This is a genomic window from Furfurilactobacillus sp. W61-4, from assembly GCF_057545565.1.
Genome location: NZ_BAAJNZ010000005.1, coordinates 1 through 57671, shown reverse-complemented (window position 1 = coordinate 57671; position 57671 = coordinate 1). Strand labels below are relative to the sequence as shown.

Here is a 57671-nt window from a genome sequence, read left to right as displayed (position 1 = left end):
CGTGGTGTTACTCTATTCTGCTATTTCTTTGTACCTAGGAAATCGTCAGGAGGTTGCCAGCGAAAGCGGCAAAGGAGAATAAACATGAGATATTTATCAGCTAACGAAATAAAAAAGATTTTCACAATGGGGGATGCAATTGAAGCAGATAAAGAGGCTCTAAGTCTTTATTCTTCAGGAAGAGCAGACATTCCTTTAAGAACTAATATTGATGTTCCAGAGCATAATGGGCAAAGCCTTTATATGCCAGGGTACGTAAGCGGAAGTGCACCAGCACTTGGTGTTAAAATCGTTTCAGTTTATCCAAATAACATCAAGGCTGGACTGCCAAGCGTGCCAGCAACTATGGTGACTCTGGATGCACAAACAGGCATTGTAAGTGCTATTTTAGATGGGACATACTTGACGCAACTTCGCACTGGGGCAGTTCAGGGAGCTGCAACCGACATATTGGCACGCAATGATGCTAAAGTAGCATTATTGATTGGGACTGGCGGTCAGGGAATGTCCCAGTTAGAGGCAATGCTAACAGTCAGAACACTGAAAACCGTCTATGTTGCCGATATAGATCATGACCGTGCCTTAGCATTTTGTCAGGAAGCGGCGAAAAGGTTTGATGGACGTTTTGAGGCATCATTTGAAGTTGTGGATAATCCGAATTCAGTAGTTGGTACAGCAGATATTATTACAACTGTAACGACATCCAAAAAAGCAACTTTCAATGGATCATTAATAAAACCTGGCACACATATCAATGGTGTGGGTGCCTATACTCCTGAAATGTGTGAATTACCAGTTGAAGCACTCCAGAAGGCGGACCACATTATCTTTGATACGATGGATGGTGTTCTGTCAGAGGCTGGAGATATGATTCAACCACTTAAGCAGGGACAATTGAAGCACAACGCCTTTGATGGTGAATTGGGTCAAGTTATTAACAGACGTATCAAGGGTCGCCAAGATGATCAAGAAATCACGATATTTAAAACAGTTGGTACAGCGGCCCTTGATGTTATTGTTGCAGATCGAATTGTAAAATCCGCTGAACAACACGATAGTGGATTAGAATTAGTTTAGTGGGTTGAAAATTTTAAGTGGAAATTTCCAAAAAGCAGATCTAGAAATCACATGTCGCGATTTCTAGATCTGCTTTTTTGTGGATATTGTTACCATGAAAGTATGATCGACGAAAGAAATTGATTGATTTAAAAAGGCCAAAGGATGTTCAGATTGGTATTTAAACGTTTAATTTCAGTGACAGATTTTTATTCCTGTAAATCCGAATAAGTAATCTGACCGGCTTCTCTCACCTTAACGGCTAAAGAAGTGAAACGTAGAATTGCGGGATCATCGTAATTGAGTGATTGCTGAAAATGATTAAGCGTTTTTTGCCATTGATCCGGTAAAGTGGTCGGACTGACAATGAGAAAACGTCCCTTTAACATCAAGGAAGAATGGCTCTCTTCAGCGAAACAATAAATGGCTGCGTTAGTTGAGTTTGCCAGATTTTTAACGGTCGATGAACTGTGTGTCGTATAGAAGAGAATGTTATCTAACGAACGGTCCAATGATAACGGAGTCAAGGCCACGATATTGGGGAAACCAAGTGTATCAATAGTTGCCACCTGAAAGACTGAGGCATGATCTAGCATATGTTCGGCTCGTTTAATGGTTTCTAACATCATGGCACCTCCATTTGATGATTTAATCGTGTTTAACTAATCCTATCGTAATTAACAGCTTAGATGAAAAATAATGCCTTAAGGGTTCGAAAATAGCTTTATAGGCAATTTTTGGTGACAAAATGCGTTACTTTAGAGAATACATGAGCGTGGGGCAAACCCAAAATCTAAATTTAACTGCCAACCTAAATAACTAAGATGTGGGACATAAGCCGAGCGACTTATGTCCCACTATTTTTTAAACATTCAGCTGCTGTCCTTTGACCGACAACACAAGATCTAAGGCTAACTGTTGCACATCCGCGACGGAAATATCTTTGAACTGTTCTGGTTCTGCCTCCCGACCGAGAATAAAATTCACAGTTATCGAAAAAATATTTTCGGCTAGAAACTGAGTACTTAACGGTTTAATGATGCCTTGTTGTTGAAAGTGTTCAAGTTGAGTAAATAACGCCGTGAAAAATGCATCATCTTCAATTTTAGGCAACAAGGATCGCAGTTTGGGCTGCTGACGCATGAGTAAGATGACTTTCAGTGAATCGGAATGTTCCATCCCGAAGACCAAAATATTTTTTACAAGTAACTTAGCTACCGGAATGAGCGCCAAGTCGTTGGTCCAGCCGCTTTGAATGGCTTCAATATAGGCGGCTTGATGGTAGGTGAAGGTCTGAATGAGTAAATCTTCTTTGTTTTTAAAATACGAATATAGATTGGACTGAGTGGCATGAATGCGTTTAGCGACTTGTAACGTAGAAGTTCCGGCAACCCCTTCAGTGATCAATAATTCAGTTGTTGCTTTAAGGATGTTTTGGCGGAGTTGTTCATTTTTCGGTTTCATATTCAATCTCCTTCGTATATTAGTTTAACAGAAATAGTTGACAACAGATAGTGCTATCTGTTAAAGTTCAATTCGACATTAAGAGATAATGTTATCTGTTAAAATAAGGAGATCTATTATGACTAAAGTTATTGTAATAACAGGCGCAACCTCAGGGATTGGTCGCCAAGCCGCGATTGATCTGGCTAAGCAAGGCTACCAAGTTGTAGGTGGCGCTCGTCATATTGTTGAGGATCCAGAGTTGGCGGCGTTACAGATCGATTTACATCAGCTAGATGTGACCGATCATGAATCCGTGAAAGCCTTTATTCACGATATTCAAAAACGCTATCAACGGATTGATGTCTTAATTAATTCAGCCGGTTACGGTTCTTTTGGCGCTTTGGAAGAGGTGCCGCTCACAGAGGCCCAACACCAGATGGAAGTTAACCTGATGGGGGTTGTTGATTTGATTCAGTTGGTCACTCCCATCATGCGAAAGCAAAAGCACGGCCGCATTATCAACGTTTCATCGATGGCTGGGCGTAGCTATGGCGCATTAGGTGGCTGGTACTACATCTCTAAACATGCACTAGAAACGATGAGCGATGTGCTACGAGTTGAGCTGAAAGACTTTGGCATCCAGGTGGTGATTGTCGAACCGGGCAACACGAAGACAAATTGGCAGGCGATTTCCAACCAACACTTACTCGAAACGACACCGTTGAATTCGCCATACCGTACCATGGCTGAAAATCATGCGAAAGTTCTGGCTGACAGTACTGACACGGTGGCGGATGTTTCTAAGACCATGCTCCGAGCAGTTAGTGATCAGCGACCCCGCCGACGTTATCAGGTTAAACTGCGGGAGCGCTTTATCCTCTTCTTATCTGATCATGTTGGTTCAGGACTTCGTGATTGGTTCGCCGGTCAATTGGTTAGATAAGTCGCCTAGTATTACGTAAATAATTAATTTGGCTTCTATCACGCTAAAAAGCCCACGATCTTGACTGAAGATCGTGGGCTTTTTGGACATGGACGAGTCACAGCTGAACTGGCTTAAATCGCCATAATCACGGTGGGACCTAGTGCCATTCTTGTTTAAGTTTAAAGAAACTGCCGCGGATGGACCCGGCTAACTTAGATTTTTGATGGGCAAATTTAAACTTGTCGACTAATTCGGTTGGCACATCCATTGCTTCACAGAGTTTAATTCCGACGGCTCGCTTAGGCTTATCGCCATCTTTTTCATACAGAACATTTGAAATCATCCCATTTTGATAAATGAATTCTGGCCAGTAGAGATGATCGTCTTCATACACGGCGACTTCAATAATCGGTGAACTAAATTCTAAATTGCGCTCGGTCTTGAGCAGTTGTTTCATCCACTCAACTTCAGTCTGTCGTTCCGGCGCTGGATAAACGGTATAAGCAAACTTGTATTTGTTCCAGAAATAACGAGCCTCGTTGGCCCGTAAACCGGCTAATGATTCCGCAACTGGCGACGACTCTAAACCAGTGGTCGCCACATTTTTAAAATCAACTTGATAAGCCATGTCCCAATCCTCAATTCATTCGTTTTTCATAGTGTAGCACGGCGACCCTTTGTTGCAATGGTGATAAAAAAATTAACTATGATTAAATCCAGCAATGACGCCTTGTATAAAACTGATGATAAAATCCCAAACACTTGGAAAACCAAACACAATGAAACAAGCAATGGATAGAATGTATACTTTTGTTGTCATCACTTGCTTGAATTTGCGCCAGTTGATTGAGAAAAGTAACCAAATGAATAGCCCAATGCCCAACGGTTGCAACCAATTACGTAAGTCGTCCACTGACAACTTGAGCCCCCCAGCAACTAGTGAACCCAGACTAATGACCATGAATATCGTTATGACAGCAATATCACCACGTTTTGATGGCTGTTGTTCAAGATTCGCAAGTAGATGCGGGTCATCCTTAATTAAATCATCTAACGTTATGTTGAAAATCTCACTGAGCCGGACAACATTGGCGAAGCTGGGGAGGGAAGCTTCATTCTCCCACTTTGAGACCGACTCCCGCGAAATTGCTAATTTTTTTTGATAGATCTGTTTGGGACCAGTGACGCTGCTCACGCTGTTGCCGGATTTGTTGACCAATGTTCATCAAGACCCCTCCTAACTTGATATCATTAGTGTAGCAGTCATGACTAAATTTGGTCGCTAAAGGGGGCGGACTTTTTGGTTGCGTTAGGTCATCAGTGATAAAAACGGTATTTAGCGCTAGTTACGATTCCGTAAGTTCGCTTAACTCTGGAAACCAAATGTCAATTTCATGAGCAGCGGCCTCGACACGATCAGAGCTGTGAACGACGTTTTTGATGGTGCCATTGTCCCACAAGCGACCGAAATCACCGCGAATGGTGCCCGGCAGTGCCTCACTGGGCTTCGTTGCACCGGCCATTTGATGGCACGCGTGGACCACGTCAGTCCCCGAAATAATCAAGGCAACTAACGGACCAGACTGCATGTAACTGACTAGGCCCGGGAAAAAGGGTTCATTTACCTTATCCGCATAATGCGCGGTTAGCTGGGCGGTAGTGGCTTTGGGGACCACTTTTAAGGCAGTAATTGTAAATTGGCGTCGTTCAAGCCGGCTGATTACCTCACCGATATGTCCCGTGGCAACGCCATCAGGTTTAATCAACATTAAGGTTTGTTCCATTTTGCTCACTCCTTCGTCTTTGTTTTCAGTATAAGCGAGGTAGTAAACAAAAAACGAATAATGTGCGTTGTGATATGGTGATTAAATTATTTGTCGATATTGATTGTCGCCGTCATGATTAAGCCGCCAAGTGTTCAAACCGATTTTGCAGTTTTGCCTGGGCTTTTTGCATTCAAGTCTCACTTTGGTATTTGCGTAATAGATCTTCGGCAAAGGCAATCGGACATCATCGACAATCTGATTTAAAGGTTGGTGATCGCTAGCGGCTTCCTGGAACAATTAGGGTAATTCATCCAGTAATTGCATGAAGGCATTGCCCCCCGAACTGAATTAAATAATCTGTACCGGTGGTGAGTTGATAAGCTTTTCGGACCGGATCTTTATCTGATGGTCATTTGTCGACTAGTAACCATTTTTTGCGTTGCAGTAACTTGGATAGATGGCATCCACGGGAATGTCGGTAAAGCCTGATTCGCTTAAGAAGTGGGGAGATCTCATGGTCATAAGTTTTACGCTAGGCAATTTTCTGAAGAATAATGCCTTCGAGGAGACCCTTTAGCATTTCTGATATGAATTGATGCTCCTCTATCCTTTGGTACTGAGCAATAATTAGCCTCGATAGTGCATTGCCCACTAGGGGACCTTTCAGGAAACCTCAGATCCGATTAATTATCTACCATTAAAAAACTCAGAAAGTTGATTTAATGTTTGAAAAGCCCGGTGAAAAAGCCTTTAGCCACGGAAGATATGCCGGTTAGCTCGGGATAAATTTCAATGAATTGTCCCTGATGTGATTGACCGTCGTCGATGATTTTGCCCATTTGTTTGGCAACATTTGCCGGCGAATGGAAACCTGGTAATTTAGTATTTCCATTTAAGTCAGTCGTGGTTGGTCCAGGATGAATGCTAAAAATTTCGACCGGCGAATGCTGCTTTTGTAGATCTAACGCCAATGTCTGCATCATGACATTTTGAGCCGCCTTAGAAGCTTTGTAGGCTAGCGGATTCCAGTGTGGATTGGGTGCCGTTGGAATTGTGACATTGATGATGCGACCGTTATTTTTAGCTAACTGTGGCAATAGTCCCTGGGTTAATTGAGTCGTGCCAAAAAAGTTAACCTGCATGGTTGTGCGTAAATCATCAATAGATTCGGTTAGACTATCTGCTTGACTGCCGGGAATGCCAGCGTTGTTGATCAGCAATGTCAAATGGGGCGCTTGTTTGCTCAAGGTCTCAATCGCTGCCATGATGCTGGTCGGATCGTTTAGGTCTAAAGTGATTGCGGTTGGGTGCTCAATTCCGGCGCTAGTTAATGCGCGGATGGCGTTTTGACCGTGAGCGGTGGTGCGAGAACTAATGATGACTTGCCAGCCCTGTTGGCCGAGTGCTTGTGCTAGGGCAAAGCCAATCCCTTTATCACCACCAGTAATAAAAACTGTTTTCATAAAAGACATCTCCTATGTTTTAATCATAACGTTTATGCGTTAAGGTTAGCCTACAACCTCAATCATGGTTTAGGTCAATGCTTTTAAGCAAGAAGGTCGATAATATGGAAACTTTTTCAATTCATCAAGTCGCAGAACAATTACAGCTTAGTATTTCAACCATTCGCTATTATGATCAACAAGGGCTATTACCATTTGTAACTAAAAATAAGGCCGGTCATCGGGAATTTACCGTCGCTGATTTAGGCTTCATGCGGACGATTACCTGTTTAAAGCAAACGGGAATGGCGTTACGAGACATTCGCCAATATATCTTGTTGTGTATGGCTGGTGCCAGTAGTATTCCAGCGCGGCGGCAATTATTGACCGCTCATCGACAAGCAGTCATGGATAAGCAGGCACAATTGGCTACTGGTTTAGTGGAGATCGATCGGAAATTAGCTCGCTATGAAGCCCCAGATGCACAAATGGTGATTAATCAACAAGTGAAATTTGCAATTAGTGAGAAACATCAACATGATCTGACCAATCCATTTGCGGCCGATGCGCTAACAAAGTAGGATTAGGCGATTACGACACCACTGAGAAGTTGTACAAGAGGGGGACTGGAAGCGTGCAGAATATTCGTCTGGACACTTTACATCCTGAACAAGCCGCCGTTTTTTGGCGATTAGCCTATGCTGATCCAACAGCGGAGTGGACAAAATGGAATGGTCCGTATTTTCATGACCAATTGCCTAGTCAAACGGAATTTGTTGAACAAATCGCTCCTGAGTCATATATCAAGCAACCTTTTCGTCAAGTGATCTGGGTCGATCAACAAATGGTGGGGCTGGTGTCAGCCCACTATGAAGATGACCCCTTGAAGCGGTGGTTAGAGATTGGCATCGTCATCTATGATCAAAGTAATTGGCATCAAGGGATCGGTGCACAAGCGCTTCATCTGTGGGTTAACCAACTCTGGCAGTTAACAGATTTACCTCACCTTGGCTTAACCACTTGGTCAGGCAATAAGCGGATGATTGCCTTGGCGGAAAAAGTTGGCTTCACGCGAGAGGCAACGATTCGAAAAGTGAGATATTGGCAGGATCAGTATTGGGATTCGGTGAAGTATGGACTTCTACGCGAGGAGTGGTTTGATAAAGAAAACGCTTACTAGAAAATTAGTTTAATTTACTTATTGTAATCAGACGTCCTGCGCTGTACGCTGAACTCGTAAAAAAGTAAACAGGCGATGACGTTCGCCAAAAAAGCTATCAAGCTGATGACGTCTACCACATGTAATCATGTGGTAGACGTCTTTTCTTTTTGGCGAACTACACAAGCCTGATGTCTGTGCCTAGCCCAGCCTGCCTAATTGGCAAAGAGCGTCAACCAGTCAGTCTCCGCTAGCAGCTGACTGCGCTCTGATTTCGTAGATAGGAAGTGGTGAAAATGGTCGAACCGAGACAGATTAATCAGCAAAATAATTTTCAATCACTTGAACAAAGCTATGTTGGTCAAGGACTGAGTGATCAAGAACGTTTAGCTGAGCGGAATTCTAGTGGTGATAACCGGATGGCGACACAGGGCTTTTCTTGGCGCCAAAGTTTATTAACGCGATTGTGGGGACCGATTCCATGGTTGTTGGAATTCGCCATCATGTTTGAAATTGGGTTAGGCAAATGGATTCAGGCACTGGTTGTGATTGGGTTATTATTGTTCTCCGCAATTGATGGAGCAATTCAAGAACGCCGGGCACAACGAGCGTTAAAGATTGTTCAAACGGATCTGGTGACGACGAGTCGAGTATTGATTGACCAATATTGGCAGTCGCGTACATCGGACGAATTAGTTGTTGGGGATCTGATTCATCTGATGGCCGGTGATTTGGTGCCGGTTGATTTGCGGGTTGTGGCCGGTCAAGCGCAAATCGATCAGTCAGCTGTGACCGGTGAAACGGTTGCGGAAAGTCGTCGTGTCGGGGAGACGCTCACGGCGGCTAGCTTAATCGTCGCTGGTGACATCATTGCTCAAGTGTCGGCGGTAGGCGCGGCAAGTAGTTACGGGCGAACGGTAACCTTGACCCAGACGGCTGCCGCCCCGGGACGATTAGAGCGATTGTTGTTTACGGTTGTTCGTTATCTGGCCTATTTAGACGCCGGATTAACAGTTCTGCTCGTCATCGGTGCAGTGATTTATCATATGAGCTGGCAGGAAATTTTGCCATTACTCGTCATCTTGATTATTGCGACCATTCCAGTGTCGATGCCATCTAGTTTTACGGTCGCTAATGCGGTTGAAGCGCAGGTTTTAGCCAAGCAACATATTTTGGTCACAGGCTTAAGCGGTATTCAAGAAGCTGGGACGATGGATGTCTTACTGGTGGATAAGACCGGCACATTGACGAAGAATCAGCAACGATTAGTCAGTGTGATACCCGTGGGAGACGTCAAAGAAACGCAACTCATCCAGTGGGTCAAGGCAGTTACCAACCCACAAGCCAAATATGCAATTAGTCTGGCATTGCAACGGGCAACAAAAGCAGTCAAATTGCCGTTTAAGATTCAAAAACAGTTGCCATTTAACGCGACAACGAAAGTAGCTCAAGCAATGATTACCGACGCAGAGATAAGGACGACTGTCACGCTGGGTGCGCCGCAAGCGATTCTTAAGATGGTAAATCCTAAATCTACCGATGAGACTATGGCTCGCTTGGCTAAGCAAGGCCAGCGGGTGCTCGCGCTAAGCATCGAATATGACGGACGGCCACAGTTAGCCGGATGGCTTGGTTTCTCCGATACAATCCGATCCGATACGGCTGAGCAAATTCGGACCTTACAATCCGCTGGTATTCGGATCGTAATGCTGACGGGCGATGATCGCTTAACTGCGCAAGCAATTGGTCATGAACTGGGGCTAGCTGGCAAATATGTCGCTGGGTTATCTACTAACGATGCGTTAGGCGATTTGGCCGGAATTGCCAATGTCTATCCTGAAGACAAGCAGCGGTTGGTTAAACAATTTCAACAAGCTGGTCACGTTGTCGGCATGATTGGCGATGGCGTAAATGACGCTGCCGCATTACGACAAGCTGATGTTGGGATGGCAGTTGCGAATGCGCGTGATATTGCTAAACTGGCGGCCCGCGTCGTCCTTGCGCGCGATGGATTAGATGACGTCCTAACGGTGGTCAATAGCGGCCGGCGGGTCTATCAACGGATGATGACGTGGACCAGTACAAAATTATCGCGGACAGCTGTTTTAACGGCTTTATTGACCCTCGGATTCTTATTGACGGGTACTTTTCCAATCTCATTAAGTCTGATTGTGGTGCTTGTCGTCTTGAACGACTTAGTGACATTAGTATTGGGAACCGACCGAACCGCATCGTTGTCGACCACGCCGCAATGGACGTTGCCACGGGTGGCAAAATTGGCAATGATATTGGCGAGTGGTTGGTTAGTCGTTGGCTTAGGTATTGTTGGGCTGAATCACTGGTTGTGGCAGGTTTCGACTGGCTGGTTGAGTTCCGTCTTATTCATGTACTTGATGTTTTCATCAATGATGACGATTTTAATGACGCGGACGAATCAGTCTTGGTGGCAGAGTCGGCCAAGTCGATCTGTAACAGGTATGATTGGGTTTGACGTGATTCTGACGAGTGTGATTGCGGCTATCGGCTGGCAAAGTGGCGCGGTGAGCTGGTCGGTGATTAGCTTGATGATTCTGCTAGTTGTATTGGTTGGCACTGGGTTAGATGTGATTAAGCAGCATTTTTATCAGCAAAAGATCATGAATCGTGGCGCTACCTAGGTTGCGATTAAATAATTGTTGTTAGCAAAGGCCAAGTAGAAAGGAAATTTAGTCATGAAACAAGTGATCGAGGTTGTTAAGGCACGAGAAATTTTTGATTCACGGGGGAACCCAACCGTTGAAGCGGATGTTATCTTAACCGACGGAACCCGTGGCCGGGCAGAGGTGCCATCTGGTAAATCCACTGGTGAAAATGAAGCAGTCGAATTACGTGACGGTGGTCAGCGGCTAGGCGGTAAGGGGGTTAGCCAAGCAGTCACCAATGTTAATACTGAAATTAATGAAGCCTTACATGGCCAGTCACCATTTGATCAGAGCCAAATTGATCAGATTATGATTGATTTAGATGGGACGCCAAATAAAGCGCGACTGGGCGCCAACGCCATTTTAGCGGTTTCAATGGCGACCACCCGAGCGGCGGCGTTAGCCAACAATGAACCGTTATATCAGTATTTAGGTGGAGTAGATCTTGAATTGCCACAAACCTTTCACAATGTAATCAATGGTGGTGAACACGCGGATAATGGGATTGATCTTCAGGAATTTATGCTGACACCGATCAAACGGACGAGTTTTCGTGATGGTTTTGAGAAGATTGTGACGACTTACCATCAGTTGGCCAAACTGATTGAAGCGGCTGGCTATTCCACGAGTTTAGGTGACGAGGGTGGCTTTGCGCCAGATTTAGATAATAGTGAAGCAGCGTTGAAATTATTGCATGAAGCCATTGTGGCTGCCGGTTATCAACCTAGTGTCGATATTGGCATTGCTTTTGATGCAGCGGCTAGCAGCTTTGTTCAACCAGATGGACAGTATCAGTTTGAAGGTCAGAGCCGTTCAGCTGATCAAATGGCCGCTTACTATGAAGGCTTGTTAGATGACTTTCCAGAGATTGTCTCCATCGAAGATCCATTTGGTGAAAATGATTGGGAAAATTTCACCAAATTTACCCAAGCTAATGGTCAACGTGTGCAGATTGTCACCGACGATAATATCTGTACTAATCCGGTGTTGATTCGTAAGGCCATCGAAATGGGGATGGCCAATTCGTTGCTCATTAAGCCCAACCAAATTGGTACAGTGACCGAGACATTAGAGGCCATTCGATTAGCCCGTAAGAATAATTACACGACGATGATGTCACATCGATCTGGTGAAACAGGTGATCCATATATTGCTGATTTGGCTGTGGCGACTAATTCAGGTCAGATTAAGAGTGGTGCGCCAGCTCGCAGTGAGCGGGTAGAAAAGTACAATCAATTTTTACGGATTGAAGAAGAATTGGGTGCTACTGCTCGTTTAGCGCATTTTCCAAACCAAATTTCCTTAGACTAGTGTGAACATGATGGCCTAAAAGCAAAATCGACCTTAAAAAGATGCCATGCTTGGCGTCTTTTAAGGTCGATTTTTAATATAGTGACAGCCCGTTATTAATAAATTAGTCAGCTGACACTGGTTCGATTGGCAAATGCATGCCTTTCCAGCCCTCTAAAGCACTGGCCAATTCGAAAGCTTGATAGCCATTAGAGAGCAGAATTAACAAGGCGGTTTTACCTAATGTTGTGCCGGCAGTCCAGTCATAAACCACGTAAGTTTTATCCTTGGGTAAGGTAGCCAGCTGCGCGGTCAAGTCTTTGGCGGCAATGGCCCGGGCGCCTTTGATTTGATCTTTTTTGATGGCAGCTGGTGCGTTACGGATATCAAGAACAACGTAGGGTGAATCAGAATCGTCTAAGTGTTCGACGATTTCTTGATGACCGATATAGAGGCTCAGGTAAGTTTTTAAAAAATCGATTTTTTCATTTTCCATAATTATGACATCTCCTGTGAGTGAGTTAATGATTGAATACCATGATCAAGGGTTCCCAGTAGCTGGGTAAGGGTAGTGCGATCAGCTGGAGTAAGCTCGGCCATCATCGTATTAACGGTACTGAAATTATGTGGTAAAAAAGCTGCCAGTTTGCGTTGCCCCAGCGGCGTGCTTTTTACCACGGTGGCGCGTTTGTCCGCTTGAGATGGCGTCTGAGTCACGAAGCCTTGTTTAACGAGGGCATGGACGAGTTTGCTGGTGGTTGCCTTGGTGACCCCCAATTTCTCAGCAATGGTTGAGACGCCCAGTCCTGTATTACCTGCTCGTTTCAGGAACATTAGTATGATGAATTTAGACTCCGATAAATCAAATTGAGCCAAGACATCATCATAACTGCTTTGCAGTCGTCGAGCGACTTCCTGAAAGCGAAGAAATAAGACGACCGCATCTGCATCCAAGTTGCCGTACTCAGCGTTCATCTCTGTGACTCGATGACTCGTTGGCCGATCCTTGAAATCAATGTGATTCATGCAAACCTCCCCCCCTAATTTAGTTAGCCGGCTGACTAAATGAGTATAAAACTTTTCACTACCCTTGTCAAAAATTGCGCGATGAAGCTAGTGAGAAGCTTAAGTGGAACCTTCTAAGCATAAAAAACGGGTGAAGCAGCTGGTGTATTAATCAAAGAAATGATAATAAATCACCGGGGTGCGCCATCCAATGATTTAATCCTCAGCGACCGCTTGCCGAGATGGCTATTGTTGATAAATCTGTTTTAAGGCGTTAACGTCGCCATCACTTAAGGCAGTTTTGCCTTGATCAATGGGATACATGACTGAGTTTTGGTCAGGGCTATGATCTAAACCTAAAGCGTGGCCGAGTTCATGAATCGACACAGATAGACTAATCGATTGATTATAGGTGATATTGAGTTGAGCTGAGCCATGGTTGATCACCACATCAGAAGCGCCTGGCCCAACCTGCTCAATTAGTTGTGGGCCGCCTTCGCCTAATTCGATGGAGCCGAGTTGCGCAGCGGTCATCTGTTTATGGTAGGTGCCAAAGGCCAATTGGTTCTGCAAGTTAGTTCCTTTACCGGGGCGAAGCTTAACGACACCAGTTGCATTGTAAAGCTTAACCGCTTGCTCAAATACGGTGTGAACATTAGTCGGCGTGCCCGTATCGTAGTGATAATAATACGTTGAACTAATTTTTTTGCCTTGCATAATTGGCAAGATTGGCGTCGCGTTAACAGTACTAGTGGCTGTGGTGACGGAACTTTGATTCGTCGTTGATTGACTGGTGGCCTGAGGGGTTGAGCGAATCGATGGTTCATTAAGTTGCGTGAGTTTTAGGCGTGCATTTTGGTATAACTGATTGAGTCGTTGCTGCCACGCATTACGAGTGGTTTGCGGAATTGGACTATGAGGGTTACCAAATAAAAAGACGCCAGCAGCCAGAATAATTATGAAACTGATAAAGCCGCGATGTCGGTGCATAAATAATCCTCCAGAAAATTTCTACCAAGTTTAACGCTTGATGTAATGAAACGGTCATTATCCGCCGTAATGTAGTGAAAAATTAAGTGTCATTGTTAACTTGAAAGGCCATCGGTTAAACGGACGAGTAAGTGGTTCATCGTTTGTGCAAGTATGGTAAAATGTCTTTAAATTTAATCGAAAATTGTCACTAGGGGCGCTGTTTGCTGAGATGGGTTAAAACCCGGTCCCTTTGAACCTGATCTAGTTAACACTAGCGGAGGAAAGTGGCTGACGCGTCGTGAGTTCTGTAAGTAACGGCAAGCTGGCCCTTTCTGTCTGGAAGGGCTTTTTTGGTGGCAAGGATTAGATTAAGTGTTGTTGTCACTAAAGAAAGCGAGGACTGTTACATGCAGCGAGATGTTCAATTACGCAAAGGGTTATTCACCATCTTTAGTAGTCTGATCGGATTAATTTTATCCACCCTCGTCGTTTTTCCCAATATGGCCCCGTTCCAACACATGGTTGATGTCATCCTAGCCATTTTAGTCGGGCCAGTCTATGCGACGGCCGCCGCCGTTATTGTTGGTTTGATTCGCATGCTACTTGAGGGGCGACCAGCTGTTGCAGTTACAAGTATTTTAGTCGGGCCGGTGTTAGCTTGGCTCGCATATCGGATATTTAATCGGTCGACTCTGGCCGCTGCAATGGGCGAGACACTTGGCGTTGGGTTATTTGGAGCCATGATTTCCTTTGTCGTGATGCAGGTTGGTTATGGATTGAAATTACCTAGTTTCTGGTTTTATGTTCCATATTTTACCCCATCAGCACTTGTTGGCAGTTTGTTAGGCGCGCTAGTTGTTAAAACATTACGGCAGTTGACAATCATTAAAAAAAGCGATTTTTTAGATGAATGACGACAAGGGACCTCCTGACAACGCAACACGAGTGAATGTTTCTCGAGTTGAATCACCAAACTAGAAGGTCGATAATCATAGTTGATTGAAATAAATCTAAGAAGCGAAGGGGATTCAAATGAAATCAACGATGTTTATGGGACCTGGGAAAGTTGCGCTTGAAAATGTTGACCGACCAACGATTCAAGCGCCTGACGATGTCATTTTGCACGTGGTTAGAACTTGTGTCTGTGGTTCAGATCTGTGGGCTTACCGTGGCTTGGAAGAGAAACCACATCATTCGGAAAACGGCGGTCACGAGGCATTAGGAATCGTCGAAGCAGTCGGCGACGAGATTACAACCGTTAAACCAGGCGACTTCGTCATTGCCCCGTTTACGCACGGTTGTGGCCATTGTGCAGCCTGTCGGGCAGGCTTTGATGGTGATTGCCAGAGTCACACGGCTAACTTTAGTCATGGCGTGCAAGCAGAAGAAATTCGGTTTGAACATGGCGAATGGGCATTGGTTAAAGTTCCTGGTCAACCCACAGATTACAGTGAGGCCATGCTCGATTCGTTATTGACGTTGGCTGATGTGATGGCGACTGGTTATCACGCTGCCCGGGTGGCTAATGTCCAAGCCGGCGACACAGTTGTCGTGGTGGGCGATGGCGCGGTTGGTCTATGTGGCGTTATTGCAGCGCAGATGCGTGGTGCCAAGCGAATTATTGCCTTAAGTCGCCATCAAGATCGACAACAATTAGCCACTGAATTTGGGGCAACTGACATTGTTGCTAGTCGGGGTGATGAGGCTGTCAGCGAAGTGCTAGCTTTAACGAACGGGGCCGGCGCTGATGCAGTCTTAGAATGTGTCGGTACTGAATTATCTAATGAAACAGCGATGCAAGTATGTCGCCCCGGTGGGATTGTTGGGCGTGTCGGCTTGCCCCATGAACCCAAGATGGATATGGCCAGTTCATTTTATAACAATCGAATTATCGCTGGTGGACCGGCATCCGTGACCACGTACGATAAATCAGTTCTCTTAAAGGCGGTTTTAGATGGACAGATTCATCCAGGTAAAGTGTTTACCAAGCGGTTTGGCTTAAATGAGATTGATGCGGCTTATCAGGCAATGACCAACCGTGAAGCAATTAAATCATTAATTGTTGTTGATTAATTATCTATTAATTGCGGAGGAACAGACTGTCCTCATAAAATCGGTTAGCTAAGTAAGGATTTTGGGCGTCGCAAGGTGGTAGACAAACAGAAATCAGAGCGAAACAAGCTGGGTGTTACCGAGCACTAGCGGAGCCTGAACAGTTGGCGTTCTTTGCCAATTGATCGGGCTGGGATAGGCACAGGTAATAGGCTTGTGTAGCTGGACAAACAACTCAAAGCGAAGCAAGCTGGGTGATGTTGAGCACTAGCGGAGGTCGGCAAATTGGCGTTTTTTGCCAATTAGGCGGCCTTGGCTAGGCACAGACATCAGGCTTGTGTAGCTGGACAAAAAATGCTTTTTGATTCGACAATATCCACTAATCAAAAGAAACCCATTTCCTCGCTGGAAGATGGGTTTCTTTCTGGTTATGCTTCATTTACGAATTTATCTAGATCGACCGTAACCAGCTGTCGTTTAGTGATCGAGTAAATTAGCTTTGCGTGTCTTATAATCTTCGTCACTGACATTGCCCTTGGCGTACTCCTCGTCCAAGATTTCAAGCGCTGATTTATAGTCGCCATGATGACGGGCGCCGTTGTGATGGTGTCGTGGATTCCAGCCAAAGAACATGCGACCAAGCCACATGAGCGGAAAGATAAACATAAAGAGAAAGAATGGAATCATCATCAAGCTCCACCAGCCAAAACCACCATTCATCATGGGAAACATCCATGCATGCCACATCATCATTAATTACCTCGTTTGTTTTAATTAAACTGATTTTGACAGTTAGTATACGCTCTTTTCCACAGTTCGACGAGGATGACGGCTTTTCAACTTTGGACATTCGGTCGGAGCGTCTGTGTTGAATTCATTTTGCTGGACGTATACGATGACGGTACAATTAATTTCAAAAAGAGGTCAATTATGAAAGCAGCCGTTTTAAATGCTTATGGGCAAGTGCCCCAATATCAAGATTTTCCAGCACCGACGCCACAAAACGATAATGAAATTGTGGTTCACCCCAAGGCAGCCTCGATTAAGCAATTAGATATCATCAAGGCCGCTGGCAAACACTATACGAATTTCGATCCGCTACCAGCGGTAATGGGAATGGATGGTGTCGCTCAGCTGAATGATGATGTATTGGTGTATGCGAATGGCATCACGGGGATGATGGCTGAGCAGGCGGTTATTGATAAACGTACGATGTTGCCACTACCCGCTGGTTTGGACATTGCAGTGGCCGCGTCGATCCCTAACGCCTTATCCGGATCCGATGGTGCTTTGGCCCTCCAAGGCAAAATCAAGTCCGGCGAGGTCGTCTTAGTAAACGGAGCTACAGGTGCGACTGGTACGATGGCCGTACAGATGGCGAAGTATCGCGGCGCTAGTTATGTCATTGCCACTGGTCGTAATGAAGCGGCCTTGGCTGAGCTTCGACAACATGGGGCCGATGCGACGATTAATTTACGCCAGGATGATGACCTTGTGAAAGCTGATTTAAAACGATTATATGCCGGGCACCCGATTGACTTAGTCGTTGATTATCTGTGGGGCCGACCCGCAGAATTAATATTAGCGGCCATTGGTGAAATCCAATTACGTGGGCCCGTACGGTATGTCAGCATCGGCCAAATGGCTGGTGCAACGATCACTTTACCGTCACAATTACTCCGTAGCCGCAACCTAGTCTTAGTCGGTTCTGGCATTGGGAGTATTCCGGCCCCCGTCCTCCGTGAGTATATGCAAAAGACATTACCAGAGGTGTTTGACTACGCGGCGGCTGGTCATCTGTACCTGCAGCCCAGTGTGGCACCCTTGAGTCAAGTGGCAGAAGTGTGGTCACAAGGGCAAAGTGTCTTGGAAATGTAATTAATTCGCAAATTTAAGACGATTTGGTGGGATCTATTCGCAATGATTAGGGATAACATTGCGAGTAGATCTTTTTATAACGAAAAAGGAATACTGTTTGTCAAGTAAGTGTAATCATTAAGTGATGTTATTTGAGAAAGTCACTGATATAATAATTTGTCTACGAGCAAAATTAATATGTTTGTTAAACATAATTTATATGCCTAGTCTGCTAATGATCTAAGGCCGATTTGTGAGGTTGTGATTGTATTGATGAATTTAGTAACAGAATTAACCGAAATTGCGATTGCTTTTCTAGGACTTTCGGTCACCACGGTCGGCATCGTATTTTTGCGAACGCGCCAACGTACCAATTATGATAACCGACCGTTGCAGTATTTTATTCAACAGCAAGTTGATTATCAACATCGTGTGGTCGGTTATGAGTGTTTATTACGTCAACGAAATCAAGCGGGCGAATGGGTATTGCCGAAAGATCTCGCCCATGTCCCCTTACAACGGGTCATTACATTACTAACCGAGACTTTTGACCATTTGCCCGACAGCGATTCGGAACTTTATCTATCAATTAATTTGTCGCGCGAACAGATCATGAGTCCAGAATTCGACTATTTTGTGCGGTGGGCAGTTAGTCGAATTACACCGTTTCACTTGGCCATTGAATTTCATGCAAACCGACGCCCTTTTTGGCTGCAACGGCGTCGATTCCGTCAAAAAGTTGCGATGGCCAGAACGGCAGAGGCGAAGTTCGTGGTGGATAATGTAGGATCTGATAAACAGGAACTCAGGCGGATCAGTTGGTTACTACCAGTGGTTGATACAATCAAATGTCCAATGGCACAGTTTCGAAAACCAGATCCGACAATTTGGCTGGATCTGAATTTGCAATTTTGGCATCGATTGACACAAGAACACCAGATCGAGTTGATTTTAACGGGGATTGAAAGTGAACAAGATGAAGCATTAGCTACCCAGCTTAAAATTAAACTGCGGCAAGGCTACTTGTTCGACCATCCTCGTGATATTCAACAACAACATTTGAAGGGAACGAACCAGTGAAAGAAAATCAGCGACAACAGCTTTACACGGATGCTTATTTCAAACGGGGACATTGGGGATTAAAGATTTGTCAAACCTTGATTGCGGTCTTGGGCTGGCTAATTGTTTTGGCGCCGTTAATGTTAATGGTCGTCAGTGTGATTAGCTTTTATCGACCAACTTGGTGGCCGTGGTGGCATCTAGCATTAGCCCGGCAGGAAATGATTTATTACGCAGTGATCCTGAGTTTTATTTTTGTACTGGTTGGCATTTTTACAATTTCGATGACGATCATTCAAAATCGTAAACGACAACGGTGGGTGGAGCAGTGGCCGACATTTGATCCATTGACTCAACGACGTCGCAAAACTGAATTAAATGCGTTTATGACAAAACGCTTTGGCCCACTGGAAGCGCGACATGCAGTTCGCCAATATACGGTTAAACCAGAACAAAATTTAGCAACGGATCAAATTCAGCAACTCTTTAATCAACAACATTTGGAAAAATAATCACGGAGGAACTGGCTTGCACGAAAATGTTTGGCAAATTTTATTTTTAATTTTGTGTCTTTATCCGATTATCGGGGCCTTTTTTTGGTTCTGGGGCGCCATCGCCTATCGTTTCTTGAAGACGAATAAGCGTGATTTAGATTGGCAGCAATTACCAGTTGATCAACAACCTTACATTACGATCATGATTCCAGCGCACAACGAAGAAGTGATGATTAAGGATACGATCACCTATCTGTTTGACCAATTAAATTATCAACAATTTGAGATTTTGGTCCTAAACGATGGCTCAACTGATCAAACCGCGGCCATTTTGGCCGATTTACAAACCCAATATAACCGATTAAGAGTTATTAATATTGAGAAAAATAAAGGCAAAGCTCATGCATTTAATATCGGTATGTTCTTTGCCAAGGGCGACTATATTTTAAGTAACGATGCTGATACCATCCCAGAACCTGATGCACTGATGAAGTATATGAATTTCTTCATTCACGATCAGGATTTGAATACCGCCGCGGTGACGGCCAATATGGATGTTCAAAACCGCACCACGTTATTAGGAAAGTCACAGACGGTTGAATTTTCGAGCATTGTCGGCGTGATTAAGCGGAGTCAGTCAGCAATTAACGATTCAATGTATGCTTATAGTGGTGCCAACACGATGTATCGTAAAGATACTTTAATTGAGGTTGGCGGTTTTCGACAAAATCGAGCGACAGAAGACATTAGTATTGCCTGGGATCACCAGGAACACGGGACTGTACCACGCTTTGCGCCTGAGATTATTTTCCATATGAATGTGCCGGAAACAGTGGGGGATCTCTTTAAGCAACGTCAACGTTGGGCACAAGGTGGCACCGAGGTCTGGCTAACCAATTTACCAAGCTTCTTACGCCACCCGCTTCAACATCGTTATCAATTATCAATGTTTATTGACTCCACATTATCGATTGTTTGGTCGTTTTTCTTTGTTGGGTCCACACTGGCCTTTATTGGACAATTGGCGATGGCACTAGTCCGTGGTGACCGCGCACAAATTGCTAATTTATTTTTGTTGGCTGGTATCTTTATCGGATTTGAGTTGATCGCCGGGCTGTGTCAATTAATCACGGCATTAATCTTGGATCATCGTGGTGCCAAATTAAAATACCTCTTGTTTGCCCCCTTATACATGCTATTTTACTGGCTGGTAAATCCGTTAACGGTGATCACAACATTTGTTCCTGCGGTAAAAACAATCATGGGGTGGGGCTCTGGCACGTGGGTGAGCCCTAAACGACAACAGCTCGCTAGTAAACCGGAGGATTCTTAGAAACCAGTCATCATCACATCATTGCAAACCAAGGAGTTGCTGATGGACCGATATTTCATTCAACCACAAGTTAACGGCGCCACTAACACGATATTTGGCTATGAACTGCTGATGAAGCACTTTGAAAATCACCAATGGCGGCCACCTCGATTGTTTGCCGACATTCCAGCAGCGGTGATTGCGGACACATTGATTCGCACCACCCAGAAGTTAGCCCTGAAAATTGGGACGGTGGCGATTAATCTTAATCGTACGCAATTGCTGAATCCGGCGATTATTGAGGCAGTTATTACAGCCCAAGATCAATTGCGACCACTACGATTAACCATCGAATTAACAGAAGAACCTGGCGACCTGGATATTTCGCTAGACCAGCTAATGGATCAACTGAATAAATTATTAGCCCGTGGCATCGAATTATCACTCGATGATGTTGGCAGCGGTATTAATCAACTAGCGCAAGTTGAGCCCTTATTCTCATTAGCGTCTGAATTGAAATTTGCTTTGCAAAATTTGGCTGTGCCATTAACGGATATGAAGGTGCAAGATCAGGTCAAAAATTGGTATCAATTGGCTAAGCAACAACGGTGTCGATTTATTTTGGAGGGCATCGAAACTACCCAAGAGGCACAGTTAGCGGATGAATTGGGCATTGATCTACGGCAAGGGTATTACTATGGCCGCCCACATATTCTTAAATTAGCGCCAGGGGATCCACAGTAAAATGGGAGATTGAGAATGAAAATTATTGTGATTGGATGTACACATGCCGGTATTGCTGCCATCACACAGATTTTAACTGAACATCCCGACGCAAGCGTGACAGTCTATGAGCGTCACGACAATGTTTCTTTTTTATCCTGTGGTATTTCGCTATATTTAAGCGGACAGGTTAAACAGCTCGAAGACATGTTTTACAGTAGCCCAGCAGAATTACGAGCCTTGGGCGCAACCGTGAATTTACAACACGATGTTCTGCAGATCGATAAGGAAACTCAGCAAATTCAAGTTGAAAATTTGCAGACGAAAGCCATTTTTACAGATCATTACGACAAACTAATTATGGCCACCGGCTCTTCAGTGGCGGTGCCGCCGTTGTTCGGTATCGATGAGGAACAAGTGTTGTTATGTAAAGATTACGCACAAGCCCAAGCAATTTATCAAACTGCCCAAACGCAACACTACATTACGATTGTTGGTGGTGGGTATGTTGGTGTTGAATTGGCAGAAAGTTATGCGACGACTAACCATGAAGTGACTTTAATTCAGGGCCCAAATCAGTTATTAAATAACTACGTGGATGAGGCACTGTCAGCAGTAGTCGTTGGTCGGTTACAACAAGCTGGGGTAAACGTCTACTTAAACGAACGGGTGACGGCCTTTTATGGCGGGAATGGTCAGTATGTCACGATTGAAACATCGGCGGGACAACACCAAGCAGACCTAGTAATTGTTTGCACGGGGTTCGTGCCCAATTCTGAACTACTGCGAGGACAGGTCGCATTGGCGCGCAATGGTGCGATTCTGATTGATGATTATTTGCAGACCTCTGATCCTAATATTTATGCCGCTGGCGATGTCTGTGTGGTTAAATATAATCCGACCGCTGCAACGGCCTATATTCCCCTGGCAACAAATGCGATTCGCCAAGGAATGCTAGCAGGACGCAACGTTTTTGGCGCAGTACAAAGATATTTGGGCACGCAAGCAACGTCAGCGATGAGTGTTTTTGGTGATACCTTAGCCACAACAGGGTTAACGCTAAACCGTGCACGGGCCGCAGGATTTAACGCCCGCTCCGTTACTTACGATGGCTTGTATCGTCCAGATTATATGCCGGATACCGCACCGCTAACCATTGTGTTGGTGTACGATCTGGATTCGCGACGGGTGTTGGGTGCTCAGCTTTTCAGTCCGCATGAAGTTGCTCAATCGGCTAATACAATTTCTGTTATCATTCAAAATCAAAATACAATTGATGATCTGGCTTATGTGGATATGCTGTTTCAGCCACAGTACGATTATCCATTTAATTATTTAAACTTAGTGGCCCAAGCGGCCATTAAGCAAGCTGCCGATCAGATGGGTGAACAGTCAGGGGGTCATTCATGACTGCAAATCATTGGTTAGTGCCGTCAATGTTTACTGGCGTCTTTTTTGTCTTGGGCTTAGTCTTAACGTTTCAGCTAATTATTAATTTAATCATTACGCTGGAACAACAGCATGATTGGTCATTACGAATTGGTCAGACGTTACAGTTACATTTATTGGGGATCGTATACTTTTCTATTTTTAGCGTTTATTTCGAATACTTATCGCAGCAAATTAATAACCAGTTTGCCTTTATTAATTTCCGAATTTTATTGTTGTTTTATGTCGTGATGTTTTTAGGCCCACGGGCGAGTGCCTTTATTGTCGGGAGTGCCATGGTTGGACATGCGATTTTCAATCCGTTCAACGTGGCCAGCGGCGGTTATCTGCTCGCCGTGCTCGCGTGCTTTATTTTGGCCAGTTGGTTGACCCTATTTATCGAACAGCGACGTTGGGGCATCACGGCCTGGACGCTTAGTCTTAACCTCTTTAGTGTCGTCTTATGGCTTTCTCTCTACAATTTTTGGCCCAAAGTTGCGCTCGTGTTAACTAAACGGGATTTAGTTTTTAACATCATTGCCTTTGTTATTCTGAGTCTAGGGCTCAGCATCGCAATCACTCGAATTTCGAGTGATCGGATGCGGCTAAATTTATTACGCTATCGGGCGACGACTGATCCCATTACTAAGTTGAAGAATGTGCAAACATTTACGCATGATTATCGCCATGTGTTTTTGCGTAACCGGAGAAATGAGACGTCACTTAGTTTGTTGGCGATTGATGTTGACCATTTTAAGCAATTGAATGATCAATATGGACACCTCGTTGGCAACCAATTGTTAAGGGAACTCGGCGAATTGTTCGAGGAGACTTGCGCTAAATTTGCGACGGTAACAGCCTATCGCGTTGGCGGTGAAGAGTTCGAAATTATTGTTTCACAGCTGACTCAAGCTCAAGTTAGAAAATTAGGTGCCGAGCTCCGCCAGGCAATTTTGCAACATGAATTTGTGCTGGGGTCCGGTTCAACCATTGACATCACGATTTCTATGGGCATCGCACATCTGGAACCACATGATTTGTCACCAGATGATCTGTATGGACGGGCTGATCAAATGTTGTATCGTTCAAAAGGACAGGGGCGCAATCAAATTAGTGAAGCCATAACCGAATCGGTAGCGAAATAACTACAATTTTGATCGAAAAAGTACAATTTCACCTAAATAACTTGGAAAAAGCTTAATTTGAATACCAAGTTAACTGGTTAAAAAGTGAGTTTTGAATAAAACCAAAACAAAACCTAAATTGCATTGCCGATTCTAAAACGTCAAAAAGCGGGGAGCTGTGACATAACTCCGTTTTACCAACGAAAATCGCGCTGTTTCCCGAACTTTGGGAAGCAGCGCGATTTATGTTGAATGGAATTGGCGGGAGCTTGGTATGCGTTATTGAGGCAATGTTCGTCTTACATCCACTTATGGCACAAGCCCTCGCTTACGTTTAACTACTAGCGCGTTCTTCTAACTTAAAGGGTAGTAATTGCGCTGCGGTTGGTTGCGTGTCCGTATCCATCAGTAAATTAACACCGGCGACCCCCATATCATAGAAAGCCTGGGTGATGCTGGTCAGTTGTGGTCGAACCCATTTAACCAAATCAGTGCCATCAATGCTGACAATTGCAAGTGAATTCGGGACGTTTAAATGAAAATCTGTGGCCTGGTTGAGGACACCAACAGCTGCTAAGTCACTCATTGCAATAACTGCATCAATGGGTGGCGTTGATCCCCATTGACGCATTGCAGCGAGCCCGTCGGCATAAGTGAAGTGGCCTGCTTGGATCCATGTTGGTTCAATCGGTAGTTGGTGGTCAGCCATGGCGGCTCGATAACCAGCGAGGCGTTGTTGGCCGACATAGGAGGTTGCTTCCACGGCTGCTAAACCAATACGCGTATGGCCCTTATTGATTAGATATTCGGTGGCCTGTTGACCAATTTTAAAATCATCTGAAGCAACGAAAGCATCTTGTTCGCTGCCAGAAGTAGTACTTAAGAAAACATGCGGAATTGGGGTTTGGTCTAAGAGTTGGCGATTAGCGTCGTTTAATTCCAAGGCTAAGATTAAGATTCCCCGCACTGATCGTTCGATGACGGTTTGAATGGCCTTTTGTTGTAGACGATCATCATTGACCCCGGCGTATAAGATAATGACGCTCAAATCACGAGCAAAAGCGGTGTCTTGAATACCCGCAATGATTTGATCGGCAAAGTTCGTTTGGGTGCTGGAGACGACTACGCCAAGGACCTGGCTTTTTTGCGTCACGAGTTCCACCGCAGCAGAATTTTTTTGATAGCCTAAATCACGAGCGACAGTCATGATTTTTTCAGCCGTTGCCGGCGAATAGAACTGATCTTTGTGCGCGAGGACGCGGGAAACAGTCGCAATGGAAACACCCGCGGCGGCAGCGACGTCTTTAATGGTGACACTCATGCGTGTAGCCTCCAAGTCGGTTTAATGATTACCGTCAGTGTAACATATTGGTCTATACTTTTATATGTTTTTACACAAACGTTTGTGTTTCTTTTAAACAGGTGTTGTAACCGGTTTCAAAAGATGGTATTTTAGTTTACGTAAACGTTTACTTAAATTTAGTTTGACGGCTTGATGAAGCCGATTGGAGGAATCTAACATGGCACTTAATGCCGCTCAGGAAGCAACTACGACTGAGGTACCGGCGACCCACGGGTTACCACGGCTTAGTTTAGCAAAGGTGTTCGCAATGACGTTTGGTTTTTTTGGCGTCAACATGGCATTTTCACTACAGTCTTCGCAAATGGGACGTATTTTTCAAACGATTGGGGCTGACCCAACCAAATTAGGCTTTTTCTTTATTTTGCCACCGCTAGCCGGCATGGTTGTGCAACCATTGATCGGGAAGTATTCGGACCGCACGTGGAATCGTTTTGGACGACGCATGCCCTACTTATTAGTTGGGGCGCCGATTGCAGCCATCGTCATGATTTTATTGCCCAATGCGGGTTCGTTTGGATTTGGCTATGGTTCATTAGCGGCCTTACTTTTCGGCGCTTTCACGATCTTATTTATGGATTTATCTTCAAACGTCTGCATGCAACCATTTAAGATGATTATCGGTGACATGGTGAATGAAGATCAGAAGGATTTGGCCTGGTCTTGGCAACAATCGTTTTCCAACTTAGGCGGCGTGGTTGCTACGATTGCGCCATTTGTATTAACGATCTTTGGGGTGGCCAACATTGCGCCGAAAGGTCAAGTGCCAGCATCTGTTAAATGGGCCTTTTACATCGGGGCAGCAGTTTTACTGTTGACGTCTTTGTACACGATCCTTTCAGTGAAAGAATACGAACCAACGACGTATGCACGGTATCATCAAATGAACGAAGATCAGCTAAAAGCTAAGCAACCCAGTCTCTGGTCGCTCGTTAAAAAGGCACCAAAAGCATTTTGGGAAGTCTCGTTTGTGCAATTATTTGCTTGGTTTGCTTTCCAATACTTATGGACTTACAGTACCGGTGCGATCGCGGCAAATGTGTGGCATACGAGTGATCCAACCTCTGCTGGCTATCAAGCAGCTGGTAACTGGTATGGCATTTTAACCTGTGTGCAATCCATTGCGGCTGTTGTTTGGGGGATGCTGATCCTATCCAGAACCCGTCCAAACCAACGGAAATTATGGTACCGCATTGGATTAGGCATGGGTGGTGTCGGTTTCATCGCCGTCTTTATGATTCACAGCCAGTGGTTACTCATTTTGCCGTTTTGTCTGATTGGGATTAGCTATTTAACGATGCAGACACAGGCCTTCTCGTTATTCACAGAAGCACTAGATGGAACTAATGAAGGCGCCTATATGGGATTGTTCAATTGCGGCATTTGTTTGCCACAGATCATCGCATCGGTGGCCAGCTTCGCATTATTCCCATTCGTTGGTAAATCAATGCCAGCCATGATCTTTGTTGGTGGCGTGGCCTTACTATTAGGCGTTTTGGCAGTGAGTGTCATTCATCCGGTCTTATCAGACAAAACGAACGTCATCAATAACTAAGATTTTTTGACAGAAATTGAGGAGGAACATCATGATTCAACAAAAAGTTGCCACGCATCAGTGGTTTCAGGACTCGGTCGTTTATCAAATCTATCCGCGAAGCTTCCAAGATAGTAACCATGACGGAATTGGTGATTTAAATGGTATTCGCAGTCGACTAGATTATTTAAAGAAACTTGGCGTCGATGTGCTGTGGTTAAATCCAATTTACAAATCACCAGATAAAGATAACGGTTATGACATTGCTGACTACGAGGCGATTCAACCTGTTTTCGGTACGATGACTGATTTTGATCAATTGTTGGCTGACGTTCATGAACATGGCTTAAAGCTGATGATGGATTTAGTGGTTAATCACACTTCCGACCAGCACAAGTGGTTTCAAGCTAGCAAGCAATCACAAGATAACCCATTTAGTGATTTCTATATTTGGCGTGATCCGGTCGATGGTCATGAACCTAATAATTGGGGCTCATACTTTGGTGGACCGGCGTGGACCTATGTTCCTGAACGAGGTCAATATTACCTCCACTTGTTTGCACCAGGACAGCCTGATTTGAACTGGGAAAATCCTGACGTTCGTGAACATGTCTACGACTTGATGCGCTTTTGGCTAGACAAGGGTGTTGATGGGTTTCGAATGGATGTGATTAACTTTATTTCCAAACCAGCTGGATTGCCAGATGCACCACAACCAGCCGGTGCTAAGTATGGGAATGTGGAACCGATGGTAGCTGATGGACCACTGTTGAATGATTATTTGAAAGAAATGAATCGGGAAGTGCTCAGCCACTATGATGTCATGACTGTCGGCGAGATGCCTAGTTCGGTGCCGGAAGATGTTGTCAATTATGCTAATTTAAATGGTTCAGAACTGAATATGGTCTTTCAATTTGAACATGTAACCTTGGCGGCGAATCCAGATGCTCGTTTAGGCAAGTGGAATGATCAACCCGTGAAATTGATTGATTTAAAACATGCGTTGAATCATTGGGAAACGGATCTAGATGGCAAAGGCTGGAATAGTCTTTACTGGAACAATCATGATCAACCCCGCGCTGTATCACGATTTGCAACGGATGATCCAAAATATCGAGTGGCAGCAGCCAAGATGCTAGGGGGTACACTACATTTCTTGCAAGGTACGCCATACGTGTATGAAGGCGAAGAAATTGGGATGACCAACGCGCACTTTACTGACTTAACCCAATATGAGGATTTGGAATCGATTAACGGTTACCATCAAATCGTTGACGAGGAACAAGCTACCGATGCAACCCACATGTTGAAATACTTAGAAAATATTTCGCGGGACAATGCAAGAACACCGATGCAATGGGATGCCACCCCAAATGCTGGCTTTTCTGACGCGACACCATGGTTTGGGTTAAACCAAAATTACGCGCAAATTAATGTGGCAACCGCCTTGGCTAAACAAGATTCTGTCTTTTATTTCTACCAAAAATTAATCCAGTTACGGCATCAATATGCCATCATTCGCTATGGCTCATTTGAACCACTGGATGAAGAAGATCCGCAAGTTTACGCTTATCGTCGGCACTTAGACGGGCAGACGTTACTTGTCGAAAGCAACTTCACGGCTGACACATTGACGCGTAACTACGATCGGCCAGAGAATGCGACTGTTTTAATTGATAACTATGGCCAAGATGCTGGTCAGACTTTGCGCCCATACGAAATGAAGGCCTACTTGTACTCAGATACTGAGAAATAAATTGTCAGTCAGACGTAAACTTGCGTGAGTTATCTGTTAAATTGAGTCTCTTTTGAGGCATAATAATCATATTATGTGAATCGAGAGGGACAATAATGAACAAGAGCCGGGTTGAGGCATTTATCGATGCAATTATTGCCATCGTGTTAACGGTGTTGATTTTGGAAATCCACGTGCCAGCTCGTCCTAGTTTACAGGTATTCTTTAGCGAGTGGCGGATGGCTTTCTCATACCTAATGATATTTATTCTAGTGATGTTTAGCTGGTATGTGCAGCACGGCATGTTTCTAACGATTAAACGGGTGAAACTACCGGGTTTCATTGGGATTAGTATTTGGTTGTTCTTTTTATCATTTCTGCCGGTGACAACTTCCTTTGTCGGGCGTTTTCCACAATACTGGGGCGCTGAACTGGTTTATATTGTTGAAAACATTATTTGGCTATTGTCCGCTCAACTGATGGCATATTTGTTAAGTCGTGACAATCAAGACGTGCCAGGATTAGCCGCCTTCACACAACGACAAGGTGGGCGCTACATGTTGATTGGCAATGGATTATGGGATGTTATCGCCATTGCAGGCATCTTTGTTCTGCCAGAAATCGGTGTGTTGACGCCGATAGCAACAGTTGTCGTTCAAATTATTGCGGACCAACTGCATCGGAGACGATTGGCTAAACTGGGCTGATGATTAAAATGATGCTGGTGCCTGAGCTTATGCACTGATGTAAACGTGCTCGCCATCACTGAAGACTGTGCACAACCAAAAATCCTGTTCGGGCCAAGACCGCCCGCTCACGATTTTCCGTTGTTGCTCGGCCTCAAATCGGTCCGGTTCACACTCTGGCGTAAACGTGCTCGCCAGACCTGAGCCCTGTACCCAACCAGCAATCACTACCGGGTGAAGCCCACCCGTCCGTGATTTCCAGTTGGTGCTCGGCCTCAAATCGGTCTGGCGAGCACTCTGATAAAAAAGTCCTTGCATTAAAATTTGATAAGTAGTATTTTAATAATCAAGCAAAAACGGGAGGCGTTGTCATGATGAAATTAAATAATGAAATCAACCACAACGCCGCAATCAGCAGCACAACATCCTCCTCAACCACAGTCTGGTGGTTGGGGGTTTTGTGATGCGAATGTTGCATGATGAAACGGCCAACCACGACACCTGAAAAGGTGGCAGGGTTGGCCGTTTTATTTTTCCCTTAATAAAGTCAGATCCCAGAGGAGAGCAGCTTATGGATAAAAAGACGGCAGAACCAACGTTAAAACGTTCATTAACGTCAAACCAAATGCAGATGATCGCGCTAGGGGGCACGATTGGTGTTGGCCTATTCTTAGGCTCTACCGCCACCATCAAGTGGACCGGACCATCAGTTTTGCTCGCATATGCTTTTGTCGGATTTCTATTGTACTTAGTGATGCGAGCGTTAGGTGAAATGATCTACGTCAATCCATCGACAGGTTCGTTTGCGGATTATGCCAGTCATTACATTCATCCCGTTGTTGGCTACTTGGCCAAGTGGAGTAACGTATTCCAATTCGTCGTTGTTGGAATTAGTGAAGTAATCGCAGTTGGCCAGTATCTGAGTTATTGGTGGCCCAATGTACCGCAGTGGTTGGCCGGCGTGGTGGTGATTATTATGCTGACGTTGGCTAACTTAGCCTCGGCACGCGCGTATGGCACGCTGGAATTTTATTTTGCCATGATTAAAGTCGTCACCATTATGATTATGATTGTGATCGGGATTTTAGTTATTTTCTTTGGTTTGGGCAATCACTGGCATGCGATTGGATTAAGTAACTTATGGGCTCATGGCGGTTTCTTTACCGGCGGCATTAAGGGGTTCATCTTTGCAATGTCGGTAGTTGTTGGCTCATATCAAGGGATTGAATTACTCGGCATTACCGCTGGTGAAGCGGCCAATCCGAAACACGCGATTGTGGCTGCAGTTAAATCAATTGTTTGGCGGATTTTGATTTTCTACGTTGGTGCTATTTTTGTCATTGTCACCATTTTTCCATGGAACCAGTTGTCGGCTTTAGGTTCTCCCTTTGTGGAAACTTTCTCGAAAGTCGGCATTGCCGGCGCTGCTGGGATCATCAACTTTGTGGTCTTAACTGCCGCAATGTCAGGAGCCAATTCAGGTATCTATAGTTCAAGTCGAATGTTGTATAAACTGGGTCATGATGATGAGACTTGGCGGGGCTTTAGCAAATTATCGCGCCATTATGTGCCACGCCGTGCGACTTTAGCGATTTCGGCCGGAATTTTTATCGGTCTGACGCTGAACACGCTGTTAGCAAATTTCAGTCATGCATCAGCTAACTTATTTGTGATCGTTTATAGTTCAAGTGTACTGCCAGGAATGGTGCCGTGGTTCGTGATTTTAATCGCTGAATTACGTTTTCGAAAGGTTCATCCAGACGCGATGGTCGAACATCCATTTAAGATGCCCTGGTATCCATTTTCAAATTACTTCACAATTGCTGCGTTGTTAATTATATTAGTGTTCATGTTTTTGAATCCGGACACGCGTCTTTCAGTATCGGTGGGGGTCGTTGTTTTAGCCTTTCTAACGCTGTTATATTACGTTCGGTTATGGCGTGGTAAAAAGGATGTTGAGGCTGAGGAAGAATCTTCAGAAGATTTTTAGTTAAACGCTATGACTAACTCTAAACCGCTGTTAGCGGTTTTATTTTTGACTACAAGGATTGCTTTTTTTAATAAAATGACGTATTCTAACGTTATTCACTTACAAAAAGTAAGTAACGGGAGGATCGGTTATGGTAGACGTAAATAAATTACAATTCGGGGTTGAAACCTTTGGTGACATCGTTGCGAAAGAAGATGGCAGCTTGTTGACCGCGGGCGAATCCATTCGGCAAATCGTTAAGGAAGGCGAACTTGCTGATAAATTGGGAATTGATGTAATTGGCGTTGGTGAACACCATCGACCGGACTACAGTGTGTCGAGCCCTGAAATTGTCTTAGGCGCGATTGCCTCAGTGACCAACCACATCAAGTTGGCCACCGCGGTGACAGTGTTAAGTTCTGATGACCCAGTTCGGGTGTATGAACGTTTTGCAACACTGGAAGGGTTATCAGCTGGCCGGGCCCAAGTGATGCTGGGACGGGGTTCATTCACCGAATCTTTTCCGTTGTTCGGGTATGACCTAAAAGACTATGACGATTTGTTCAATGAAAAGTTAGCTTTGTATGATCAACTCATTAAAGAAAAGCCGGTGACGTGGTCTGGTAAGTTTACCGAATCACTTAAGGACCAAGATGTCTATCCAAAAACGGACTATGATGGGCTAGAAACCTATATCGGGATTGGTGGTTCACCGGAATCAATTATTCGGACGGCTAAGTATGGTTATAAGGTCATTATTGCGATTATTGGTGGGCAAGCGGATCGATTCGCGCCTTATGTTGATCTATACAAGAAGGCCGCTGAACAATTTCATCAACCCATTCAGCCGGTGGCCGTTCACTCGCATGGTTTTATTGCTGATGACGAAGATGAAGCCGTTAATGTCGCTTGGAAAAATATCAAGGCGAACTTTGACCGAATTGGTTTGACTCGGGGCTGGGCACCGATGAGTCGTGAACAATTTGATAATGAAACTCAAGTTGGCTCATTTTATGTGGGTAATCCAGAACATGTGGCCCAACGCATGGCGCGGACCATTAAGCTACTGGATTTAGGTCGTTTTGACTTAGTTTATGGCGCCGGTAATCAGACTGCTGCCCAACGTGAACGCATGATTGAATTGTATGCGACTAAGGTGATCCCACGGGTTAAAGAATTGTTGGCGGAGGACAAGTGATCATGGCTGAAATTAAAACGGTTGGTATCTTAGGTGCTGGGAAGGTTGGTATCACCTTAGCGCAGTTGGCACTGGCTGCTGGGTATAACGTACGGATCTCTGGTTCTGGATCAGTTCAAAAGATCGCGTTGACGATTGAAACATTGGTACCTGGCGCGGTGGCGGCGACCAATCAAGGGGTGGTTAACAAGAGTGATTTGATTATCTTAGCCATTCCACTGAGTCGTTATAAGAACATCAATCCCAAGCTCCTAAAAGATAAACTCGTGATTGATGCGATGAATTATTGGTGGGAAACTGATGGTATTCGTGAGGAAGTCCTCGATCCATCGTCTACCTCTAGTGAGCAGGTACAGGCGTACTTCAATAAGAGCACGATCGTTAAAACATTTAATCACATGGGTTATCATAATCTGCAAGATGACGCGCGGCCACTAGGTGACCCCAAACGCAAAGCCCTATTCGTAACTGGCGACCAGCGTAAAGCCGTCGATGAAGTAGCCGACTTTGTCCAAGTTATGGGCTTCGATACGGTGATCCATTACCGGCTAGCTGATGGCATCATGACGGAACCAGGTAGTGAGCTATTTGGTGCTAGCTTATCGAAAGCAGACCTAGAACAGGTCATTAACCATTTTGATGAAACAGAATTCGGTCGGCAAATTGCCCAAGCGCATCAGTAGTAACTAAGCCTCTCTAAAAAAGCAAAGCATCAGCAGACGAGTCTGCTGATGCTTTGCTTTTTTGTGACTAATGTGATTAGCGTGCGTGCAAAACTTCTGGCCCGTCAGGCCGACCAACGATCACTGTGTTAACCATGTCTAAGAAAAGCCCCTGTTCGACAACGCCCACCATTTGAATTAGCTCATTGGCTAATTCGTGGGGGTGATCAATTTCACCTAGACTGAGATCCACGACATAGTTTTTTGAGTCAGTGAGGACATGTTCGCCATTACGCATGCGAACTTTCGGATTATAGCCTTTAGCAGCCAACTTTTTAACGACTTGAGATGAACCATAAGGGATCACTTCTAATGGCAGTGGGAAACTACCTAATTTGTGGGAGAGTTTGCTTTCGTCGACGATCCACATGTTCTTGGTTGAATTAACGGCGACGATTTTTTCCCATAAATGGGCGGCACCACCACCCTTAATGCCTTGAAAGTCATCACTAATTTCGTCGGCACCATCAATGGTTAAATCGATGTGATCCACGTCATCAACACCTTGAACGGGAATCCCCAAAGACCGGGCTTGTTCACGTGTACGATCCGAAGTTGGGACACCGACTACGTTTAAGCCTTCTTCTTGGACACGCTTGCCTAAAGCATCCACCATGTACTTAACGGTGGATCCGGTACCAAGACCAACCACCATGCCATCTTCAATAAAATCGACGGCGCGTTGGCCAACCTGTTGTTTTAGTTCATCTTGTGTCATTGCCATAATAAGTTACTCCTTAGCGAATTAGGGTCGGTTTATTGTGCTGCAAATATTGTCTAGCATACGGATCAAGGGGCAAGAGCTTCACGTGCTCCGCTTGGGCGAGCTCAACAACGTGGTCGATTAGCTGACGAGCTAGCGCTTGACGATCTGGATAACTGTTTGCTACCCAAATATGTTCCACCGCCCAAGTCTGCGAGTCAATAATCGGAAACGTAGCCGCAGCTTTAAGCTGATCATTTTCAATTAATGTTATCTGTTGTTGGTCTCGTTGGAATTGCATGAATCTCCTACCAAATTATTCCGGCAGTATTAGTTTGTTTAATTGCCATGTACCATCCTATCATAATTCGTGGTCAGTGTTTCGCTCTGATTTCTTTGTCGAACTACACAAGCCTGATCCTTGTGCCTAGCCTGCTACCAGCAATTGGTAGACCCCATCAATCGCTGCCAGCTTGCTAGTGCTCAGGATCACCCTGGCTTGTTTCGCTCTGATTTCTGTTTGTCGAACTACACAAGCCTGATGTCTGTGCCTCCCAGCCTGCCTAGTTGATAAAGAGCGCCAACTAGTCAGCCTCAGCTAGTGCTCGACATTAACCGGCTTGTTTTACTCTGATTTCTTGAGAATAGCAGAATGCTATCATCTCCAGAAGGCTTACTCTATAATGGAAGCCAAGTGACTAAATTAACTAAATGAGGAGCAAGCTAATGGCAAAAACACGTGGTTTTGAGGTGGTCAAACGGTTGGCCGATAATCCAGTCCCGTTACCACAACGGCAAACAAAAGCGGCCGCCGGTTATGATCTAGCAGCTGCGAGCGATTTTACCTTACCATCAATTTGGCGGGGACACTTTTTGAAGGCTTTGTGGCACATGCGGCATGGTAAGTCGCTAACGCCAGAGCTGTTAACGACAGCTGATCAAGAATTGAAGCCCTTTTTAGTACCGACGGGGATCAAGGCCTTTATGCAACCAGATGAAGTCCTTTTGCTAGTGAACCGTTCATCCGGTCCGTTAAAGCGTCGTTTGATTTTGCCAAACGGGGTTGGCGTGATTGATGCGGATTACTATAGTAACGACAGTAACGATGGCGAAATTTTTATGCAATTGATCAATTATGGCCTGACCGACGTGAAAATCAAGAAGGGTGAACGAATCGCCCAAGGAATTTTTGTGCCATTTCTAACTGTCGATGGTGAAGCTACACCACGGACGGAACGCAATGGCGGCTTTGGTTCTTCAGGACAACATTAAAAGGTTAAGAAAATTCAAATCGGTCGCGAACTAATTGCACTCAGGCAGGCATGTGGTAGACTGTAATTATTGATTGGTTAACATTGGTCAAACCTAGATGAAAGGAAATAATTGTGGCGAAAGCAAAAACCCAATTTGTCTGCCAAAACTGTGGCTATTCCTCACCCCGCTATTTAGGACGGTGTCCGAATTGTGGTGAGTGGAATACGTTGGTTGAAGAAAAGATTAGTGATGATGTTCCTAATCGTAAAGCTCGAGTTAGTTTTACTGGTCAGACAGCGACGGCGCAACCAATTAAGGATGTCAGCTTAGCTGAAGTACCTCGTGTGAAAACGGCGTTAAAAGAGTTTAACCGCGTACTCGGCGGAGGCGTGGTTCCGGGATCACTTGTTTTGATCGGTGGTGATCCAGGCATTGGTAAATCAACCCTGTTAACGCAAGTGTCGGGTCAATTAAATGATACGGGTGGCCGAGTATTATACGTTTCTGGTGAAGAGAGTGCCACTCAAATTAAAATGCGGGCGGACCGCTTAGGCGTTGGTGGTGATGAATTTTATTTGTATCCTGAGACGGATATGAATAATATTCGCGAACAAATTACCGCTTTAGATCCCAAGTTTGTCATTATTGATTCTGTACAAACGATGCAAGAACCGGACATCACCTCGGCAGTCGGTTCCGTGGCTCAGATTCGTGAAGTGACAGCGGAGTTGATGCAGATCGCCAAAACGAATCAAATCACAATTTTTATTGTCGGGCATGTCACGAAAGGTGGCGCGATCGCAGGACCGAAGATTTTAGAGCACATGGTCGATACGGTCCTATACTTTGAGGGTGATTTGCACCACACGTACCGGATTCTACGGGCGGTCAAAAATCGTTTCGGTTCCACCAACGAGTTAGGAATCTTTGAAATGCGCGAAGATGGACTACGCGAAGTCGCAAATCCATCGGAAATCTTCTTAGAGGAACGACTGACTGGGGCGACTGGCTCCGCGATTGTCGTTTCGATGGAGGGAACTCGACCAATTCTGGTTGAGGTGCAAGCACTGATTACGCCATCTGTCTTTGGTAATGCCCAACGGACTGCCCAAGGACTTGATCGCAATCGCGTTTCTCTGATTATGGCAGTGCTAGAAAAGCGCGCTAACTTGATGTTGCAAAACCAAGATGCATATTTGAAAGCAGCTGGTGGGGTCAAGTTAGATGAACCGGCAATTGACTTGGCAATCGCCATCTCAATCGCTTCGAGTTACCGCGATAAAGAGACACGTCCGAGTGATAGCTTTGTTGGGGAAGTCGGTCTAACGGGTGAAATTCGTCGGGTTAATCGAATTGAGCAACGAGTCGCTGAGGCGCAAAAATTAGGTTTTAAACGTATTTTTGTTCCCAAAAACAACTTACAGGGCTGGACCCCACCGTCTAATATTGAAGTTGTGGGCGTTACGACAATCAGTGAGGCATTGAAGCTAGCCCTGGCTTAGGACGTTATTAGTTGACTTGAAAGGAGGTGAAAACAATGAAAATGACCAAAAGACTTGTGATTCAATTATTATTTGTGATTGCTGGAATTGGGGCAGGCTTTCGTTTTCTTCCGGTGTTTTGGGAGCTCGTCGGTTTGTCTGGTAATGGCTTGATCAATAACTTTTTGACTAACATTGTGTTTGGTGCAATTATTCTGTATTTACTTTCGTTTCTGTTAGTCGGTTACATTGAAAAACTGGTGAATCGGGCGGAGAAATATTTAGCAAAGCAAAGCCCGATCTACTTGCTGTTTGGTAGTTTGGGAACCATTGTCGGTTTGGTGTTTGCGATCTTGATTTCGACGATTTTCTTTCAAACGCCGATGTTTCTAACGAACACGTTGATTCCGGTGGTGCTGATGTTACTGCTAGGCTACTTGGGTTTTCGATTAGGGACAACGCGGACTGATGAGTGGCGACGGTTATTTTCGCTCAGCTTCCGGCGCAATAAGCGTACTAACGAAAGCGGCGAGATTCTTGATGAAAGTGAACCGAATTATCACCATTACAAGATTTTAGATACCAATATTTTGATTGATGGGCGGATATACGACATCATCAAAACTGGTTTTCTTGAAGGTACCTTGCTAGTTCCTAACTTTGTGTTGCAGGAGCTGCAATACATTGCGGATTCTAGTGACAGTATCAAACGTGTGCGTGGCCGGCGTGGCCTGGATATTTTGAACAAGCTTCAAAATGAAAAGATTATGCCGATTGAAATGTATGAGGGTGATTTCAAAGACATCCCCGAGGTTGATGACAAGTTGATCGAATTGGCGAAACAGATGCAAGCCGTGGTGGTTACCAATGACTACAATCTGAATAAAGTGAGCCAATTTCAAAACGTTCAGATCATGAATATCAACGCGTTAGCGAAATCGTTGAAGCCCCGAGTGATTCCAGGCGAACAGCTTAACGTGATGGTGGTCAAAAACGGGACGGAACGTCAACAAGGTGTCGCCTACTTGGATGATGGCACGATGGTCGTCGTGGAAGACGGTCGCTACTACATCAATGAACATCTTGACGTCACGGTAACGAGCGCTTTGCAGACGGATGCAGGCCGCATGATTTTTGCCAAACCAACGCATTCCACCCGTGGCTTAAACGAAAAGCCTAGTAGTGGTGACGCACCAAAACCAAATTCAGCGACAGCTAAACCGAATAAGAAGAACTCACGGAAACCGTGATGTCAAAGAGCGCTGGCTTAAATCGGCGCTTTTTTGATCTAAAATACGATTTAAAAGTTGCTAGACAGTGAGTAAATCCAGAGCAAGAATGCCTTAGGACAAGTGTTTGATGATTGCTTGTTGCTTCGGAGTAAAACGCGACCTCATGACCAGGCGTTATTGAAAAACCCTGCCCAAAAAGGTAACATAAACAGCAGACACACTAATTAATTAAGAAAGAGGCGCTGATTGTGGCCAAGGATAAAATTCGGGTGCGTTACGCACCGTCACCAACCGGACATTTGCATATTGGCAATGCCCGAACCGCGTTATTTAACTACTTATTTGCGCGGCACAACAACGGAACGTTTGTGATTCGGATTGAAGATACTGATACGAAACGGAACGTGGCTGACGGTGAAAAAAGTCAGTTAGACAACTTGAAATGGCTGGGAATTGACTGGGATGAAGGTCCTGACAAACCCGGTGACTTTGGTCCTTATCGGCAATCTGAACGTAAAGACATCTATGTGAAGCTGATTCAAGAGCTGTTGGATCAGGAGTTGGCCTATAAATCTTACAAGACTGAGGAAGAATTAGCTGCTGATCGTGAACGTCAGCAGGCTAATAAGCAAGCGCCGCACTATGTCTATGAATACGAGGGCATGAGTGATGAAGAAATTGCGGCTGCTCAAGCGAAGTCTGAAGCCGACGGGTTAACACCAGTCGTCCGTTTTCGTGTGCCGAAGAATCGTGACTACGCCTGGGAAGATATCGTTAAGGGACATATTTCTATCAACTCAGATACCATCGGCGGCGACTGGGTGATCCAAAAGCGTGATGGCATGCCAACCTACAACTTTGCCGTGGTGGTTGACGATCATTTGATGGAAATCAGTCACGTTTTACGTGGAGACGATCATATTGCCAACACGCCAAAACAATTGATGATTTATGAAGCGTTCGGTTGGGAAGCCCCAATTTTTGGTCATATGACGTTGATCATTAACACTGAGACGGGTAAAAAGCTGTCGAAGCGTGACGAAACCGTCCTCCAGTTCATTGAACAGTATCGTGAATTGGGCTACTTGCCTGATGCAATGTTAAACTTCATCACGTTGTTAGGTTGGTCACCGGTGGGTGAAAATGAAATTTTCACGCAAAAAGAACTGATCAAAATGTTTGATGAAAAGCGATTGTCCAAATCGCCAGCTAAGTTTGATGGCAAAAAGCTAGAATGGATCAACAACCAATACGTGAAAGCGGCCCCTGAAGATGAAATCTTCGATAGTAGTCTACAAGAATTAATTCGGGCTGGCTTGGTTGAAAATGATCCCAACCAATTACATCTGGAATGGGTCCGTAAGTTGGTCAGTCTTTACAAACAACAAATGTCCTACACAGCGCAAATCGTGGACATGAGTAAAGATGTTTTCTTCCAAGAACCGGCCCAGATTACGGATGAAGCCAAGGAAGAGTTGGCTGCCGATACCGCCAAGACGGTACTGACTGAGTTCGTTCAGCGAGCTGATAAACTCGCGGTATTCGATGCTTTTCAGATTCAAAAGACAATCAAGGAAATTCAAAAAGAAACCAAAATTCGTGGTCGCGCGTTATACATGCCACTGCGGATCGCGGCGACTCACGAAATGCATGGTCCACAATTGCCAGAATCAATGGAATTGTTAGGTCGTAAAGCAACTTTACGGAACATGCAAGCCATTATTGAATCATTGTAATCGCTCTGCTAAGAAGCCAACATTCAGTAAGATGTCACACTGAATGTTGGCTTCTTGTCGATCGGGTGATGGTCCGCTTAGACAGCCTTTGCCTAGCAGCGTTACCAAAATATGGTAAAATCACATTAATTACAATTGGTTTAAGGAGGCAACGGTGCCATGATTCAAATTTTTAATACGCTTTCTCGAACAAAAGAACCGTTTGTGCCGCTACATGAAGGCCAAGTGAACATGTATGTGTGTGGTCCTACCGTGTACAACTACATTCATATCGGCAACGCACGCTCAGTCGTTGCCTTTGATACGATTCGTCGTTATTTTGAATACAAAGGATTTACCGTGAATTACGTTTCAAATTTCACTGATGTAGACGATAAGATGATCAACGAAGCTGCGCGTGAAGGAATCACGGTGCCGGAGTTAGGTGATCGTTTCATCAACGCTTATTTTGAGGACACTAAGCCACTTAATGTTGAGCGAGCGACCGTGAATCCACGGGCAACGGACAATATCGATGACATTATCGCGTTTGTGGCTGATTTAGTGGCCAAGGGGTATGCTTATGAATCTGCTGGTGACGTGTATTACCGAGCCCGTAAGTTTGCGCATTACACCCAATTGGTCCATGAATCGCTAGATGACTTGGAAACAGGAGCGAGCGACCGTGTAGACGATGGTGATAACGCCAAAAAGGAAGACCCGATTGATTTTGCTTTGTGGAAGGCCGCAAAACCAAATGAAATTTCATGGTCATCACCTTGGGGCATGGGCCGTCCTGGTTGGCATATTGAGTGTTCAGTAATGTCCACTAAGTATTTAGGCGATACCTTTGATATCCACGGTGGTGGTCAAGATTTAATTTTCCCACATCACACCAATGAAATTGCCCAAAGTGAGGCTCATACAGGACAGCAGTTTGCACGCTATTGGATGCATAACGGTTTTGTGACGGTTGGCGATGAAAATCAAAAAATGAGTAAGTCACTGGGGAATTTTATTACGTTGCACCAGATGAATGAGCAAGAAGATCCGCAAGCAGTCCGGTTCTTCATGGCGACGACCCAGTATCGTCGGCCGATTCAATACACCAGTGGGAATTTGGCTGACGCAAAGAATAATCTTAAACGGCTGAAAAACACTTCTGATAATCTAGCCTATCGGTTGGCGGATGCTGAAGAAGGCCATGACGTTGCCGTTGAACAGGCAGCCCACGAGCAACAAGTTGCGTTTGAAACGGCGATGGACGATGACTTTAACGCACAAAATGGTATCGCGGCAATTTATGAGCTGGCAAAAGTGATCAATGTGTATTTAAACCGTGAAACGGTGCAAGCAGCAACCTTGATTCAATTAAAGACGTTATATGCCACTCTTTTACGGGTCTTTGGTATTGAATTTGAAGATGAATCGCTGGCCGATGAAGAAATCCAAGGGTTGATCGACGAACGGCTACAAGCGCGGGCCAACAAAGATTTTGCCCGTAGCGATGAAATTCGCGATCAGCTTAAAGCACGGGGCATTATTTTGGAGGATACGCCGCAAGGAACTCGCTGGCGGAAGGACACAGATGACTGAAATTAACTATCGTGAATTAAACGGCATGGCGTTAGCTTACATTGGTGACGCCGTGTATGAAGTATACATTCGCCAACATTTGATTGAGCGCGGCTATACCGTGCCGACTAAATTGCACCATCACGCGACCCACTTTGTGTCAGCTAAAGCTCAGGCTGCGTTAATTCGCTTGATGGAAATTGATGAAATTTTAACAGATGAAGAAACGGCGATGTTTAAACACGGCCGTAATGCGACCACGCGACATAGCGCTAAAAATACTAATATTGTGACGTATCGGATCTCAACGGGTTTTGAGGCGATCTTTGGCTATCTAAAGTTGACCGATCAGCGAGAACGACAAGATTGGCTGGCGCAATGGTGCATTGAGCAAGTTGAGGCCGGCCGCACGGAAGAAACCAAGGGAGCAAATCATGCCAAATAAACATCAAGGAAACCAACGCCGTCATCCGGTTAAACATCGTGAAGAACCAGCCAAGTCAGCACCAGTTGCTAACGAAACCGGCGATTTCATCATTGGTCGGCACCCGGTAGAAGCCGCATTAAATTCTGATCAACAAGTGAACAAGGTTTTTATTCAAGAGGGCCTGCACGCAGATGTGTTGCATAACATTGCTAATTTGGCTAACCAGCGAGGCTTGATTATCAGTACCGTGCCGAAACAAAAGTTAGATCAAATGACGGCTGGTCAAAATCATCAAGGCGTCGTGTTAGCAATTCCGCCATTTGATTATGCTTCACTAGATGATTTATTTGCCAAAGCGGATGCCGTAAATGAGCCGCCGTTTTTCTTAATTTTAGATTCTGTCGAGGATCCACATAATCTGGGCTCAATCTTGCGGACGGCTGATGCAGCTGGCGTTCACGGAATTATTATCCCTAAACGACGGGCAGTTGGATTAACTTCGGTGGTGGCAAAGACTTCCACTGGAGCGATCGAACATGTACCCGTTGCGCGAGTGACGAATCTAGTCGCCACGGTCAAGACCCTTAAAGACCGTGGACTGTGGATTTTTGGCACCGATATGGCGGGCACTGATTATCGCCGATGGGATGCCACTGGGCCGACTGCGCTCATCATTGGTAACGAGGGCAAAGGGATCGCACCGCTCTTAAAGAAATCGGTGGATGAGATGTTGACCATTCCGATGATTGGTCATGTACAGAGCTTGAATGCGTCTGTCGCGGCTTCACTATTGATCTACGCTGGTTTTAATTCACGTCATTCGCTAACATAATTATTGATGAAAATATGCGTTTCTTTGATGATGGCCTTTATCCGTCACTGATCATTTGGTGATGGATCAGGGTCATTTCGTCTTTGACAGGAAACGAACCATTTACCCAGACTAAAGTGTGAGGGGCTCATTTTAATTGATTGTGGGCCTCACGAGGGGCTTTTGTTTGGCTTTTCTATGGAGGAGAGCAGTTCAAATTATAATAGAATTGATGGATTATCAAAGACTTAAATTATTAAAACATGCGTTTGGTTGGTCATTTGGGTCCTTTTTTCTAAATTAAAATCATCAACTGGTGATGCTACTTTTAGAAAGCGGGTGCAGAGATGATTGGTTGGAATCGTGAAGCGGAAGACCTTGTGATTAATGACGCCGACAGGGGCGATCAGCAAGCATTTGAACGGCTGTTTAATCAATATCAGCCACTGGTAATTAAGTACTATCATCTGCTGCATTTTAAGGGAATTTTAGTCGATTACGATGACTGGCAGCAAGAATCACGAATCGTTTTGACAGAAACGTTGAAACGGTATCATGGTCGTCAATTCGGGGAATTTGGCGCCTACTTTAAGATCAATGTTCGAAACCGGGGTTTTGATTTAAAACGGCAGCAAAATGCGTTGAAACGGCGGGCAACGGAACTCAGTGAATCAATCGATGATGATAATCAAACTAGCTTGGCTGATCAGCTACGCACATTTGGATTGACAGGAAGTCATCAATTAAATTTGCAAGGTTACTTAACGCGATTAACGGCGTTGTTGTCACCATTAGAAACGTTTGTCTGGCAAGGATTAATTGATGGTATCTCAATTGTTTATCTGGCTTATGTTGGTGGGGTTGACGAGGATCGTGTCGCCAACGCGATTAATCGATGCCATACGAAAGCGACCCAACTTCTTCGAGCGATGCAACGTGAATGAAGCGGGCGGACTTTTATACACTTGTCTAGGTGGTAAACGAGTTACCGCGGTTAACGCTTAAACCATTACTCGTTTAAAATGGCAATCCACTAAAAGTTGACGCGAACAGGCTGATTTATTCAATTGACACCGTTAGAATCGCGTGCTAGTCTAATTTAGATATTAATTGTTGAGGATTGCCCTTTTGTGGTGACCTAAATTCTATCCTGGAGGTGCCAGAGATGGCCAATCGTAAAGTCGCACTGGCATGTTCAGTGTGTGGATCACGAAATTACACTATTTCATCCAATCCTAATCGGACTAATCGGCTTGAAATTAATAAATTCTGTAAACACTGTGGTCAATATACATTACATCAGGAGACAAAGTAGGAGGATAACTCATGCATTTATGGCGCTTTTTAAAGAGTGTGATCGCTGAATTGAAGATTGTTCGGTGGCCAACTGCCAAGGAAAATCGGCGTGATTCTTCGATTGTGCTCCTCGTCTCAGTGATGTTTGCGCTATTCTTCGCACTAATTGACTGGGGCATGCAGGCCCTTGTGACTTGGCTGGCTTAGCCAATTGACACAAGCATGTTTCTTGTATTTGGTCAAAGTGGTCAAATAGCATTATTTTTGATATACTGGATCTGTTGGAAAACTTCGTTGCGTGCGAAGTTTTTTTATTTTGTCGTTTGTTGGATGGAGGAATAGAACATGGCGGAAACCGCTGAAAAACTATGGTATGTGTTACACACGTATTCTGGCTATGAGAATAAGGTGAAAGCAAACTTGGAATCCCGGGCACAATCCATGGGAATGTCTGATTACATCTTTCGTGTCGTAGTACCAGAAGAAGAAGCACAACAGATTAAAGATGGTAAAGCTAAGACAGTAGTTGAAAATGATTTTCCGGGTTACGTGCTCGTTGAGATGATCATGACGGATCAAGCTTGGTATATCGTCCGTAATACTCCTGGCGTCACAGGCTTCGTGGGTTCTCATGGCGGTGGTTCAAAGCCAACCCCACTATTACCAGATGAAGTGAGCTTGGTATTAAACCGCATTGGTGTTGATGCGCGCCATCAAAGCGATTTTGATGTCGAGGTTGGCGAATCTGTCCGGATCGTCGATGGTGCCTTTTCTGATATGGTCGGTAAAGTAACAGAAGTTGATGACGAAAAGCAAAAATTAAAGGTTAATGTCGACATGTTTGGTCGAGAAACTTCAGCGGAATTGAACTTTGCCCAAGTCGATAAAATCTAGTAATCGCTTGTCACTAGTTGATCAACATGGTAAACTACTACGGTATGTGTTTACACATGCCGTGGGAGGCGCAAAACTTATGCGCCATCAACGACCACAATCAAGGAGGAATTGAACATGGCTAAAAAAGTAGCTAATGTTGTTAAGTTACAAATTCCTGCCGGTAAAGCAACACCTGCTCCGCCGGTTGGTCCTGCTTTAGGTCAAGCAGGAATTAACATCATGGGATTCACAAAGGACTTTAATGCCCGGACTGCTGATCAAGCAGGATTGTTGATTCCAGTTGTTATCACGGTGTACGAGGATCGTTCATTCGACTTCGTCACTAAGACCCCGCCAGCTTCTGTTCTATTGAAGAAGGCTGCTGGTGTTGAACATGGTTCTGGCGAACCCAACACGAAAAAGGTTGCTACGGTAACTAAAGCGCAAGTTGAGGAAATTGCCAAGACTAAGATGCAAGATCTAAACGCTGCCGACGTGGAAGCCGCTATGCGCATGGTCGAAGGTACTGCACGGAGCATGGGCTTTACTGTAGAAGGCTAAGCTTAACTTTGACGGTACGGATACTCGGCAAAAGCTGAATGTATCAGGTGGAAGAAAAACATCGAGCAGAAATGAGCATTAGGAAACGGCACACAGTGAGTGAGATGTCATTTATCGACTAGAGTGACAGCTCATGTACAGTGTTGAGAATTCCTGCTGAGCGTTTTTCGCCATTACCACATTTGCAAGGAGGAAAACACAATGGCCACTAAAAAGGGCAAGAAGTATCAAGAAGCTGCCAAGCAAGTCGACAAGACAAAAGCTTACAGCGTAGAAGACGCCGTTGCCTTGGTGAAGAAGATCGACTTCGCGAAGTTCGATGCTACGGTTGAAGTTGCCTTCAACTTAAACTTGGACACCAAGCAGGCAGACCAACAGTTACGTGGGGCAATGGTTTTACCTAACGGAACTGGTAAAACACAACGCGTCATCGTATTCGCAAAGGGTGAACAAGCCCAAGCTGCTAAAGATGCAGGTGCTGATGAAGTCGGTGATACTGATTTAGTTCAACGTATCTCTGATGGTTGGTTAGACTTTGACGTTGCAATTGCAACACCAGACATGATGGCTCAAGTTGGCCGTTTAGGTCGCCAATTGGGACCTAAAGGCTTAATGCCTAACCCGAAGACAGGTACAGTTACGATGAACGTTGCCCAAGCTGTCAAAGACGCTAAGGGTGGACAGGTGACTTACCGGACCGATCGTGACGGAAACGTTCACGTTCAAATCGGTAAAGTATCATTCTCTGAAGACCAACTCGTTGGTAACTTCAAAGCGATTGAAGACGTGATTGTTCGTGCACGCCCAGCCGCTGTTCGTGGGACTTACGTACAACACTTATCTGTTGCTTCAACGTTTGGCCCAGCCGTAACGGTTGATTTAGCTAGTTTCTAATTCAAACATTGACGTGAGTTAGTTGCTTTGCTAAGATGATCTAGTAATTTAATTTTACCTAAGACTCAGGTGGCCATGTGCCTTAATATCCTGCCGAGGCAAAGCAATTCGTGTGAATGACTTTGAACCCGCTGTCTTAGATTAGGACAGCGGGATTTTTTAGGTAAAAAATCAATCATGGAGGTGTAAAACGTGAGTAAAGAAGCAATTGCAGCAAAAGCTGCCATCGTTGACGACGTTGCGAAAAAATTAACGGACGCCAACTCAGTTGTTGTTGTTGACTACCGTGGTTTAACGGTTGAAGAAGTAACGGATTTACGTAAGCAATTGCGTGATGCCGACGTTGCGATGGAAGTCATCAAGAACAAGATCTTAACTCGTGCCGCTGAAAAGGCTGGCGTGGCTGATTTAAACGATTCTTTCGTTGGACCAACTGCTGTTGCCTTTGGTAATGGGGAAGATTCCATCGCCGCAGCGCGGATCTTAGCTAAATTTGCTAAGGATCATGATGTCCTTGAAATCAAGGGCGGTATGATGGAAGGTAAAGTTGCCAGCGTTGAGGAAATCAACACATACGCAACCTTGCCAAGTCGCGAAGACTTACTGTCAATGCTGGCTTCCGAATTGCAATCACCAATTCGCAGCTTTGCCTTTGCAGTTAAGCAAGTGGCTGACAACAAAGATGATGAACCAGCTGCTTAATCATTTAAGTTTAGCTGATCATGATCTGATTAATTTACCGGCTTGACCGGAACACATTTAAAAATGGAGGATTACAATCATGGCTTTAGACTCACAAAGCATTGTTGATCAATTAAAAGACGCAACCATCGTTGAATTAAACGATTTGGTTAAAGCAATCGAAGAAGAATTTGGTGTTAGTGCTGCTGCTCCGGTTGCAGCTGCTGGTGCTGCTGGTGGCGACGCTGCTGCCAAGACTGAATTTGACGTTGAATTGACTAGTGCTGGTTCAGCTAAGATCAAAGTTATCAAGGCTGTTCGTGAAGCAACTGGTTTAGGTTTGAAGGACGCTAAGGACTTAGTTGATGGCGCACCTAAGAACATTAAGGAAGGCTTGTCTGAAGACGATGCCAACGCTTTGAAGGCTACTTTGGAAGAAGCCGGTGCTACGGTTACTGTTAAGTAATTCTTTTCGAAGTAGATAAATTCATACTGCATAAGCGATTCTGCTTGCTAATTTGAATTTGATTAAAGTCTTGCCATATTTTACTTGGCAAGACTTTTTTTGTTGCAGTGATCGATAAGCATTGCTCGGGGGTAGTTAGCGGGTCCGATTACTTGAGCCGAAGACGTAGTTAGACTAAGCTAAAAAAGATCTTCAGAAAGGGGCGCCAATATGAATACACAGACTGAGACACGTTTTTTTCTTGAGAAGAAACAATCGGCTACTGATTTACCCTTAATCGACACACAAACTCAATCTTTAGCCAATTACTGGTTTATTGCATTGGTAAGCATCGCCATTATTTTGTCTCAAGTTGCTACCAACTTTGTCGGGACGGCTAATCCAATTGAATTAGGATTGGTTGGCCTGTATCAAATTTTTGGTCCTTTATTACTCTTTTTATTGTTATTTCGGTATGGCGCCAAGCAACCGTTAAAAACATTGTATCGTCGTTTTTCAGTACGTGATCTAGGGGTAATGCTCCTATTCACTGTTATCAATTTAGCTTATGGACAGTTAGCATCTTCCTTTATCCCTAGTGTCGCTAATAAGGGCATTATTGCCAGTACTGGTCATGGGAGTCTAGCAAATAAAATCCTCCATTTCACAACTAACTCGATATTAAATGTGCCTGCCTTGATGATTGAAGAATTATTTGGCATTATTTTGTTCTTAGCAGTGGCGGCGATGATTAAAAAATATTCCCACCTGGGACGTAATGCCAGCATGTGGATTGCACTCGTGATTTCAATGTTTATGTTTGGTCTCATGCACTTTTATGTATACGATTGGCATTTGGCACAAATGTTCTTCATCATTGGCGTTTCCCGTTTGATTACGACAGGACTTTATATTCGAACCAAGTCGATCTGGCCGGCTTTTTTTGCCCACTGGTTAACCGATACGTTCATTGCGTTTGTGACTACATTTACGCTGTGGCAGTGAAATAGCCATAAATCGCTTTTTGTGTTTAACCCTTCATATGCGATAATGAACAGTGAGCGGTGGACGAGTGGATCGGCTCATCGTATCTCTTAGTTAGAGAGGAGGGCGACCTTAATGCAGGAAACGAAAATGACGGGCGCCCGATTTTTATTCGTTACTTTATTAAATCTATTGATCACCGTTGCAGAAATAATCGGGGGATTAGTGTCTGGTTCGTTAGCTTTATTGTCTGATGCTTTTCATAATTTAGGCGACTCTTTGTCGATTGTTTTAGGCTATGTTGCGCAACGAATTAGTGGCAAACGGCAGAATCGCCAACGGACGTTTGGTTATCGGCGAGCCGAAATTCTCGCCGCGTTTGTCAACGGCTTGTTTTTAATTGGTGTGTCGGTGGTGCTGATGGTTGAGGCTGCCCGGCGCTTCATGAAGCCAGAACCGATTAATGGCGACATCATGTTAATCGTTGCCGTTATTGGGCTACTGGCTAATTTGGTATCTGCCATCTTGATGCATCGAGGTGCCGAAGAAAGTTTAAATATTAAGGCAACCTACTTACACGTATTGGCGGATGCCTTATCTTCTATCGCGGTTATTATCGGCGGGGTATTAATTGTTATCTTTAACATCACGTGGATTGATCCGCTGTTAACCTTACTTGTTTCATTTTATATTATCTATGAAACATGGCCAGTGATTCATGATTCAATCAGTATCTTGATGCAAACGGCACCACAGCTGGACTATGATGCGATTGCCGCCGACATCGTCACAATTCCTGGCGTCATTCGGGTTCATCATATTCATGCATGGCTGATTGACGAAAATAAAGTCGTCTTTTCGGCGCACGTGAACATGAAAGATGTGATGCTCAGTGAAGCGGAAGAAACGGTAGCCCAGATTCGTGATTTGTTAGTCCAAAAGTATCACCTATGTCATGTCACGATTCAACCAGAAGTTCATCATGGTGCTACTGACGCGTTATTTGTCAGCAAAGATCGCCTATAAGCTAACTGTCAAGTAGTCAAAAAGCCGTTATCCGGAGTATACGGACAACGGCTTTTTGCCGAGCTCAAGTTCACTAGGTTTTGTCGCAGGCCGGGTGATTATTACGCGGTTGCCAGCTGTGCAAATTGCTGTTGGTACCAGCCGGTCCATGGCGTCTCTGGTCGACCGTTAGCGTAAAAGCGTGTCTTAATCGCCCGCAGGAGTTGGCGGTAGTCATCGCTATTGAAGTTAACACTAGTGGTTAAGCGTTCTTCAGGGGTAAATGATTGGTTTAAAGTTAATTCGCGATTAATGTTCTCAATGTACCCGTGCTGATGATCATAAGCGGAAATTAGTTCTAGATTGTTCTGTTGCCATAAATCAATATAAAACTTGGCAAAGTCGGTCACTGCCGTTGTCTGAGCGGAATGATCGAGTTCGTCAATGGTTAGCAGTTGTTCTGCCATATTAACGCCTCCAAATTATCATTCAATATTATTTTAGCACTTTTAGTCGTGGGATAAGATGACCGGTATCACATACGGCCAATGATTAATCCAACAAATATTGTTATTTAGTGACTGACGGAGAAGGTTTAAATCAATCAAGTCAGTATGAATTATATGAGAAACTGGCATAATTAGTGAGCCGCTTACCAATCACACGGCTGATTGGAGGTGTGTTAGGATGATTCAGTATTTGGTTGATCCAATTTTAGTTGGATTGATAACGGTTTGGTTCGCTGATTGGCTACGTCGGAGACATAATAAGAAGTAAGAACGTATAAGCGGTAGCTAGCCCACCAAAAACCCCTTAGCAGTTGCACCTGCTAAGGGGTTCGGTGTGTCGAGATCCAGTATTTGATCTGAGGTTATTTTAGCGCGTTCTTGATAACTGTGCAATCTTGAACGCTTGCTACTCATTTGGCGGCGACAGGCAAACCAGCGACGTCATAACGTCTGCTGCACATAAGATAAATAAAATTATATCAAAAATTTTTTTTGTTTTACGCACCATGATTGACTCGCCTTTTGGGTCTTCACGCCCAGGTGGAACGCTACGGTGTGACGATTATTTTTTAACGCTGTAAACGTCAACTTGCGTAACAAATTTATTTTTACAAGACTAAGGCATGGTCAAAAAACCGCTTCCTATGATACAATCATTGTGTAGTTTGGTTCGGGAATGATGGTTAGATCGGCTCATGCTTGTTCGTGACAGTCCCCATTTGTACCAGTGCCAATTTACAAACTTTATAAACTGCGTACAGACGCACAGGAGGACTCAACAACATGGCAGAACACGGTACTGTTAAATGGTTTAACGCTGACAAAGGCTTCGGTTTCATCACTCGCGAAAGCGGCGACGATGTTTTCGTTCACTTTTCAGCAATCCAAGGCGACGGCTTCAAGACGCTTGAAGAAGGCCAAGGCGTTACTTTCGATGTTGAAGAAAGTGACCGTGGACCACAAGCTGCTAACGTCGTAAAAGACTAATTAATAGCAGAATTTCGGCGGTGTCGGGCTTCCAGTTGGAAGGCGGCATCGCCTTTTTTAATCATCACGAAATGGGAGTGATTAGTGTGCAGACAGCCCAATTAGTCATGAATACCGCCCTGTTGGCCGGGGAGATCCTGTTAAGCAATGGGTCGGAAATCGCTCGGGTGGAAGATACAATGACGCGGATCACCACCAATGCTGGTTTTAAACAAGTGGATGTTTTTGTATTATTGACCGGGATCACAATGTCCTTACCGGAATCGGGTCTGACGCAGGTCCGGCCAATTCACACGCGCACGATTGATTTAGAAAAAGTTGATCAAGTTAATACGTTATCACGTCAGTTTGCTGCTCAAGAAATTGATTTAGAAACATTTAATCGACGTTTACACCAAGTTAGCGCGGCCGTTGCGACGTTTCCTTTTTGGCTACAAGATTTGGCAGCAGTTGTGGTCAGTGTCACCCTAATGGTGGCCTTTACGCGCATTGACGACTGGGTGACAGTTGGCTTAACAGCATTGGCCGGTGGGATTGGGTATGCCGTCTTTTACTACATAAATCATGAGGTGCGCATTCGTTTTCTGTCTGAATTCTTGGCGGCTTTATTAATCGGCCTAATTGCGGATTTAGGTTTGATGTGGCTAGGTTTGAGTCGTCCCGCTCGAGATGCGGTCATTATCGGAGCGCTCATGCCATTAGTGCCCGGCGTGCCGCTTATGAATGCTTTTCGTGACACAATCGCTGGCAACTTTTTAAGCGGACCAGCGCGAGCGATGGAGGCGGTGCTGTCGGTTGGTGCGATTGGCGTTGGCATTGCGCTGATGGTGAGCTTGAGATAAGCGGTTTAAATAACAGAGGAGTGAAACCATGCAATTATTATGGGCTGGGATTTTGGCGTATTTGGCGACTGTGGGGTTCGGCATCATTTTAAACATTCCGCGACGGGCACTGAATATCGCTGGTTTAATTGGACTAACCGGCTGGGTCATTTATACCGCGATTGAGGCCTTGCCAATTAGCGACAATCAATTGTCGTTAATGGCAATGGGGATGTTAGCTGCAAGTATCGCGATCGGCTGGTTGAGCAGTTTGGCAGCGCGGCGCAAACACATGCCGGTTATTTTATTCAACATTCCTAGCTTGGTGCCATTAGTCCCTGGTGGTCAAGCCTATCAGATGGTTCGTAATTTGGTCCTCGGACAAATGACCGAAGCAACAAACTACCTCGGCCAAGTGGTTGTCGTCGCCGGAACAATTGCTTTAGGTTTTTTGCTAGCTGAATTAAGTGAGCGGGTGTGGCGTCGCGGGCAACGTCGGTGGCAGTTAACACGCGACCGTTAAAAATGATGGATGTTAAAAAAGATCACTTCAATTTTGAAGTGATCTTTTTAGGATGTATCTTTACACCGGTTTTTGGACGAGCCCTTTAATACCCATAACCGGTATAGCCACCAGTGTTTTTGGAATCCTTTCCAGTCGCATTGGCTGTATTACCTGAAGTGCTGGAATTATTGGCCCCATAGTTAGGATCAAGATAGGTATTAGAACCACTATTATAGGCTTTATCGTACTGTGAGGCAGTGTTGGTATCTTTGCCCCAAGTTGATGCGGTATCAGCGGTTTCGCCGTATGAAACTGGAGGGGCATAGGCAGCTAATGAAGCGGGTACGTAACTACCAAAACGTTTGCCAGTCTTGGCCTTAGCAAGGTCGAGTTGTTTACGCACTTTGTTGGTGATGCGTTGCTTTTCCGTCGTTGGCAGCACTTCAAAACTCTGCCCGTTAATATCATCGCTGGCGCCTTGAACGTGGTCAGAAACCACGTGTTTGGTGGCCGATCGATAGTTGTTAGCTAGCGCAATCATATCGCCAAAGGTGAAATCAGTTCGCGACTGACTCGCAATGGAATTTAAAAAGTCTTGATTCAATAGATTGGATAAATTACTACTCTTTTTCAACAGTGCGGTGATCACGATTCGTTGTCGTAATGTTCGGCCGTAGTCGCTTTCTGGATCTTGATAACGCATCCGGGTAAATTTAAGGGCTTGCGCACCATTAACATGAATCTTTTTACCCTTAACGAATTTTTGGTTTTCATAAGTGAACGAAAGTGGCGGCACGATGTCCACACCGCCGACTTTATTGATCACTTTTTCTAAACCACCCATGTTGAGGAGGGCGTAGTAGTCGATGGGCACATTAAAAAGTTTCTCGGTTGTCTTAATAGCGGTTTTTGTCTGGCCGAAGTAATAAGCCGCATTGATTTTGGTTGGAAATTCATTTTCGTAACCAACGACCGAAACCAGCGAGTCACGTGGGATACTAATCATCGTGGTGGTCTTTTTTTGAGGATTAACCGTGACTAACATCATCGAATCCGTGCGGCCACCCGACCACTCCTTAGAGTTACGACCCAGCGCACCCACGTCAGTGCCCATTAACAAGATTGAAATGGGCTTGCCCTTTTTAATTTTAGCGCTAACATCAGTCGCTTTGGCGCCATTAACGGAATTAAACATCTCATTAGAAGAGTGTTTTAAATTGTTATATAGCTTGAGACCAAAACCGCCAATGATTAATAAGAGCACCGCAATAATGGCAAAAAAAGTATTTCGAATAGGATGGCGATGATGTCTCGGTGGCTTAGGACCGCTATTTTTAGGTGTTGACGAGGCGGATGAGTCTTCGATGAAATGATTGCCGTGCGTCCGTCGATCATAGCGATTCAGGCGCGAATCTTGATTATCGTTGTTCATAAATTCCTCCGGGTTAACTGGATCTGTTCACCAGTGCAAACAAGCACGGTTGAATGAAAGAAGCTGATCGTGAGCCAAAAGTCATCATCAGCCAAAATAACCGGTTGTATGCCGGTAATGGTAAATTGTTGTTCATTGTATCAGTTGGTAACAACAACCACACCCATTCTAAGGATTTGTAATCTAATTATGTCGACTTAAGCCATTTCTTTAGAAATCTTTTCCGGTTCGCCATAAATTAGGAACTAAAATAGTGATTAAAGTCGGGCAACCCGGTTATTGTAACATTTTTTAAGAAAGCCTTAACTGGTTAAAGGACTGTAAAGCTCATCACTGAACTGCAGCGATTTCAAAAGGGTGTGCTATACTTTGTCAATGGTCCTTTGACCGAATTTAGACCCCGGCAACGGGGGGAGGTTCAATTTATGTTGATTGAGAAAGAACGGGGCCGCGGGCTCATCTTAACCGTGACGACCATCCTGTTTTTAATGTTGGCGGTAATGGCAATGCGTCAGTCGCAATTACTCGGATTAATCGATTCTGAAATCGTTAACCGCGTTCCTCGAAACAGTGCTTTTGCAGTGGCAGCTTTCTCGGCAATTACGAAATTAGCTAGTCCGACGCTGGATTTAGTTTATATGTTGGTGATTGCGGGAGGTTTGTGGCTATTTCACTATCGAATCCCGGCCTTGTGGACATTGGGTTATGGTCTGGGTGGCAATGTATTAGGAACTGTCATCAAACACATCGTTGGCCGCGCTCGTCCAATTGGGCATTTAGCTGCTGACGATGGTTACAGCTTTCCATCCGGACACGTCTTGGGCACGTTCATGGTAGCGGCCATTTTGTTTTTAATGGTAATTCCGTTGGTCGAAAGCCGACTGCAACGATTACTCATTCAAACGATTCTATGTATTTGGGTGTTACTGGTGATGTTCAGTCGCGTCTTCTTACAAGCTCATTTTCCAACCGACACGATTGGCGCTGTTTTACTGGCCTATGGGTGGTTGCAGGTGGCCGAATACTTGTACATATGGTTAGCGCCCCAGCTAAAACAATGGTCCTGGTTAAAAACATCAAAGCTTTAATAAAAAATCCAAAGTCTACATGACAATGTAGGCTTTTTTTGTGCGCTGCGTAGCAATAATTTTCTTTAACAATAAGGCAGTTTAAAGCAGAAAAATCGTGTCCCATGATCGTCATTTATATAATAAGAATTATAAAAGTGCGTTCGTCAGGTGTTCTGATTGGTAACCTGTTCGAAAATGTTATAAATTGTACGCAATAAGTTTCTTAATTAAACTAACGTAAATTCATCAATAAATTATTATATCGTAGATTATTTTAAGATTTGTTTTCTAAAATGAATAAAGGGTTTTGTGGTCAGTAATAAAAAGTAACCAAATAGTTCTGAATCATATTCATTTGAATCAATATAATGAGATTAATTATTGAGTATTAATGCTACAATTGACATTGTCACAATCGAGATAATCGACTGTTTAAACGTTCTTTTTCAATCTTAGTTTAAGTGAATCAATTGTTTAATTTACCTAGCTAATTTTTTCGTGTTGGTTGAATTATCAGATGAGCTTGAGCCTTGGAGGAGCATATGAGAAAGCAGAATCAAACACAATCTGAACACTATAAAATGTATAAGAAGGGTAAGCAGTGGCTGTTTGCGTTGGTGACGCTATTTGGTGTCGGTATTACCACCAACCTAACGACGGTTCATGCTGCAACTGATAGCGGTCAGCCGGCCGAAGAAGCGGCCAGTCCGACGAGCAACCCTACGCAGGCAGTCTCCCTAACAACGGGGAGCGCCTCAGGCGTTGCCACTGCTGCCTCAGCACCTGCTAGTCAACCGGGATCTGGTGACGCGGCGTCAACGACTTCACCAACTGATAGTGAGTCCATTACAGCTAGTTCCACAACGAGTACTGAAACACAGCAGAAATCGGCAGCCAGCCAGGCGACTGCTAGCGATCAAAAAATGGCGACTTCAACAGCGCCTGATGTAAGTGTAGCTTCACAGACGTCTACGCAAGCGGCTAGTTCGACTGTTAGTGAACAAGTACCAATGAAAGCAGCCGTTCCAACAGCGGTTCGCATGAATACAGTGGCTGATGGAATCGAGCGAGTTAGTTTGTTAGCGACGGATGCTGTGTCAGCAGCTGCTCAGCCGACTGCACCAACGCTAACTGGGGCACCTTCTTTATCTAATTTTTATGTGAATGGCGCTACTGTTACCTATAATCAGAGCACAACCTTATCTTTGAACCACATTTATAACCCCTCGGGTAGTCAGCAACTATACGGAGTCTATGTTGTATTACCGCCGTCAGTTATAGGAGCCTCATTATCTGTGATCCAACAGGCAGCTAATAACCTGGTTACAACGATGCAAAATGAAAAATATTCGATTGCTTCTATGACCGTCTATCAGTTGCCAAATTCGGTTAGTGGGCGGGAAGTCTATTACTTACGTCCTAATGATGGTGCTAATGCCGCTGGTGCTATAACAGCCGTTGAGTTTGACTTTCCAATTCAAACCGGATTAGCCACTGATCCAGCCGTGCCCGTAAGTTGGCAGATGAATGCAAACACTAATGATCAGTTAATAACGAACACGGTTATGTTTGCTGGGGCAAGTAATTATACGTCAGGTGGTTTCTATCCGACCGTTAGTGCGACAGCGGTCGGTATAATCGGGGCTGTCGACCAGAATGTACAAGGAATTGTATACTCCGGTATTGCCCGAAGCTTTTCTTATAAACACTCAACAATCGTTGACACATACAATGTGATTGATGGTATCACTGGCAAACAGATTACTTCAAAAGCAGTTCAGGGGCTGGATGGTAGCAGCTATTCGCGAGCAACGCCATCGACAGGAACAAATGCGAACGCAGTTGATACACTGGCTTCACTAGGCCTCAGTTCAACAACGTATGATCAGGCCAGCATGACGATTAATTCGGGGACGTTTTCTGATACTGAATATTTCTCTGGCGATACGACTGGGACGGGTTCCAGCTTTCCGGGCAGTACGTACACGATTACCGTCTATGAGAATGCCGCCAAGGTTTCTGTTAATTATGCCTATGAGCAGTTGGATACTAATGGAAATCCAGTATTGGGCAGCGATGGTAAGCCAATTCTAAAACCGCTGACTGGATTAGATGCAAGTTCATACCCAACGGAGGCGACTTATCCAAATGGCACCGTGTTGAACGGTACTGACGTTAATTATGTGATTCCCACAAGTGTGACGACACCACCAACGGGTTATACTTTTGCGTCGACTCAAGGTTCTTTGACTGGAGCTCTGCTGAATACGCCACAAACAGTAACAGTTATCTTTAAACAAGATCCGGCCACTGTTACCGTGAATTACTATGCGGTGGATCCGAATGGTAATCCTTACTATGTTTATACCGATAGTACCGGCACACACTACACGACGGATTCAAGCACACCGGGAGCAAAGCCGTATTTGCTAAATCAAAGTGGAGAAGTCCTTCCTTTGGACGGTTTTTTTGGTGACGCCTATACGGCAAATGCACCAGCGCAGGCAACCGACATTGAATCTGGACTGGCATATCATAACTACTACCAACTTTACGGACCTATTGATGAAAACGGGGTGGTGACAAAGGGTGCCACCACTGTTGGTGGTAATTATGGAACGGGCTCAAGCACTATCGGCTTCTACTATGTTAGACAGGTTGTGACTGATGCTACTTATCAGGGCATTTCACAAAATTCTTTAGCACCTGAAGTTAATAATAGCTGGGTTGATGGTCAAACCATCGTGATTCCTGGTATAAAAGATATTTCAGGTTATACGCCTGATTGGGATAAAAGCACGGTTTCGCTTGTTGATACGTTATCACCGGCGGAGCCGGCATCAATTCGGGCATTAGTTAGCCAAGTGATTGGTGGGACGACACCCGCAACGGATGAACAAGTCGCAGAAAATTTGCCCGATATTTTGGGCCTTTTCGAGACAAAGGTTGCTGCGGGGATGCAGATTGCAGCTGTTAATGTCAGCTATATATATAAACAAAACGTTACCAATGTCACCATCACTGGTGGATCGAAGACTTACGATAGTCAAGCTATCACGAACGCAGCCACGGTAACGTTACCTAGTGGTTTGACGGTACCTAAATTAACGCAGGGAATTGACTATACCGTCACCGGGAAAGATTCAAATTTGATTAATGTGGGTGATTATACTGTCACATTGACCCAAGCTGGTTTAGACAAACTGGCGGCTGCCAACACCAATTACGATTTTAGTCATGTGGACCCAACTCAAGTGACAGGGCAGTACACCATCAATAAAGCTCAAGCGACGATCACAGGTGGTGCCGGTAGTAAGACCTATGATGGTCAAAGTGCTCAACCAACTGCGACTGTAACTGGTGCAGTCAATGACGAACAACTTGAGTACACAATTGGTGAAGTTGGACCAAA

General features: G+C 44.7%; 60 protein-coding genes, 2 riboswitches and 1 other annotated feature (1 of these 63 running past the window's edge). Of the genes, 45 read left to right on the top strand and 15 right to left on the bottom strand.

The window, feature by feature from the left end:
- Nucleotides 1–82, top strand: partial view of a sulfite exporter TauE/SafE family protein gene (locus AC27FN_RS07405; protein WP_487167367.1) — the 3' portion only. 803 nt of this gene lie to the left of the window's left edge; 82 of the gene's 885 nt are visible here — the last part of the coding sequence; the start codon falls outside the window, past its left edge; it ends in the stop codon at nucleotides 80–82.
- Between the two features lie 2 nt (nucleotides 83–84).
- Nucleotides 85–1077: an ornithine cyclodeaminase family protein gene (locus tag AC27FN_RS07400; RefSeq protein ID WP_487167366.1), complete on the top strand. Its 993-nt coding sequence runs from the start codon at nucleotides 85–87 to the stop codon at nucleotides 1075–1077.
- 188 nt (nucleotides 1078–1265) lie between these two features.
- On the opposite strand, the gene AC27FN_RS07395 is transcribed toward AC27FN_RS07400, so the two are convergent.
- Both AC27FN_RS07395 and AC27FN_RS07390 read right to left on the bottom strand, forming a co-directional pair.
- Complete coding sequence (locus AC27FN_RS07395; protein WP_487167365.1) at nucleotides 1266–1682, bottom strand: pyridoxamine 5'-phosphate oxidase family protein; 417 nt, start codon at nucleotides 1680–1682, stop codon at nucleotides 1266–1268.
- 238 nt (nucleotides 1683–1920) lie between these two features.
- Nucleotides 1921–2520: a TetR/AcrR family transcriptional regulator gene (locus tag AC27FN_RS07390; RefSeq protein WP_487167364.1), complete on the bottom strand. Its 600-nt coding sequence runs from the start codon at nucleotides 2518–2520 to the stop codon at nucleotides 1921–1923.
- Between the two features lie 118 nt (nucleotides 2521–2638).
- Here AC27FN_RS07390 and AC27FN_RS07385 point away from each other — a divergent pair, with 118 nt between their 5' ends.
- Nucleotides 2639–3445 carry an SDR family NAD(P)-dependent oxidoreductase gene (locus tag AC27FN_RS07385; protein ID WP_487167363.1) on the top strand — a complete coding sequence of 269 codons (807 nt, stop codon included), beginning with the start codon at nucleotides 2639–2641 and terminating at the stop codon, nucleotides 3443–3445.
- A 139-nt stretch (nucleotides 3446–3584) separates the two neighbouring features.
- On the opposite strand, the gene AC27FN_RS07380 is transcribed toward AC27FN_RS07385, so the two are convergent.
- The 4 genes from AC27FN_RS07380 to AC27FN_RS07365 form a co-directional block, all read right to left on the bottom strand.
- Nucleotides 3585–4055, bottom strand: coding sequence for a phage tail protein (locus AC27FN_RS07380; RefSeq protein ID WP_487167362.1), 471 nt, complete (start codon nucleotides 4053–4055; stop codon nucleotides 3585–3587).
- 72 nt (nucleotides 4056–4127) lie between these two features.
- The gene (locus AC27FN_RS07375) at nucleotides 4128–4646 is read right to left on the bottom strand and encodes a helix-turn-helix transcriptional regulator (protein ID WP_487167361.1); all 519 of its coding nucleotides are present in this window, start codon (nucleotides 4644–4646) and stop codon (nucleotides 4128–4130) included.
- 127 nt (nucleotides 4647–4773) lie between these two features.
- Nucleotides 4774–5211 (bottom strand): nucleoside-diphosphate kinase, encoded by a 438-nt coding sequence (locus AC27FN_RS07370; RefSeq protein WP_487167360.1) that lies wholly within the window; start codon nucleotides 5209–5211, stop codon nucleotides 4774–4776.
- Between the two features lie 701 nt (nucleotides 5212–5912).
- A complete protein-coding gene (locus AC27FN_RS07365) occupies nucleotides 5913–6656 on the bottom strand; it encodes an SDR family NAD(P)-dependent oxidoreductase (protein ID WP_487167359.1) in 744 nt (247 codons plus the stop codon).
- Between the two features lie 104 nt (nucleotides 6657–6760).
- On the opposite strand from AC27FN_RS07365, the gene AC27FN_RS07360 reads away from it, so the two are divergent.
- From AC27FN_RS07360 to eno, 4 genes are all read left to right on the top strand, one after another.
- Complete coding sequence (locus tag AC27FN_RS07360; RefSeq protein WP_487167358.1) at nucleotides 6761–7216, top strand: MerR family transcriptional regulator; 456 nt, start codon at nucleotides 6761–6763, stop codon at nucleotides 7214–7216.
- A 53-nt stretch (nucleotides 7217–7269) separates the two neighbouring features.
- Nucleotides 7270–7815 carry a GNAT family N-acetyltransferase gene (locus tag AC27FN_RS07355; RefSeq protein WP_487167357.1) on the top strand — a complete coding sequence of 182 codons (546 nt, stop codon included), beginning with the start codon at nucleotides 7270–7272 and terminating at the stop codon, nucleotides 7813–7815.
- Between the two features lie 62 nt (nucleotides 7816–7877).
- Nucleotides 7878–7937, top strand: a riboswitch (Fluoride riboswitch).
- A 153-nt stretch (nucleotides 7938–8090) separates the two neighbouring features.
- Nucleotides 8091–10451, top strand: a complete 2361-nt coding sequence (locus AC27FN_RS07350; protein WP_487167356.1) for an HAD-IC family P-type ATPase — start codon at nucleotides 8091–8093, stop codon at nucleotides 10449–10451.
- Nucleotides 10452–10505: 54 nt separating this feature from the next.
- Nucleotides 10506–11786, top strand: coding sequence for a phosphopyruvate hydratase (gene eno, locus AC27FN_RS07345; RefSeq protein ID WP_487167355.1), 1281 nt, complete (start codon nucleotides 10506–10508; stop codon nucleotides 11784–11786).
- Between the two features lie 103 nt (nucleotides 11787–11889).
- Here eno and AC27FN_RS07340 read toward each other — a convergent pair whose 3' ends face one another.
- From AC27FN_RS07340 to AC27FN_RS07330, 3 genes are all read right to left on the bottom strand, one after another.
- Complete coding sequence (locus AC27FN_RS07340; protein ID WP_487167354.1) at nucleotides 11890–12261, bottom strand: rhodanese-like domain-containing protein; 372 nt, start codon at nucleotides 12259–12261, stop codon at nucleotides 11890–11892.
- A 2-nt stretch (nucleotides 12262–12263) separates the two neighbouring features.
- Entirely contained in the window at nucleotides 12264–12791 is a 528-nt protein-coding gene (locus AC27FN_RS07335; protein WP_487167353.1) for a MarR family winged helix-turn-helix transcriptional regulator, read from the bottom strand.
- A gap of 225 nt (nucleotides 12792–13016) precedes the next feature.
- Nucleotides 13017–13760: a matrixin family metalloprotease gene (locus tag AC27FN_RS07330; protein WP_487167352.1), complete on the bottom strand. Its 744-nt coding sequence runs from the start codon at nucleotides 13758–13760 to the stop codon at nucleotides 13017–13019.
- 182 nt (nucleotides 13761–13942) lie between these two features.
- Nucleotides 13943–14042: riboswitch (TPP riboswitch) on the top strand.
- Between the two features lie 107 nt (nucleotides 14043–14149).
- Here AC27FN_RS07330 and thiW point away from each other — a divergent pair.
- Nucleotides 14150–14656, top strand: coding sequence for an energy coupling factor transporter S component ThiW (gene thiW, locus AC27FN_RS07325; RefSeq protein WP_487167351.1), 507 nt, complete (start codon nucleotides 14150–14152; stop codon nucleotides 14654–14656).
- Between the two features lie 118 nt (nucleotides 14657–14774).
- The gene (locus AC27FN_RS07320; protein ID WP_487167350.1) at nucleotides 14775–15815 is read left to right on the top strand and encodes a zinc-binding dehydrogenase; all 1041 of its coding nucleotides are present in this window, start codon (nucleotides 14775–14777) and stop codon (nucleotides 15813–15815) included.
- Between the two features lie 456 nt (nucleotides 15816–16271).
- Here AC27FN_RS07320 and AC27FN_RS07315 read toward each other — a convergent pair whose 3' ends face one another.
- Nucleotides 16272–16547, bottom strand: coding sequence for an SHOCT domain-containing protein (locus AC27FN_RS07315; RefSeq protein ID WP_487167349.1), 276 nt, complete (start codon nucleotides 16545–16547; stop codon nucleotides 16272–16274).
- Between the two features lie 177 nt (nucleotides 16548–16724).
- On the opposite strand from AC27FN_RS07315, the gene AC27FN_RS07310 reads away from it, so the two are divergent.
- The 7 genes from AC27FN_RS07310 (at nucleotide 16725) to AC27FN_RS07280 (ending at nucleotide 23812) form a co-directional block, all read left to right on the top strand.
- On the top strand, nucleotides 16725–17672 hold the full coding sequence (locus AC27FN_RS07310; protein ID WP_487167348.1) for a quinone oxidoreductase family protein: 948 nt from the start codon (nucleotides 16725–16727) through the stop codon (nucleotides 17670–17672).
- Nucleotides 17673–17924: 252 nt separating this feature from the next.
- Nucleotides 17925–18731: an EAL domain-containing protein gene (locus tag AC27FN_RS07305; RefSeq protein WP_487167347.1), complete on the top strand. Its 807-nt coding sequence runs from the start codon at nucleotides 17925–17927 to the stop codon at nucleotides 18729–18731.
- Nucleotides 18728–19222 carry a hypothetical protein gene (locus AC27FN_RS07300; RefSeq protein ID WP_487167346.1) on the top strand — a complete coding sequence of 165 codons (495 nt, stop codon included), beginning with the start codon at nucleotides 18728–18730 and terminating at the stop codon, nucleotides 19220–19222. Before AC27FN_RS07305 ends, AC27FN_RS07300 begins: the two co-directional genes overlap by 4 nt.
- 16 nt (nucleotides 19223–19238) lie before the next feature.
- Nucleotides 19239–20537 (top strand): glycosyltransferase family 2 protein, encoded by a 1299-nt coding sequence (locus AC27FN_RS07295; RefSeq protein WP_487167345.1) that lies wholly within the window; start codon nucleotides 19239–19241, stop codon nucleotides 20535–20537.
- A 42-nt stretch (nucleotides 20538–20579) separates the two neighbouring features.
- Nucleotides 20580–21260 (top strand): EAL domain-containing protein, encoded by a 681-nt coding sequence (locus tag AC27FN_RS07290; protein ID WP_487167344.1) that lies wholly within the window; start codon nucleotides 20580–20582, stop codon nucleotides 21258–21260.
- A gap of 15 nt (nucleotides 21261–21275) precedes the next feature.
- Entirely contained in the window at nucleotides 21276–22649 is a 1374-nt protein-coding gene (locus AC27FN_RS07285; protein ID WP_487167343.1) for an FAD-dependent oxidoreductase, read from the top strand.
- Nucleotides 22646–23812, top strand: a complete 1167-nt coding sequence (locus AC27FN_RS07280) for a GGDEF domain-containing protein (RefSeq protein WP_487167342.1) — start codon at nucleotides 22646–22648, stop codon at nucleotides 23810–23812. Before AC27FN_RS07285 ends, AC27FN_RS07280 begins: the two co-directional genes overlap by 4 nt.
- A gap of 313 nt (nucleotides 23813–24125) precedes the next feature.
- Here AC27FN_RS07280 and AC27FN_RS07275 read toward each other — a convergent pair whose 3' ends face one another.
- Nucleotides 24126–25112: a LacI family DNA-binding transcriptional regulator gene (locus tag AC27FN_RS07275; RefSeq protein ID WP_487167341.1), complete on the bottom strand. Its 987-nt coding sequence runs from the start codon at nucleotides 25110–25112 to the stop codon at nucleotides 24126–24128.
- 199 nt (nucleotides 25113–25311) lie between these two features.
- On the opposite strand from AC27FN_RS07275, the gene AC27FN_RS07270 reads away from it, so the two are divergent.
- The 6 genes from AC27FN_RS07270 (at nucleotide 25312) to AC27FN_RS07245 (ending at nucleotide 32956) form a co-directional block, all read left to right on the top strand.
- Entirely contained in the window at nucleotides 25312–26706 is a 1395-nt protein-coding gene (locus AC27FN_RS07270; RefSeq protein WP_487167340.1) for an SLC45 family MFS transporter, read from the top strand.
- A 31-nt stretch (nucleotides 26707–26737) separates the two neighbouring features.
- Nucleotides 26738–28441: a glycoside hydrolase family 13 protein gene (locus AC27FN_RS07265; protein ID WP_487167339.1), complete on the top strand. Its 1704-nt coding sequence runs from the start codon at nucleotides 26738–26740 to the stop codon at nucleotides 28439–28441.
- Nucleotides 28442–28536: 95 nt separating this feature from the next.
- A complete protein-coding gene (locus tag AC27FN_RS07260) occupies nucleotides 28537–29127 on the top strand; it encodes a TMEM175 family protein (protein WP_487167338.1) in 591 nt (196 codons plus the stop codon).
- Nucleotides 29128–29677: 550 nt separating this feature from the next.
- Complete coding sequence (locus AC27FN_RS07255) at nucleotides 29678–31096, top strand: amino acid permease (protein ID WP_487167337.1); 1419 nt, start codon at nucleotides 29678–29680, stop codon at nucleotides 31094–31096.
- A 130-nt stretch (nucleotides 31097–31226) separates the two neighbouring features.
- A complete protein-coding gene (locus tag AC27FN_RS07250) occupies nucleotides 31227–32273 on the top strand; it encodes an LLM class flavin-dependent oxidoreductase (protein ID WP_487167336.1) in 1047 nt (348 codons plus the stop codon).
- A 2-nt stretch (nucleotides 32274–32275) separates the two neighbouring features.
- Complete coding sequence (locus AC27FN_RS07245) at nucleotides 32276–32956, top strand: NADPH-dependent F420 reductase (protein WP_487167335.1); 681 nt, start codon at nucleotides 32276–32278, stop codon at nucleotides 32954–32956.
- Between the two features lie 76 nt (nucleotides 32957–33032).
- On the opposite strand, the gene rpiA is transcribed toward AC27FN_RS07245, so the two are convergent.
- Both rpiA and AC27FN_RS07235 read right to left on the bottom strand, forming a co-directional pair.
- The gene (gene rpiA / locus AC27FN_RS07240) at nucleotides 33033–33713 is read right to left on the bottom strand and encodes a ribose-5-phosphate isomerase RpiA (RefSeq protein ID WP_487167495.1); all 681 of its coding nucleotides are present in this window, start codon (nucleotides 33711–33713) and stop codon (nucleotides 33033–33035) included.
- A 19-nt stretch (nucleotides 33714–33732) separates the two neighbouring features.
- Nucleotides 33733–33999 carry a GNAT family N-acetyltransferase gene (locus AC27FN_RS07235; protein ID WP_487167334.1) on the bottom strand — a complete coding sequence of 89 codons (267 nt, stop codon included), beginning with the start codon at nucleotides 33997–33999 and terminating at the stop codon, nucleotides 33733–33735.
- 425 nt (nucleotides 34000–34424) lie between these two features.
- On the opposite strand from AC27FN_RS07235, the gene AC27FN_RS07230 reads away from it, so the two are divergent.
- The 17 genes from AC27FN_RS07230 (at nucleotide 34425) to AC27FN_RS07150 (ending at nucleotide 48956) form a co-directional block, all read left to right on the top strand.
- Complete coding sequence (locus tag AC27FN_RS07230; RefSeq protein ID WP_487167333.1) at nucleotides 34425–34970, top strand: dCTP deaminase/dUTPase family protein; 546 nt, start codon at nucleotides 34425–34427, stop codon at nucleotides 34968–34970.
- A 113-nt stretch (nucleotides 34971–35083) separates the two neighbouring features.
- On the top strand, nucleotides 35084–36454 hold the full coding sequence (radA, locus tag AC27FN_RS07225) for a DNA repair protein RadA (RefSeq protein WP_487167332.1): 1371 nt from the start codon (nucleotides 35084–35086) through the stop codon (nucleotides 36452–36454).
- A gap of 35 nt (nucleotides 36455–36489) precedes the next feature.
- The gene (locus AC27FN_RS07220) at nucleotides 36490–37683 is read left to right on the top strand and encodes a PIN/TRAM domain-containing protein (protein WP_487167331.1); all 1194 of its coding nucleotides are present in this window, start codon (nucleotides 36490–36492) and stop codon (nucleotides 37681–37683) included.
- Nucleotides 37684–37913: 230 nt separating this feature from the next.
- Nucleotides 37914–39401, top strand: coding sequence for a glutamate--tRNA ligase (gltX, locus tag AC27FN_RS07215; protein ID WP_487167330.1), 1488 nt, complete (start codon nucleotides 37914–37916; stop codon nucleotides 39399–39401).
- A 159-nt stretch (nucleotides 39402–39560) separates the two neighbouring features.
- On the top strand, nucleotides 39561–40976 hold the full coding sequence (gene cysS / locus AC27FN_RS07210; RefSeq protein ID WP_487167329.1) for a cysteine--tRNA ligase: 1416 nt from the start codon (nucleotides 39561–39563) through the stop codon (nucleotides 40974–40976).
- Entirely contained in the window at nucleotides 40969–41400 is a 432-nt protein-coding gene (locus tag AC27FN_RS07205; protein WP_487167328.1) for a Mini-ribonuclease 3, read from the top strand. Before cysS ends, AC27FN_RS07205 begins: the two co-directional genes overlap by 8 nt.
- Entirely contained in the window at nucleotides 41390–42214 is an 825-nt protein-coding gene (gene rlmB, locus AC27FN_RS07200; protein ID WP_487167327.1) for a 23S rRNA (guanosine(2251)-2'-O)-methyltransferase RlmB, read from the top strand. The genes AC27FN_RS07205 and rlmB overlap by 11 nt, the downstream gene beginning before the upstream one ends.
- A 326-nt stretch (nucleotides 42215–42540) precedes the next feature.
- Nucleotides 42541–43137, top strand: coding sequence for an RNA polymerase sigma factor (locus AC27FN_RS07195; RefSeq protein ID WP_487167326.1), 597 nt, complete (start codon nucleotides 42541–42543; stop codon nucleotides 43135–43137).
- A gap of 221 nt (nucleotides 43138–43358) precedes the next feature.
- Nucleotides 43359–43508 carry a 50S ribosomal protein L33 gene (rpmG, locus tag AC27FN_RS07190; protein ID WP_487167325.1) on the top strand — a complete coding sequence of 50 codons (150 nt, stop codon included), beginning with the start codon at nucleotides 43359–43361 and terminating at the stop codon, nucleotides 43506–43508.
- 11 nt (nucleotides 43509–43519) lie between these two features.
- The gene (gene secE, locus AC27FN_RS07185) at nucleotides 43520–43696 is read left to right on the top strand and encodes a preprotein translocase subunit SecE (RefSeq protein WP_407884710.1); all 177 of its coding nucleotides are present in this window, start codon (nucleotides 43520–43522) and stop codon (nucleotides 43694–43696) included.
- 138 nt (nucleotides 43697–43834) lie between these two features.
- Complete coding sequence (gene nusG, locus AC27FN_RS07180) at nucleotides 43835–44383, top strand: transcription termination/antitermination protein NusG (protein ID WP_487167324.1); 549 nt, start codon at nucleotides 43835–43837, stop codon at nucleotides 44381–44383.
- A gap of 117 nt (nucleotides 44384–44500) precedes the next feature.
- Nucleotides 44501–44926, top strand: a complete 426-nt coding sequence (rplK, locus tag AC27FN_RS07175; protein ID WP_057811427.1) for a 50S ribosomal protein L11 — start codon at nucleotides 44501–44503, stop codon at nucleotides 44924–44926.
- A gap of 201 nt (nucleotides 44927–45127) precedes the next feature.
- The gene (gene rplA, locus AC27FN_RS07170; protein ID WP_407884715.1) at nucleotides 45128–45820 is read left to right on the top strand and encodes a 50S ribosomal protein L1; all 693 of its coding nucleotides are present in this window, start codon (nucleotides 45128–45130) and stop codon (nucleotides 45818–45820) included.
- A gap of 39 nt (nucleotides 45821–45859) precedes the next feature.
- Nucleotides 45860–45989, top strand: a sequence feature (ribosomal protein L10 leader region).
- 23 nt (nucleotides 45990–46012) lie between these two features.
- Nucleotides 46013–46522, top strand: coding sequence for a 50S ribosomal protein L10 (rplJ, locus tag AC27FN_RS07165; RefSeq protein WP_407884717.1), 510 nt, complete (start codon nucleotides 46013–46015; stop codon nucleotides 46520–46522).
- A gap of 79 nt (nucleotides 46523–46601) precedes the next feature.
- Nucleotides 46602–46967 (top strand): 50S ribosomal protein L7/L12, encoded by a 366-nt coding sequence (rplL, locus tag AC27FN_RS07160; protein WP_407884718.1) that lies wholly within the window; start codon nucleotides 46602–46604, stop codon nucleotides 46965–46967.
- 210 nt (nucleotides 46968–47177) lie between these two features.
- Nucleotides 47178–47951, top strand: coding sequence for a CPBP family intramembrane glutamic endopeptidase (locus tag AC27FN_RS07155; protein WP_487167323.1), 774 nt, complete (start codon nucleotides 47178–47180; stop codon nucleotides 47949–47951).
- 114 nt (nucleotides 47952–48065) lie between these two features.
- Entirely contained in the window at nucleotides 48066–48956 is an 891-nt protein-coding gene (locus tag AC27FN_RS07150; RefSeq protein WP_487167322.1) for a cation diffusion facilitator family transporter, read from the top strand.
- 101 nt (nucleotides 48957–49057) lie between these two features.
- Here AC27FN_RS07150 and AC27FN_RS07145 read toward each other — a convergent pair whose 3' ends face one another.
- A complete protein-coding gene (locus AC27FN_RS07145; protein ID WP_487167321.1) occupies nucleotides 49058–49402 on the bottom strand; it encodes a hypothetical protein in 345 nt (114 codons plus the stop codon).
- Nucleotides 49403–50227: 825 nt separating this feature from the next.
- Here AC27FN_RS07145 and AC27FN_RS07140 point away from each other — a divergent pair.
- The 3 genes from AC27FN_RS07140 (at nucleotide 50228) to AC27FN_RS07130 (ending at nucleotide 51775) form a co-directional block, all read left to right on the top strand.
- On the top strand, nucleotides 50228–50431 hold the full coding sequence (locus tag AC27FN_RS07140; RefSeq protein WP_407884724.1) for a cold-shock protein: 204 nt from the start codon (nucleotides 50228–50230) through the stop codon (nucleotides 50429–50431).
- Nucleotides 50432–50517: 86 nt separating this feature from the next.
- On the top strand, nucleotides 50518–51273 hold the full coding sequence (locus AC27FN_RS07135; RefSeq protein WP_487167494.1) for a threonine/serine exporter family protein: 756 nt from the start codon (nucleotides 50518–50520) through the stop codon (nucleotides 51271–51273).
- 28 nt (nucleotides 51274–51301) lie between these two features.
- Nucleotides 51302–51775 carry a threonine/serine exporter family protein gene (locus AC27FN_RS07130; RefSeq protein ID WP_487167320.1) on the top strand — a complete coding sequence of 158 codons (474 nt, stop codon included), beginning with the start codon at nucleotides 51302–51304 and terminating at the stop codon, nucleotides 51773–51775.
- Nucleotides 51776–51860: 85 nt separating this feature from the next.
- Here AC27FN_RS07130 and AC27FN_RS07125 read toward each other — a convergent pair whose 3' ends face one another.
- A complete protein-coding gene (locus tag AC27FN_RS07125; protein ID WP_487167319.1) occupies nucleotides 51861–53189 on the bottom strand; it encodes an LCP family glycopolymer transferase in 1329 nt (442 codons plus the stop codon).
- 53 nt (nucleotides 53190–53242) lie between these two features.
- Here AC27FN_RS07125 and AC27FN_RS07120 point away from each other — a divergent pair, with 53 nt between their 5' ends.
- From AC27FN_RS07120 to AC27FN_RS07110, 3 genes are all read left to right on the top strand, one after another.
- Nucleotides 53243–53371: a hypothetical protein gene (locus AC27FN_RS07120; protein WP_487167318.1), complete on the top strand. Its 129-nt coding sequence runs from the start codon at nucleotides 53243–53245 to the stop codon at nucleotides 53369–53371.
- Nucleotides 53372–53614: 243 nt separating this feature from the next.
- Nucleotides 53615–54277: a phosphatase PAP2 family protein gene (locus AC27FN_RS07115; protein ID WP_487167317.1), complete on the top strand. Its 663-nt coding sequence runs from the start codon at nucleotides 53615–53617 to the stop codon at nucleotides 54275–54277.
- 524 nt (nucleotides 54278–54801) lie between these two features.
- Nucleotides 54802–57671: MBG domain-containing protein (locus tag AC27FN_RS07110; RefSeq protein ID WP_487167316.1), on the top strand; the 2870-nt coding region annotated here is incomplete at its 3' end.

Bases quoted from the DNA above. Each gene is read 5' to 3' on its own strand.
- rplK (WP_057811427.1), top strand. From the start codon at position 44,501: ATGGCTAAAAAAGTAGCTAATGTTGTTAAGTTACAAATTCCTGCCGGT.
- AC27FN_RS07350 (WP_487167356.1), top strand. From the start codon at position 8,091: ATGGTCGAACCGAGACAGATTAATCAGCAAAATAATTTTCAATCACTT.
- AC27FN_RS07335 (WP_487167353.1), bottom strand. From the start codon at position 12,791: ATGAATCACATTGATTTCAAGGATCGGCCAACGAGTCATCGAGTCACA.
- AC27FN_RS07330 (WP_487167352.1), bottom strand. From the start codon at position 13,760: ATGCACCGACATCGCGGCTTTATCAGTTTCATAATTATTCTGGCTGCT.
- AC27FN_RS07370 (WP_487167360.1), bottom strand. From the start codon at position 5,211: ATGGAACAAACCTTAATGTTGATTAAACCTGATGGCGTTGCCACGGGA.
- AC27FN_RS07310 (WP_487167348.1), top strand. From the start codon at position 16,725: ATGAAAGCAGCCGTTTTAAATGCTTATGGGCAAGTGCCCCAATATCAA.
- AC27FN_RS07220 (WP_487167331.1), top strand. From the start codon at position 36,490: ATGAAAATGACCAAAAGACTTGTGATTCAATTATTATTTGTGATTGCT.
- AC27FN_RS07195 (WP_487167326.1), top strand. From the start codon at position 42,541: ATGATTGGTTGGAATCGTGAAGCGGAAGACCTTGTGATTAATGACGCC.
- rplL (WP_407884718.1), top strand. From the start codon at position 46,602: ATGGCTTTAGACTCACAAAGCATTGTTGATCAATTAAAAGACGCAACC.
- AC27FN_RS07275 (WP_487167341.1), bottom strand. From the start codon at position 25,112: ATGAGTGTCACCATTAAAGACGTCGCTGCCGCCGCGGGTGTTTCCATT.
- thiW (WP_487167351.1), top strand. From the start codon at position 14,150: ATGCAGCGAGATGTTCAATTACGCAAAGGGTTATTCACCATCTTTAGT.
- cysS (WP_487167329.1), top strand. From the start codon at position 39,561: ATGATTCAAATTTTTAATACGCTTTCTCGAACAAAAGAACCGTTTGTG.
- secE (WP_407884710.1), top strand. From the start codon at position 43,520: ATGCATTTATGGCGCTTTTTAAAGAGTGTGATCGCTGAATTGAAGATT.
- AC27FN_RS07320 (WP_487167350.1), top strand. From the start codon at position 14,775: ATGAAATCAACGATGTTTATGGGACCTGGGAAAGTTGCGCTTGAAAAT.
- AC27FN_RS07205 (WP_487167328.1), top strand. From the start codon at position 40,969: ATGACTGAAATTAACTATCGTGAATTAAACGGCATGGCGTTAGCTTAC.
- rlmB (WP_487167327.1), top strand. From the start codon at position 41,390: ATGCCAAATAAACATCAAGGAAACCAACGCCGTCATCCGGTTAAACAT.
- AC27FN_RS07145 (WP_487167321.1), bottom strand. From the start codon at position 49,402: ATGGCAGAACAACTGCTAACCATTGACGAACTCGATCATTCCGCTCAG.
- AC27FN_RS07235 (WP_487167334.1), bottom strand. From the start codon at position 33,999: ATGCAATTCCAACGAGACCAACAACAGATAACATTAATTGAAAATGAT.
- AC27FN_RS07260 (WP_487167338.1), top strand. From the start codon at position 28,537: ATGAACAAGAGCCGGGTTGAGGCATTTATCGATGCAATTATTGCCATC.
- AC27FN_RS07395 (WP_487167365.1), bottom strand. From the start codon at position 1,682: ATGTTAGAAACCATTAAACGAGCCGAACATATGCTAGATCATGCCTCA.
- AC27FN_RS07230 (WP_487167333.1), top strand. From the start codon at position 34,425: ATGGCAAAAACACGTGGTTTTGAGGTGGTCAAACGGTTGGCCGATAAT.
- AC27FN_RS07390 (WP_487167364.1), bottom strand. From the start codon at position 2,520: ATGAAACCGAAAAATGAACAACTCCGCCAAAACATCCTTAAAGCAACA.
- rplA (WP_407884715.1), top strand. From the start codon at position 45,128: ATGGCCACTAAAAAGGGCAAGAAGTATCAAGAAGCTGCCAAGCAAGTC.
- AC27FN_RS07120 (WP_487167318.1), top strand. From the start codon at position 53,243: ATGAAAGAAGCTGATCGTGAGCCAAAAGTCATCATCAGCCAAAATAAC.
- AC27FN_RS07115 (WP_487167317.1), top strand. From the start codon at position 53,615: ATGTTGATTGAGAAAGAACGGGGCCGCGGGCTCATCTTAACCGTGACG.
- AC27FN_RS07380 (WP_487167362.1), bottom strand. From the start codon at position 4,055: ATGGCTTATCAAGTTGATTTTAAAAATGTGGCGACCACTGGTTTAGAG.
- AC27FN_RS07250 (WP_487167336.1), top strand. From the start codon at position 31,227: ATGGTAGACGTAAATAAATTACAATTCGGGGTTGAAACCTTTGGTGAC.
- eno (WP_487167355.1), top strand. From the start codon at position 10,506: ATGAAACAAGTGATCGAGGTTGTTAAGGCACGAGAAATTTTTGATTCA.
- nusG (WP_487167324.1), top strand. From the start codon at position 43,835: ATGGCGGAAACCGCTGAAAAACTATGGTATGTGTTACACACGTATTCT.
- AC27FN_RS07290 (WP_487167344.1), top strand. From the start codon at position 20,580: ATGGACCGATATTTCATTCAACCACAAGTTAACGGCGCCACTAACACG.
- AC27FN_RS07265 (WP_487167339.1), top strand. From the start codon at position 26,738: ATGATTCAACAAAAAGTTGCCACGCATCAGTGGTTTCAGGACTCGGTC.
- AC27FN_RS07270 (WP_487167340.1), top strand. From the start codon at position 25,312: ATGGCACTTAATGCCGCTCAGGAAGCAACTACGACTGAGGTACCGGCG.
- AC27FN_RS07340 (WP_487167354.1), bottom strand. From the start codon at position 12,261: ATGGAAAATGAAAAAATCGATTTTTTAAAAACTTACCTGAGCCTCTAT.
- AC27FN_RS07360 (WP_487167358.1), top strand. From the start codon at position 6,761: ATGGAAACTTTTTCAATTCATCAAGTCGCAGAACAATTACAGCTTAGT.
- AC27FN_RS07150 (WP_487167322.1), top strand. From the start codon at position 48,066: ATGCAGGAAACGAAAATGACGGGCGCCCGATTTTTATTCGTTACTTTA.
- AC27FN_RS07255 (WP_487167337.1), top strand. From the start codon at position 29,678: ATGGATAAAAAGACGGCAGAACCAACGTTAAAACGTTCATTAACGTCA.
- AC27FN_RS07315 (WP_487167349.1), bottom strand. From the start codon at position 16,547: ATGATGATGTGGCATGCATGGATGTTTCCCATGATGAATGGTGGTTTT.
- AC27FN_RS07155 (WP_487167323.1), top strand. From the start codon at position 47,178: ATGAATACACAGACTGAGACACGTTTTTTTCTTGAGAAGAAACAATCG.
- AC27FN_RS07245 (WP_487167335.1), top strand. From the start codon at position 32,276: ATGGCTGAAATTAAAACGGTTGGTATCTTAGGTGCTGGGAAGGTTGGT.
- rpmG (WP_487167325.1), top strand. From the start codon at position 43,359: ATGGCCAATCGTAAAGTCGCACTGGCATGTTCAGTGTGTGGATCACGA.
- AC27FN_RS07400 (WP_487167366.1), top strand. From the start codon at position 85: ATGAGATATTTATCAGCTAACGAAATAAAAAAGATTTTCACAATGGGG.
- AC27FN_RS07140 (WP_407884724.1), top strand. From the start codon at position 50,228: ATGGCAGAACACGGTACTGTTAAATGGTTTAACGCTGACAAAGGCTTC.
- AC27FN_RS07280 (WP_487167342.1), top strand. From the start codon at position 22,646: ATGACTGCAAATCATTGGTTAGTGCCGTCAATGTTTACTGGCGTCTTT.
- rpiA (WP_487167495.1), bottom strand. From the start codon at position 33,713: ATGACACAAGATGAACTAAAACAACAGGTTGGCCAACGCGCCGTCGAT.
- AC27FN_RS07130 (WP_487167320.1), top strand. From the start codon at position 51,302: ATGCAATTATTATGGGCTGGGATTTTGGCGTATTTGGCGACTGTGGGG.
- AC27FN_RS07385 (WP_487167363.1), top strand. From the start codon at position 2,639: ATGACTAAAGTTATTGTAATAACAGGCGCAACCTCAGGGATTGGTCGC.
- AC27FN_RS07125 (WP_487167319.1), bottom strand. From the start codon at position 53,189: ATGAACAACGATAATCAAGATTCGCGCCTGAATCGCTATGATCGACGG.
- AC27FN_RS07365 (WP_487167359.1), bottom strand. From the start codon at position 6,656: ATGAAAACAGTTTTTATTACTGGTGGTGATAAAGGGATTGGCTTTGCC.
- AC27FN_RS07285 (WP_487167343.1), top strand. From the start codon at position 21,276: ATGAAAATTATTGTGATTGGATGTACACATGCCGGTATTGCTGCCATC.
- AC27FN_RS07305 (WP_487167347.1), top strand. From the start codon at position 17,925: ATGAATTTAGTAACAGAATTAACCGAAATTGCGATTGCTTTTCTAGGA.